This window comes from Stenotrophomonas sp. 99219_Sma (assembly GCF_056480785.1).
On record NZ_CM151117.1, the window covers coordinates 1403886 to 1460955 of the forward strand.

Annotated in this window: 47 protein-coding genes, 3 tRNA genes and 1 pseudogene (2 of these 51 only partly in view); 16 read left to right on the forward strand and 35 right to left on the reverse strand. The window is 67.1% G+C overall.

All coding sequences use genetic code 11. The features are described from left to right. Together ACZK13_RS06390 and ACZK13_RS06395 are read right to left on the reverse strand one after the other, a co-directional pair. Nucleotides 1-430 carry the start of a polyhydroxyalkanoate depolymerase gene (locus tag ACZK13_RS06390; protein ID WP_478482371.1) on the reverse strand. 878 nt of this gene lie to the left of the window's left edge, so 430 of the gene's 1308 nt are visible here — the first part of the coding sequence; the start codon lies at nucleotides 428-430; the stop codon falls past the left edge of the window. Between the two features lie 93 nt (nucleotides 431-523). Next, nucleotides 524-1114 (reverse strand): class I SAM-dependent DNA methyltransferase, encoded by a 591-nt coding sequence (locus tag ACZK13_RS06395; RefSeq protein ID WP_253143336.1) that lies wholly within the window; start codon nucleotides 1112-1114, stop codon nucleotides 524-526. 147 nt (nucleotides 1115-1261) lie between these two features. Between ACZK13_RS06395 and ACZK13_RS06400 the strand changes: the two genes are divergently transcribed. Beyond that, entirely contained in the window at nucleotides 1262-1717 is a 456-nt protein-coding gene (locus tag ACZK13_RS06400; RefSeq protein ID WP_049399558.1) for a CopD family protein, read from the forward strand. 140 nt (nucleotides 1718-1857) lie between these two features. Here ACZK13_RS06400 and ACZK13_RS06405 read toward each other — a convergent pair whose 3' ends face one another. From ACZK13_RS06405 to ACZK13_RS06520, 24 genes and pseudogenes are all read right to left on the reverse strand, one after another. Continuing rightward, entirely contained in the window at nucleotides 1858-2817 is a 960-nt protein-coding gene (locus ACZK13_RS06405) for an acetyl-CoA carboxylase carboxyltransferase subunit alpha (protein WP_032128332.1), read from the reverse strand. Between the two features lie 113 nt (nucleotides 2818-2930). Beyond that, nucleotides 2931-3800: a hypothetical protein gene (locus tag ACZK13_RS06410; protein ID WP_478482372.1), complete on the reverse strand. Its 870-nt coding sequence runs from the start codon at nucleotides 3798-3800 to the stop codon at nucleotides 2931-2933. 64 nt (nucleotides 3801-3864) lie between these two features. Continuing rightward, a complete protein-coding gene (dnaE, locus tag ACZK13_RS06415) occupies nucleotides 3865-7455 on the reverse strand; it encodes a DNA polymerase III subunit alpha (protein ID WP_121503847.1) in 3591 nt (1196 codons plus the stop codon). Between the two features lie 218 nt (nucleotides 7456-7673). Then, nucleotides 7674-8342 carry a ribonuclease HII gene (locus ACZK13_RS06420; protein ID WP_049461544.1) on the reverse strand — a complete coding sequence of 223 codons (669 nt, stop codon included), beginning with the start codon at nucleotides 8340-8342 and terminating at the stop codon, nucleotides 7674-7676. Continuing rightward, nucleotides 8339-9541 (reverse strand): lipid-A-disaccharide synthase, encoded by a 1203-nt coding sequence (gene lpxB / locus ACZK13_RS06425; protein ID WP_100437555.1) that lies wholly within the window; start codon nucleotides 9539-9541, stop codon nucleotides 8339-8341. Before lpxB ends, ACZK13_RS06420 begins: the two co-directional genes overlap by 4 nt. Before the next feature lie 53 nt (nucleotides 9542-9594). Next, nucleotides 9595-10386, reverse strand: coding sequence for an acyl-ACP--UDP-N-acetylglucosamine O-acyltransferase (gene lpxA / locus ACZK13_RS06430; protein ID WP_032128327.1), 792 nt, complete (start codon nucleotides 10384-10386; stop codon nucleotides 9595-9597). Between the two features lie 16 nt (nucleotides 10387-10402). Next, the gene (gene fabZ, locus ACZK13_RS06435; protein ID WP_032128326.1) at nucleotides 10403-10861 is read right to left on the reverse strand and encodes a 3-hydroxyacyl-ACP dehydratase FabZ; all 459 of its coding nucleotides are present in this window, start codon (nucleotides 10859-10861) and stop codon (nucleotides 10403-10405) included. Next, nucleotides 10858-11882 (reverse strand): annotated as a pseudogene (gene lpxD, locus ACZK13_RS06440) (UDP-3-O-(3-hydroxymyristoyl)glucosamine N-acyltransferase). Before lpxD ends, fabZ begins: the two are co-directional and overlap by 4 nt. 434 nt (nucleotides 11883-12316) lie before the next feature. After that, the gene (bamA, locus tag ACZK13_RS06445; protein WP_049463624.1) at nucleotides 12317-14680 is read right to left on the reverse strand and encodes an outer membrane protein assembly factor BamA; all 2364 of its coding nucleotides are present in this window, start codon (nucleotides 14678-14680) and stop codon (nucleotides 12317-12319) included. A gap of 74 nt (nucleotides 14681-14754) precedes the next feature. Further along, the gene (rseP, locus tag ACZK13_RS06450) at nucleotides 14755-16113 is read right to left on the reverse strand and encodes an RIP metalloprotease RseP (protein ID WP_032127946.1); all 1359 of its coding nucleotides are present in this window, start codon (nucleotides 16111-16113) and stop codon (nucleotides 14755-14757) included. A gap of 55 nt (nucleotides 16114-16168) precedes the next feature. Then, a complete protein-coding gene (locus ACZK13_RS06455) occupies nucleotides 16169-17359 on the reverse strand; it encodes a 1-deoxy-D-xylulose-5-phosphate reductoisomerase (RefSeq protein ID WP_049399539.1) in 1191 nt (396 codons plus the stop codon). 2 nt (nucleotides 17360-17361) lie between these two features. Next, entirely contained in the window at nucleotides 17362-18198 is an 837-nt protein-coding gene (locus ACZK13_RS06460) for a phosphatidate cytidylyltransferase (RefSeq protein WP_010486331.1), read from the reverse strand. Continuing rightward, nucleotides 18195-18962 carry a polyprenyl diphosphate synthase gene (uppS, locus tag ACZK13_RS06465; RefSeq protein WP_032127943.1) on the reverse strand — a complete coding sequence of 256 codons (768 nt, stop codon included), beginning with the start codon at nucleotides 18960-18962 and terminating at the stop codon, nucleotides 18195-18197. Before uppS ends, ACZK13_RS06460 begins: the two co-directional genes overlap by 4 nt. A gap of 5 nt (nucleotides 18963-18967) precedes the next feature. Further along, entirely contained in the window at nucleotides 18968-19522 is a 555-nt protein-coding gene (frr, locus tag ACZK13_RS06470) for a ribosome recycling factor (RefSeq protein WP_032127942.1), read from the reverse strand. 96 nt (nucleotides 19523-19618) lie between these two features. Further along, the gene (gene pyrH / locus ACZK13_RS06475; protein WP_032127941.1) at nucleotides 19619-20347 is read right to left on the reverse strand and encodes a UMP kinase; all 729 of its coding nucleotides are present in this window, start codon (nucleotides 20345-20347) and stop codon (nucleotides 19619-19621) included. A gap of 121 nt (nucleotides 20348-20468) precedes the next feature. Next, on the reverse strand, nucleotides 20469-22007 hold the full coding sequence (locus ACZK13_RS06480; RefSeq protein ID WP_049399536.1) for a GGDEF domain-containing protein: 1539 nt from the start codon (nucleotides 22005-22007) through the stop codon (nucleotides 20469-20471). 258 nt (nucleotides 22008-22265) lie between these two features. Next, on the reverse strand, nucleotides 22266-23141 hold the full coding sequence (tsf, locus tag ACZK13_RS06485) for a translation elongation factor Ts (protein ID WP_253143333.1): 876 nt from the start codon (nucleotides 23139-23141) through the stop codon (nucleotides 22266-22268). 126 nt (nucleotides 23142-23267) lie between these two features. Next, entirely contained in the window at nucleotides 23268-24074 is an 807-nt protein-coding gene (rpsB, locus tag ACZK13_RS06490) for a 30S ribosomal protein S2 (protein WP_005408748.1), read from the reverse strand. A gap of 219 nt (nucleotides 24075-24293) precedes the next feature. Next, complete coding sequence (locus ACZK13_RS06495; protein ID WP_478482373.1) at nucleotides 24294-24992, reverse strand: fimbrial biogenesis chaperone; 699 nt, start codon at nucleotides 24990-24992, stop codon at nucleotides 24294-24296. Next, nucleotides 24992-25210, reverse strand: coding sequence for a hypothetical protein (locus ACZK13_RS06500; RefSeq protein WP_478482511.1), 219 nt, complete (start codon nucleotides 25208-25210; stop codon nucleotides 24992-24994). The genes ACZK13_RS06495 and ACZK13_RS06500 overlap by 1 nt, the downstream gene beginning before the upstream one ends. 260 nt (nucleotides 25211-25470) lie before the next feature. Further along, nucleotides 25471-26508: a Csu type fimbrial protein gene (locus ACZK13_RS06505; protein WP_049421639.1), complete on the reverse strand. Its 1038-nt coding sequence runs from the start codon at nucleotides 26506-26508 to the stop codon at nucleotides 25471-25473. Beyond that, complete coding sequence (locus ACZK13_RS06510; protein WP_180838115.1) at nucleotides 26505-28883, reverse strand: fimbria/pilus outer membrane usher protein; 2379 nt, start codon at nucleotides 28881-28883, stop codon at nucleotides 26505-26507. Before ACZK13_RS06510 ends, ACZK13_RS06505 begins: the two co-directional genes overlap by 4 nt. Nucleotides 28884-28890: 7 nt before the next feature. Continuing rightward, a complete protein-coding gene (locus ACZK13_RS06515; protein ID WP_049399527.1) occupies nucleotides 28891-29640 on the reverse strand; it encodes a fimbrial biogenesis chaperone in 750 nt (249 codons plus the stop codon). Continuing rightward, entirely contained in the window at nucleotides 29640-30170 is a 531-nt protein-coding gene (locus ACZK13_RS06520; protein WP_032127934.1) for a Csu type fimbrial protein, read from the reverse strand. Before ACZK13_RS06520 ends, ACZK13_RS06515 begins: the two co-directional genes overlap by 1 nt. 173 nt (nucleotides 30171-30343) lie before the next feature. On the opposite strand from ACZK13_RS06520, the gene map reads away from it, so the two are divergent. Genes map through dapE form a run of 6 tightly spaced genes read left to right on the forward strand, consistent with a single transcriptional unit; the run spans nucleotide 30344 to nucleotide 37303 of the window. Continuing rightward, the gene (gene map / locus ACZK13_RS06525; protein WP_107433358.1) at nucleotides 30344-31186 is read left to right on the forward strand and encodes a type I methionyl aminopeptidase; all 843 of its coding nucleotides are present in this window, start codon (nucleotides 30344-30346) and stop codon (nucleotides 31184-31186) included. Between the two features lie 20 nt (nucleotides 31187-31206). Then, the gene (locus tag ACZK13_RS06530; RefSeq protein ID WP_478450829.1) at nucleotides 31207-33816 is read left to right on the forward strand and encodes a [protein-PII] uridylyltransferase; all 2610 of its coding nucleotides are present in this window, start codon (nucleotides 31207-31209) and stop codon (nucleotides 33814-33816) included. Continuing rightward, nucleotides 33816-34895 (forward strand): 2,3,4,5-tetrahydropyridine-2,6-dicarboxylate N-succinyltransferase, encoded by a 1080-nt coding sequence (gene dapD, locus ACZK13_RS06535; RefSeq protein WP_253143329.1) that lies wholly within the window; start codon nucleotides 33816-33818, stop codon nucleotides 34893-34895. Before ACZK13_RS06530 ends, dapD begins: the two co-directional genes overlap by 1 nt. A gap of 2 nt (nucleotides 34896-34897) precedes the next feature. After that, nucleotides 34898-35767: a hypothetical protein gene (locus ACZK13_RS06540; RefSeq protein WP_478482374.1), complete on the forward strand. Its 870-nt coding sequence runs from the start codon at nucleotides 34898-34900 to the stop codon at nucleotides 35765-35767. 31 nt (nucleotides 35768-35798) lie between these two features. Next, complete coding sequence (locus ACZK13_RS06545; RefSeq protein ID WP_279912334.1) at nucleotides 35799-36170, forward strand: Spx/MgsR family RNA polymerase-binding regulatory protein; 372 nt, start codon at nucleotides 35799-35801, stop codon at nucleotides 36168-36170. Further along, a complete protein-coding gene (gene dapE, locus ACZK13_RS06550) occupies nucleotides 36167-37303 on the forward strand; it encodes a succinyl-diaminopimelate desuccinylase (protein ID WP_478482375.1) in 1137 nt (378 codons plus the stop codon). Before ACZK13_RS06545 ends, dapE begins: the two co-directional genes overlap by 4 nt. 69 nt (nucleotides 37304-37372) lie before the next feature. Here dapE and ACZK13_RS06555 read toward each other — a convergent pair whose 3' ends face one another. Continuing rightward, nucleotides 37373-38248 carry a tetratricopeptide repeat protein gene (locus ACZK13_RS06555; protein ID WP_478482376.1) on the reverse strand — a complete coding sequence of 292 codons (876 nt, stop codon included), beginning with the start codon at nucleotides 38246-38248 and terminating at the stop codon, nucleotides 37373-37375. A gap of 339 nt (nucleotides 38249-38587) precedes the next feature. Between ACZK13_RS06555 and asnB the strand changes: the two genes are divergently transcribed. Next, nucleotides 38588-40279 carry an asparagine synthase B gene (gene asnB / locus ACZK13_RS06560; RefSeq protein WP_478482377.1) on the forward strand — a complete coding sequence of 564 codons (1692 nt, stop codon included), beginning with the start codon at nucleotides 38588-38590 and terminating at the stop codon, nucleotides 40277-40279. Nucleotides 40280-40380: 101 nt separating this feature from the next. Beyond that, nucleotides 40381-41769: a cation:proton antiporter domain-containing protein gene (locus ACZK13_RS06565; RefSeq protein ID WP_478482378.1), complete on the forward strand. Its 1389-nt coding sequence runs from the start codon at nucleotides 40381-40383 to the stop codon at nucleotides 41767-41769. Between the two features lie 82 nt (nucleotides 41770-41851). On the opposite strand, the gene ACZK13_RS06570 is transcribed toward ACZK13_RS06565, so the two are convergent. Then, on the reverse strand, nucleotides 41852-44179 hold the full coding sequence (locus ACZK13_RS06570) for a penicillin acylase family protein (RefSeq protein ID WP_478482379.1): 2328 nt from the start codon (nucleotides 44177-44179) through the stop codon (nucleotides 41852-41854). A gap of 123 nt (nucleotides 44180-44302) precedes the next feature. On the opposite strand from ACZK13_RS06570, the gene bfr reads away from it, so the two are divergent. Then, nucleotides 44303-44791, forward strand: a complete 489-nt coding sequence (gene bfr / locus ACZK13_RS06575) for a bacterioferritin (protein ID WP_004151115.1) — start codon at nucleotides 44303-44305, stop codon at nucleotides 44789-44791. Nucleotides 44792-45087: 296 nt separating this feature from the next. Here bfr and parC read toward each other — a convergent pair whose 3' ends face one another. Then, on the reverse strand, nucleotides 45088-47331 hold the full coding sequence (gene parC / locus ACZK13_RS06580) for a DNA topoisomerase IV subunit A (protein WP_121503835.1): 2244 nt from the start codon (nucleotides 47329-47331) through the stop codon (nucleotides 45088-45090). 60 nt (nucleotides 47332-47391) lie between these two features. Next, nucleotides 47392-48273 (reverse strand): helix-turn-helix domain-containing protein, encoded by an 882-nt coding sequence (locus ACZK13_RS06585; RefSeq protein WP_049399506.1) that lies wholly within the window; start codon nucleotides 48271-48273, stop codon nucleotides 47392-47394. 172 nt (nucleotides 48274-48445) lie between these two features. On the opposite strand from ACZK13_RS06585, the gene emrR reads away from it, so the two are divergent. From emrR to emrB, 4 genes are read left to right on the forward strand one after another with little or no spacing between them, the layout of a single operon-like run. Continuing rightward, a complete protein-coding gene (gene emrR, locus ACZK13_RS06590) occupies nucleotides 48446-48889 on the forward strand; it encodes a multidrug efflux system transcriptional regulator EmrR (RefSeq protein WP_032127923.1) in 444 nt (147 codons plus the stop codon). Beyond that, a complete protein-coding gene (emrC, locus tag ACZK13_RS06595; protein ID WP_253143322.1) occupies nucleotides 48886-50379 on the forward strand; it encodes a multidrug efflux transporter outer membrane subunit EmrC in 1494 nt (497 codons plus the stop codon). The genes emrR and emrC overlap by 4 nt, the downstream gene beginning before the upstream one ends. Before the next feature lie 11 nt (nucleotides 50380-50390). Beyond that, nucleotides 50391-51569, forward strand: coding sequence for a multidrug efflux MFS transporter periplasmic adaptor subunit EmrA (gene emrA / locus ACZK13_RS06600; protein ID WP_049399501.1), 1179 nt, complete (start codon nucleotides 50391-50393; stop codon nucleotides 51567-51569). A gap of 7 nt (nucleotides 51570-51576) precedes the next feature. Continuing rightward, a complete protein-coding gene (emrB, locus tag ACZK13_RS06605) occupies nucleotides 51577-53163 on the forward strand; it encodes a multidrug efflux MFS transporter permease subunit EmrB (protein WP_032127920.1) in 1587 nt (528 codons plus the stop codon). A gap of 110 nt (nucleotides 53164-53273) precedes the next feature. Here the strand turns inward: emrB and ACZK13_RS06610 are convergent, their stop codons facing one another. The 3 genes from ACZK13_RS06610 to ACZK13_RS06620 form a co-directional block, all read right to left on the reverse strand. Then, nucleotides 53274-53552: a hypothetical protein gene (locus ACZK13_RS06610; RefSeq protein WP_125893866.1), complete on the reverse strand. Its 279-nt coding sequence runs from the start codon at nucleotides 53550-53552 to the stop codon at nucleotides 53274-53276. 324 nt (nucleotides 53553-53876) lie between these two features. Further along, a tRNA-Leu gene (locus ACZK13_RS06615) sits at nucleotides 53877-53961 on the reverse strand. A gap of 50 nt (nucleotides 53962-54011) precedes the next feature. Continuing rightward, a complete protein-coding gene (locus tag ACZK13_RS06620) occupies nucleotides 54012-54911 on the reverse strand; it encodes a LysR family transcriptional regulator (RefSeq protein WP_478482380.1) in 900 nt (299 codons plus the stop codon). A 99-nt stretch (nucleotides 54912-55010) separates the two neighbouring features. Here ACZK13_RS06620 and ACZK13_RS06625 point away from each other — a divergent pair, with 99 nt between their 5' ends. Continuing rightward, nucleotides 55011-55757 (forward strand): sulfite exporter TauE/SafE family protein, encoded by a 747-nt coding sequence (locus tag ACZK13_RS06625; protein WP_253143320.1) that lies wholly within the window; start codon nucleotides 55011-55013, stop codon nucleotides 55755-55757. Between the two features lie 78 nt (nucleotides 55758-55835). Here ACZK13_RS06625 and ACZK13_RS06630 read toward each other — a convergent pair. Both ACZK13_RS06630 and ACZK13_RS06635 read right to left on the reverse strand, forming a co-directional pair. Then, nucleotides 55836-55920 (reverse strand) — tRNA-Leu (locus ACZK13_RS06630). Between the two features lie 163 nt (nucleotides 55921-56083). Then, nucleotides 56084-56168 (reverse strand) — tRNA-Leu (locus ACZK13_RS06635). 128 nt (nucleotides 56169-56296) lie between these two features. Here ACZK13_RS06635 and rnr point away from each other — a divergent pair. Beyond that, nucleotides 56297-57070, forward strand: the 5' portion of a protein-coding gene (rnr, locus tag ACZK13_RS06640; protein WP_032127913.1) for a ribonuclease R. Its footprint extends 1692 nt past the window's final position; the window shows 774 of its 2466 coding nt (coding positions 1-774); the start codon lies at nucleotides 56297-56299; the stop codon falls past the right edge of the window.

A 57070-nucleotide genomic window follows, 5' to 3' on the forward strand; every position in this document is an offset into this window, starting at 1 on the left:
CCCAGTCGGTCACATACACGCGGTGGTCGCGCAGCAGCGTGCGCACGGTGTCGCGCAGCAGCGTGGCGTGGTGGCCGGACAGCGGCGCCACCACCAGCACGAACGGCTGGTTGAGCATGGTGTGCAGCTGGTCGGCTTCATTGCTGTGGCGCTTGAAGCGCAGCAGCTTGCAGAACGGCTTGCTCACTTCCTCGTGCACGACGATCGGCACGCGCTCGCCATCGACGTCGATTTCGTTGATGCCCCACTCGGGCTTCTCGTAATCCTTGCCGATGCGATGGAAGAGTTCATTGACCGCCGCCAGGCGATCAGCGCCGGGCATCTGCGACCACCAGTGGCCCTGGTTGGCGAAGAACCTGGCGTTGGCCTGGGCCTGGTGCACCCAGGGGGCGAGCAGGTTGCGGGTCATTTCGTGCAGTTGATAGAGCATGACGACCGAATATGTATGGTCATATGTTGCCGCGCAGCATATCCCATCCGGGTGTCCCGCAGGTTAAGTTGGCTGAAAATAATGAATCCGGATTCACATCCGTTCCAGCGCGGCCGCATCGCCTGCCAGGGCGGGGCCGAGCCAGCAATGCGACCCTACCGGCTGCAGACCGTGCCGGGCCAGCGTCCGCCGGTACCAGCGCGCCGGGCGGGCCTGGAAACCCTCGTGGTCGCCCTCGAACGCGTCCTCGGCGGCGAAGGTCTCCAGGAAGGCCACGCCGCCGGTCAGCTCCGCCACGCCGGCCAGTCCGGCACGCAGCTCACGGTCGGGCACGTAGTGCATCACGTCCGAGCAGATCAGCAGGTCGACCGGGGCGCAGGGCCGCAGCCAGGCGAAATCACCGAAGCGGGCCAGGTGCAGGTTGCGGGTGCGGCCGTAGCGGCGCACAGCGTACTCGCTGCTGTCGAAGCCGAGGTATTCGACCTTCGGACGCAGCTTCAGCAGCGGCGCGCGCCAGGCGCCTTCGCCGCAGCCGATATCCAGCACGCTGCGGATCGGTCGCTCCAGGTAGTACTCGGCGCTGGCCACAGCCAATGCCACCTTGCGTGCCAGGCGGGCGCTGCCACCGATGTCGGCGCTGCGGTACCAGCGTTGGAAGTAGGCGGCGTCGTAGGTCTTGTCCATGGGGCGGTCGCAGTGGTGAAAACGGCGCTTATCGTACGGCGTTGCGGCGTGCCATGCGTCGATGTGTCGCGGCGCTGGGGCGTGGGGTGGCCCGGCCACGGCATGCGAGAATGGCCGCCAACCTACGCCAGCCGCCGGAGCGAGCGCATGCAGAGCTACTACTGGGTCAAGACCTTCCACATCGTGTTCGTGGTGGCGTGGATGGCGACGGTGTTCTATCTGCCGCGCATCCTGGTGAACCTGGCCGAGACCGCTGGCCAGCCGGCGGTGACCGAGCGCCTGCAGCTGATGGGCCTGCGCCTGTACCGCTTCGGCCACTCGATGTTCGGTCTGGCATTCCTGCTGGGTCTGGTGCTGTGGCTGGGCTACAAGGTCATTCCGGATTTCCCGACGATGGTTGCCTCGGGCGGCGCCGGTTGGCTGCATGCCAAGCTGGGGCTGGTGGTGCTGCTGCTGGCGTATTTCATCTGGATCGGGCGCCTGCTCAAGGGCGTGGCCAAGGGCAGGGCGCTGCCGTCGTCGCGCGCGCTGCGCTGGATCAACGAGATCCCGCTGCTGGCGTTCATTCCGATCGTGTGGCTGGTGCTGGCCAAGCCGTTCTGACGCGGGGTCATCTGCACCCGGTAGATCCACGCCATGCGTGGATGCCGCCAGGGCGCAAACGAAAGAGCCGGGCGATTGCCCGGCTCTTTCGTTTCTGCAATCACCTGCGTGTTGCCGGCCAGCGGCCGGCACTACCGGGCTTAGGCCGCTTCGTACGTGCCGTAGCTGCGCAGGCGGGCGTAGCGCTGTTCCAGCAGCTGCTCGGTGGACAGCTTGTCCAGCGCGTCCAGTTCGTTCAGCAGCACCGCCTTCAGGCGCTTGGCCATCTGCGTCGGGTTGCGGTGGGCGCCACCGGTCGGCTCGCGCACGACCTTGTCGACCAGGCCCAGGCTCTTCAGGCGCGGGGCGGTCAGGCCCAGCTGTTCGGCGGCATCCTTGGCCTTGCCGGCATCCTTCCACAGGATCGAGGCGCAGCCTTCCGGGGTGATGGTCGAGTACACCGAGTACTCCAGCATCACGGTGCGGTCGCCCACGCCCAGCGCCAGCGCGCCGCCGGAGCCACCTTCACCGATCACGGTGCAGATGATCGGCACCTTCAGTTCGGCCATCTCGATCAGGTTGCGTGCGATCGCTTCGGACTGGCCGCGCGATTCGGCATCGATGCCCGGCCAGGCGCCGGCGGTGTCGATCAGGGTCAGCACCGGCAGGCCGAAGCGCTCGGCCATCTTCATCAGGCGCAGGGCCTTGCGGTAGCCCTCCGGCTTGGGCATGCCGAAGTTGCGCTTGATCTTTTCCTTGGTGTCACGGCCCTTCTGGTGGCCGATCACCATCACCGCACGGCCGTTGATGCGTGCCAGGCCGCCCATGATCGCCTTGTCGTCGGCGAAGGCACGGTCGCCGGCCAGCTCCTGGAACTCATCGAACATGACGCGGAGGTAGTCTGCGGTGTACGGGCGCGACGGATGACGGGCCAGCTGCAGCACCTGCCACGAGGTCAGGTTGCGGAAGATCTGCGCGGTGCGCATGCGCAGCTTGTCCTGCAGCGCGTGCACTTCCGCCTCGACATTGACCGCCGGCCCGGCACTGGCGTTGCGCAGTTCCTGGATCTTGGCTTCCAGGTCGGCGATGGGTTGCTCGAAGTCGAGGTAGTTCGGATTCATCGGAAGCCGTCGTGTAAAGAAGAGGGGAATTCTAGCCGAATGCGTGCAAACCACCCGTACGCCTTCGTCTGGAAGGCGACGGTAGCGCAGCCGGGCAGGGGGCGCCAGTCAGCTCAGGGCACCACCAGGGCGCTGCGGCCCATCAGCTGGCTGCGCTGGGAAACGAAGTCGTTGTAGGCCTCGTTGGCCTCCCGGCCCAGCCCGCTGCCCAGGGTGGCGGTGGCCGAGGTGAAGGCCATCTGCGCGGCGAAGTCCTGCTTGCGCAGGGCCTTCTGTTCATCGGCGGTGGTGGCCTTCAGCCAGCGCGCATAGACCTCACGCAGCGGCGCGGCATGCGCCTCGAAGGCCGGCACCAGCGCCGGCAGGCTGGCCGGGGCCGGTTCCAGGCTGAACGCCGGGGCCACGTAGCCGGCCGGCTGCTCGCGCTTGAACGCACCGGGCTCTCCCATGCCTTCTTCCACGTAAGCGATGAAGTCCGGCGCGGTGAACACCTTGGCCACGATCTGGCCGCCGCTGGAATCGACGTGGGCGACCACCTTTTCCTTGGGGAACGGTTCGCGCACGCCGTAGGTCCAGGTCTTGTCGATGAACAGTTCGTGGCTCTTTTCGAACGGGCCTTCGAAGTCGACGCCGCCCAGCTCGATGCCGGCCTTGCCGGTGCCGAAGTTCTTCAGCTTGCTCTCATCGGTGACATAGATCTCGCGGGCGACCACGTACTCGCTCAGGGTTGGGTTGATCAGCCCGCCACGACCGTCGACGTAGACGATGAAGTGCACGTCGCCGAGCTTTTCGGTGTGCAGGCGATGTTCGCCGACGGCCAGCGAAATCGGGCGCGAGCCCTGTGCGGCCACCGGCAGGTCCTTGCCATCGATGCTCAGTGCCAGCGGCGTGTCGGTCGGGTTGTCGATCTGGAACTCGACCTTCGAGGGCGAACAGGCGGCCAGGGCCAGCGCGGCGGCGAACGGGAACAGCAGGGTCTTCATCGGCAATCGTCCTTGATACATGGAACGGGAAAGCAGGGGTTTCAGCAAAACCAGGGAGCCAGCTTCAGCTGGCCCACGGCGGGCTGTAGCGCACCTTCAGGGTGCGCACGGCGGGGTCGGCGCGCAGCGCCTCCATCAGCTTGGAATCGATGCGTACCGCGCTCTGCCCGGACACATCGAGCATGCCGGCGACGCCGCCGTGCGGCCCCTTCAGCAGCAGGTCCAGGCGCAGCGGCGTGCGGCCAGGGCGATGGCGGTCGAGCAGCGCATCAATGCGTTCCCAGACCGGGCGCTGCTGGCGCAGGTCCAGGCGCAGCGAGAGCCGGGTGGCGTAGTTGGCGCAGACTTCGTCGAAGTCCCAGCACTGGCGGATGCGCAGCGCGAAGCCACCGTTGAATTCGTCCTCGCGCAGGCCACCCTTGACCACCAGGATGCGGTCCTTGGTCATCAGGTGGCCGAACTCGGCCATCGCGTCGGAGAACGCGCTGCACTCGACGCGGCCACGGCCGTCCTCGAGCTGGATGAAGATCTGGCTCTCACCCTTGCGGCGCACGCCGACCACCTGGCCGGCCAGCACGGTCTGTACTTCCGGGCGCCAGCGCTTCTCGCCGCCGCCGCCGCCGCCACTGTTGGCGCTCCAGATCTTCTCCACCGAGCCCAGGTCGTTGCCGACCAGGTCGCGCACATCGTCGCGCCAGGGATCGAACGGGTGGCCACTGAGATAGAAACCCAGCGTGTCGCGCTCGCCATTGAGGCGCTGCAGCAGCGGCCATTCCTCGGCTTCGGGCAGGTCCAGCTGGATCGTGGTCGCGCTCGGGTCGGGGCCGCCGAACAGCGAGTTCTGCCCGGACGCACGTTCGCGCGCCATCTGGTCGGTGGCCTTGATCACTTCCGGCAGCTGCAGCATCAGCGAGGCGCGGTTATGCCCGAGCTCATCCAGTGCGCCGCAGTTGATCATCGCTTCCAGCGTGCGCCGGTTGAGCTTGGCCGATCCGACGCGGGTGCAGAAGTCGAGCAGGTCCTTGTAGTCGCCACCCTTCAGGCGCTCGTCCACCACCGCTTCGCAGGCACCCTGGCCGACGCCCTTGATCGCGCCCAGACCGTACTGGATGGTGTCCGGGGTGACGGCTTCGAACATGAAGGCCGAGTGGTTCACCTTCGGCGGCAGCACGGTCAGGCCGAGGTTGCGCACCTCGTCGAGGAAGCCGACCACCTTCTCGGTGTTGTCCAGGTCCGAGGACAGCGTGGCCGCCATGAACTCGGCCGGGTAATGGCGCTTCAGCCATGCGGTCTGGTAGCTGACCAGCGCGTAGGCAGCGGCGTGCGACTTGTTGAAGCCGTAGCCGGCGAACTTCTCCATCAGGTCGAAGATCGCGTCGGCCTTGGCCTCGTCCACGCCGTCCTTCGCCGCGCCTTCGCGGAAGATCTCACGGTGCTTGGCCATTTCGGCCGGCACCTTCTTGCCCATCGCGCGGCGCAGCAGGTCGGCGCCGCCCAGCGAGTAGCCGCCGACGATCTGCGCCATCTGCATCACCTGCTCCTGGTACACCATGATGCCGTAGGTGTCCTTCAGGATCGCTTCGGTGCGCGGATCGGGATAGATGATTTCTTCCTGGCCGTGCTTACGCGCATTGAAGGAGGGAATCAGGTCCATCGGGCCGGGGCGGTACAGCGACACCAGCGCGATCAGGTCTTCGAAACGGTCGGGGCGCGCGTCCTTCAGCAGGCGGCGCATGCCCGAGGATTCGAACTGGAACACCGCGCCGGTATTGCCGTTGGCAAAGATGTCCTTGTAGGTGGGCGTGTCGTCCAGCGGGATCGCGGCGATGTCCACCGGCGGAATGCCGGCGCGCTCATGGCGCTTGTTGATCGCCTTCACCGCCCAGTCGATGATGGTCAGCGTGCGCAGGCCGAGGAAGTCGAACTTCACCAGGCCCACTTCTTCCACGTCGTTCTTGTCGAACTGGGTGACCGGGTTCTTGCCGAGTCCGTTCTCGTCGTGTTCGGCGTACAGCGGGCAGAACTCGCTCAGCGGTTCGGGCCCGATCACTACGCCACCGGCGTGCTTGCCGGCGTTGCGGGTCAGGTCTTCCAGCTGCAGCGCCAGATCGATCAGGTCGCGGACATCGTCCTCGGTCTCGTAGCGCTGGATCAGTTCGGCCGACGCCATTTCCGAGCTCGGGCCTTCCTTGCCCTTGCCCAGCGCATCCTTCAGGTGGATGCCGAGGATGTTCGGGATCAGCTTGGAGACACCGTCGACCAGGCCGTACGGGAAACCGAGCACGCGGCCGGAGTCGCGCACCACCGCCTTGGCGGCCATGGTGCCGTAGGTGATGATCTGGCTGACGCGCTCGCGCCCGTACTTGCGCGCGACGTAGTCGATCACCTCGTCGCGGCGGTCCATGCAGAAGTCGATGTCGAAGTCGGGCATCGACACGCGTTCCGGATTGAGGAAGCGCTCGAACAGCAGGTTGTACGGCAGCGGGTCCAGATCGGTGATCTTCAGCGCCCAGGCCACCAGCGAACCGGCACCCGAACCGCGGCCGGGGCCGATCGGAATGCCCTGGTTCTTGCCCCACTGGATGAAGTCGGCCACGATCAGGAAGTAGCCCGGGAAGCCCATCTTGATGATGGTGTTGAGCTCGAACTCCAGGCGCTCGAAATACTCTTCGCGGGTCTTGCCCGGCGCCAGTGGATTCTTCTCCAGGCGCTCTTCCAGGCCATCGCGCGACATCTTCTGGATCCAGGTGTCCAGGGTCTCGTCGTCGGGCACCGGGTAGTTGGGCAGGAAGTAGGTGCCCAGCCGCATCTCGATGTTGCAGCGTTCGGCCAGCGCCAGCGTGTTGTCGATCGCATCGGGGATGTCGGCGAACAGCGCACACATCTCCTCGGCCGACTTCAGGTACTGCTGGTCGCTGTACTCGCGCGGGCGCTTGGGATCGTCCAGCACGCGGCCGGTGGAAATGCATACGCGCGCTTCGTGCGCGCTGAAATCCGTCGGCGACAGGAAGCGTACGTCGTTGCTGGCCACCACCGGCAGGCCACGCTGGCCGGCGGCCATCAGCGCGAACTGGTTGAAGGTTTCTTCGCCCTCGCGGCCGGTGCGGGTCAGCTCCAGGTGCAGGCCGTCGCCGAACACGCGTTGCCAGTCGGCCAGCTGCTGCTCGGCCAGTTCATGCTTGCCGTCCAACGCCAGGCGCCCGGCCAGGCTCTGCCGGCCAGCGAGTGCGAACAGGTTGGCGTTGCCGGCCTTCAGCCAGTCCGGGTGGATTGCCACGCCGCCTTCCGGGCGATGGCCTTCCATCCAGGCGCGGGTCAGCAGCCGCGACAGGCTCAGGTAGCCCTCACGGTCGCGGCACAGCAGGGTCATCCGCCACGGGTCCTGGCCTTCCTCGGCGATCAGTACGTCGGCGCCGGCGATCGGCTTGATGCCCACGCCTTCGGCGGCCTTGTAGAACTTGACCAGCGCGAACAGGTTGTTGAGGTCGGTCACCGCCAGCGCGGGCAGGCCGAGCTCGACCGAGCGCGACAGCAGGTTGGCCTGCTTGGCCTTCTTCGGGTCCGCCTGGTCGGGCTTGGCCGGCACGCGGATGGTCGAGTCCGCCAGCGAGAACTCGGTGTGGACGTGGAGATGTACGAAGCGGGAGTTGGACATGCCGGACCAGGTTGGAGCGCGCGGGCCCCGGGTGCTGACGGAAGATCGTCGCCGGGGTCGGGATGCGCTGGAGTGCCCGGTCAGGGTAGCGAGGGCAGGGGGAAGCGACAAGGACTTGACGGTGCGCCGATTGCGCGAATGTCGCCGGGCATGGCCCGGCGCCAGCGGAGGCGTTCACATTGCCGTGAAAGCGCCGGACGATACCCGGCAGCCGTTGTTCAAGCGATGGCTGTGATCGCGGGGGCTGGCGCTGTTTCCAGGCACTCGCGCACCGGGGCGAAGCTGCGCCGGTGCTCCACGCAGGGGCCGTGCTCGCGCAGGGCGGCCAGGTGGGCCGGGGTGCCGTAGCCCTTGTGCTGCTCGAAGCCGTACTGCGGATGGCGGGCATGCACCTCCTGCATGTAGCGGTCGCGCGAGACCTTGGCCAGGATCGAGGCGGCCATGATCGCGCGGTCGATGCCATCGCCGCCGACCAGCGCCTGCGCCGGCAGTACCAGACCCTTGGGCACCACGTTGCCATCGATGCGCGCGAAGCCGGCCACGTGGGCGACCGCTGCGACCACGTCGCGCATGCCCTGCAGGGTGGCCTGGTAGATGTTCAGACGGTCGATGGTGTCCACGTCCACCAGCACCACATGCCAGGCCAGGGCGCGCTCGATGATGCGGTCATGCAGCTGCTCGCGGCGCGCCGCGGTCAGCTGCTTGGAATCGTCCAGGCCGTTGATGCGCGGCCGTGCCGGGTCGAACACCACGGCCGCCACCGCGACCGGCCCGGCCAGCGGGCCACGACCGGCTTCGTCGACGCCGGCGACCAGGCGCTCCGGCTCGACCACCGCCGCGCCATCGAACAGGGTCAGGCTGGCCGCTGCGGCGTGGCGGCGGCTCATGCCTGGGCCTGGTCGCGCATCAGCAGCTCGCCGACGGCGTCGGCGGCACGTGCCGACGCATTGCGGCGCAGGCGCTCATGCAGGCGGGCATAGGTGTCCTGCAGGTCGGTCACCCGCTGCGGGTGGTCGAACCATTGCTGGATGGCCGCAGCCAGCTTGTCCGGCGTGCAGTCATGCTGCATCAGCTCCGGTGCCAGGTCCTGGCCGGCCAGGATGTTGGGCAGGGCAAAGCGGTCGACCTTGATCAGGCCGAATGCCTTGACCAGACGGTAGGTCAGCTCGTTGACACGGTAGCCGACCACCATCGGCCGCTTCACCAGCATCGCCTCCAGGGTCGCGGTACCGGACGCCAGCACCACCACGTCGGCCGCGATCATGGCGTTGCGCGCCTGGCCGTCGAGCACATGCGAGTACGCGACCGGCAGCGCCGAGCGCGACAGCTGCTCTTCGATCAGCCGCTTGCATGCGGGGTTGGCGGCAGGCACCACCACGTGCAGGCCGGGGATGCGCTCGGAGACCTGCCAGGCGGCTTCGAAGAAGGGTTCACCGAGGCGCGAGATTTCGCCCAGGCGGCTGCCTGGCAACACCGCCAGCACCTTGGCCGACGTCGGCAGGCCAAGCGCGGCGCGCGCTTCCTCGCGGTTGCCCTGCAGGGGGATGTCATCGGCCATCGGATGGCCAACGAAACGCGCGTCGATGCCGTGCTTGGCATAGATGGGCGGTTCCATCGGGAACAGGCACAGCACCAGGTCGGCGCTGCTGCCGATCTTCTCGGCGCGCTTCTCGCGCCAGGCCCAGACCGAGGGGCTCACGTAATGCACGGTGCGCACGCCGCGCTGCTTCAGCCAGCGTTCGATGCCCAGGTTGAAGTCGGGCGCGTCGATGCCGATGAACACGTCCGGCTGCCATTCCAGCGCACGCTGGCGGAACGCGGAACGCAGTTTGAGCAGGCGTGGCAGATGGCGCAGTACTTCGGTCAGGCCCATCACCGCCAGCTCGCTGGCATCGTGCCAGGTCAGGCAGCCGGCGCTGCGCATGGCATCGCCACCGATGCCGGCGAATTCGGCATTCGGAAAGCGTGCCTTCAGTTCGCGCACCAGTCCCGCACCCAGCAGATCACCAGAGGCCTCACCGGCCACCAGCGCGATCCGCAAGGGGCGCTCGCTGAGCACCCGCTGCGCGGGGACGCTGCCGGCCATCGAGGCCAGCGGAATCACGGCGGCGCCGGCCGGCGCCTGGCCGGTCGTGCTGCTCATCGCAGCAAGGGCCTCTCGGCGTGCTCGATGAAGTCCAGCATGGCCTTCACGTCATCGCTGTCGCGCGCCTGTTCGGTCAGCTGCACCTTGGCTTCGGCCAGTGGCAGGCCCGCCACGTACAGCGTGCGGTAGGCACGCTTGATGGCGGAAATGCGCTCGGCGTCGAAGCCGCGGCGCTTCAGCCCTTCGCTGTTGATGCCGCGCGGGCGGCCCAACGAATCGGTGCCGACCATGGTGAACGGCGGAACATCGCCATTGGTCAGCGCGCCCATGCCGAGGAAGGCATGCGCGCCGATCCGGCAGAACTGGTGGGCCCCGGCGAAGCCGCTGATGATCACGTAGTCACCCACGGTCACGTGGCCGGCCAGGGTGGTGTTGTTGGAGAACACGCAGAAGTTGCCGACATGGCAGTCATGCGCCACGTGCGTGTAGGCCAGCATCCAGTTGTCGTCGCCGATGGTGGTGATGCCGCCGCCGCCGCCGGTGCCACGGTTCAGCGTGACGAACTCGCGGAACACATTGCGGTCGCCGATCACCAGCTCGGTGCGCTCCCCTGCATACTTCTTGTCCTGCGGTTCGCCACCGACGGCTGCGTGGCCGATGAAGCGGTTGTCGCGGCCGATCTTCGTCGGGCCGTGGATGCTGCAGTGGGGGCCGATCACCGTGCCGGCACCGATTTCCACATCGGCACCGATCAGGGTGAACGCGCCCACCTGGACGTCATCGGCCAGGCGCGCGGCCGGGTCGATGACGGCGGTCGGGTGGATCCGCGGTGCGTTGTCAGTCATTCCTGCCTCCAGTGGATCAGCCCTTGGCGCCGGCGCACATGACTTCGGCCGAGGCAACGACTTCACCGTTGACCTTGGCTTCGCCGTAGTACCAGCCCATGTTGCGGATCAGGCGCTTCATCTGCACATCCAGCATCAGCACGTCGCCGGGAACGACCTGCTTGTTGAAGCGGGCGTTTTCCACCTTGACCATGTAGAACAGCTTGGACTGCGAGTCACGGCCGAGCGTGAGCTGGGTCATCACGCCACCGGCCTGCGCCAGCGCTTCGATGATCAGTACGCCGGGCATGATCGGGCGGCCCGGGAAGTGGCCCTGGAAGAACGGCTCGTTGATGCTGACGTTCTTCTGCGCAAGGATGCGCTTGGCGTCGATGTCGAGCTCAAGCACCCGGTCCACCAGCAGGAACGGGTAGCGGTGCGGGAGCAGTTCCTGGATCTGGCAGACGTCGATCGGAAGCTGCAGCGTGTCGTTCATTCTTTCTCCTTGCCAGCAGCCAGGACGCGGCGAGCCAATGCGTCCAGCTGCTTGAAGCGCGCGGCGTTCTTGCGCCACGTGCGGTTGTCGGTCAACGGGGTGCCGGACGAGTACTCGCCCGGCTCATGGATGGAATTGCGGACCACCGACTTGCCGGTGATCACGACCTTGTCGCAGATCTCGAGGTGGCCGACCACGCCAACGTGGCCGCCGAGCAGGCAGTAGCGGCCGATCCTGGCGCTGCCGGCGATGCCGGTGCAGCCGGCGATGGCCGAGTGCGCACCGATCTGCACGTTGTGCGCGATCTGCACCAGGTTGTCCAGGCGCACGTCTTCGTCCAGCACGGTGTCTTCCAGCGCACCACGGTCGACGCAGGTGTTGGCGCCGATCTCGCAGTCATCGCCGATGCGCACGCCGCCGAGCTGCGGCACCTTGATCCATTTGCCGGCGTCCATGGCCAGGCCGAAGCCATCGGCGCCGAGCACGGCACCGGGATGCACACGAACCCGCTTGCCGAGCTTGACCCGGGTGACCAGGGTGACCCGCGCGATCAGTTCGCAGCCGTTGTCCAGGCTGCAGTCTTCGCCGATCACGCTGCCGGTGCCGATGATGCAGTTTTCGCCGACCACGCTGCGTGCGCCGACGGAGACGAACGGGCCGATATGCGCGCTGGCGGCGACCTGCGCGCTGGGATCGATGACGGCGCTGGGGTGGATGCCCGGCGGGCGCGTCGGCGCGATGTCGAACAGCGCGGCGATCTTGGCGAAGGTGGTGTATGCGGGTCCTTGGCCACGAGCGCGGCGCCGGGGGCGGCCTCGGCGTCGTCGGCACGCAGGACCACCAGCGAGGCCTGGCTGTCGGCCAGCTGGGCGCGGTAGCGCGGGTTGGCGAGGAAGGTCAGCTGGCCAGGACCGGCATGGGCGAGGGTGGCCACGCCATGGATGGCGGTGGCGGGGTCGCCGTGGACCTGCAGGCCGAACTGCTCGGCGAGTTGCTGGGCGGTGTAGGTGGGAGTATTCACGGCGGGAGTTTAACGTGTGACGGCATTGCGGTCATGCGGGGCGGTCATGCAGCCAACGGCAGGGCCCCTCGCGGCCGGCAGAGCCAGTGTCATGGGCTGGGTCGGACGGGGCGGGGCTGCGGGGGGCGGCGCAAGTACGTCCATGTAGCCTTGGTCGCCGCATCCATGCGGCTCACACCCCCGCAGCCCCACCCCGTCCGACCTCCGAGGGCGTGGCGCGAGTGCCAGCCACGGAAAAACAGAAAAGATCAAAAGCAGAGCGGGCGCTTCCGGCATCCAGGCCAAACGAAAACGCCGGGCAGAGCCCGGCGCTTCGCATCCCGTCTGGTGGAGAGCCCCCCTTCTGTTAAGGGGGGCGCGCCAGCGGCGCGGGGGATAGGTGAAATGCGCGGGCAATTCACCGGAGGTGGATCAGTTCTGAGGAACGTTGTTCCTCAGAACTGGCCACCGAACGTGAATTGCAGACGTTCGATCTTGTCATCGTCTTCCTTCTTCAGCGGGAAGGCGTAGCTGATCGAGATCGGGCCGACCGGGGCGCGCCACAGCAGGGCCACACCGGTGGACACGCGCAGTTCGTTGGCCTTGAAGTTCTTGGTGCCGTTGTAGACGTTACCGAAGTCGACGAAGGCGGACACGCGTGCCGACGGGCTGTCGAACAGGCGCGGGAAGTAGGCTTCGACCGAACCGACGGTCTTCAGCGAACCACCCAGCGGCTGGCCTTCCGGGTAGCCGTTGGTGACTTCGCGCGGGCCGAGGGTGTTGTCTTCGAAGCCGCGCACCGAGTTGGTACCGCCGGCGTAGAAGTTCTCGAAGAACGGCAGGCCGCTGGCGGTCACCGTACGGGTGGTGCCGTCCGGGTTGGTCAGCGTGCGGGTGTAGTCGTTGCCATAGGCATCGCCGTAGCCCACTTCGGCACGGGTGTTGATCACCAGCGACGGCATGATCGGCCAGTACTTGCTGATCTGGTAGTTCAGCTTGTAGTACTCGATGGTCGAACCCGGCAGCGTGGTTTCCAGGCCGATGCGCTGGTAGGTACCGCGGGTCGGCATGAAGTAGTCGTTGCGCGAGTCACGCGCCCAGCCCAGCTCGGTGCGCCAGGCATGGAACGTGCGCCTACCGACGGCGTTGATGTAGTCGATGATCGACTGCGGGGTCGAGCCCTGGTAGGTGGTGATCTGGTTGCTGTCGATGCCGAACATCAGCGAGACGGTATCGGTCTCGGTGATCGGCACGCCGAACACCACCTGCGCCGAACCATTGGTGCTGTTGTACTGCGCGGTGTTGAAGTCGGAGTAGTCCAGTTCGCGCCAGGACAGGTTGTAGCCCAGCGACACGCCGTCATCGGTGAAGTACGGGTTGGTGTAGCTGAAGCCGTAGCGCTGCAGGTAGCTGCTGCGCGAGGCTTCGACCGACACGCGGTTGCCGCCGCCGAGGAAGTTGTTCTGCGACAGCTGCACCGAGGTGGTCATGCCGTAGGACTGCGAGTAGCCCAGGCCGAACACGAAGCTGCCGGACGTGGTTTCCTTGACGTTGTAGACGACGTCGACCTGGTCGTTGCTGCCGCTTACGGCCGGGGTTTCAACATCCACCGACTCGAAGTAGCCCAGGCGCTGCAGGCGGATCTTGGAGCGGTCGATCGCGGCCTGCGAGTACCAGCTGTTCTCGAACTGGCGCATTTCGCGACGCATCACTTCGTCGGACGTACGCGTGTTGCCACGGAACAGGATGCGACGCACCGACACGCGCGGGCCGGGCACGACCTGCATGTTGATCGCCACGGTCTGCTCGGGGCGGTTGGTGGTCGGGATCGGGTTAACCTTGGCGAACGCGTAGCCGATGTTGGACAGCGAGTTGGTGATGGTGTCCGAGCTGAATTCCAGCAGCGCACGCGAGAACGTGTCGCCGGACTTCTGGATCACCATGCGCTCGACGTCCTCCTGCGGAAGGATCGTGTCGCCGCTGACCTTGATCTCGGAGATCTTGTACTGCGCACCTTCGGTCACGCCGGCGGTGAGGAACATGTCGCGCTTGTCGGGGCTGATCGACACCTGGGTCGAATCAATGCTGAAGTCGACATAGCCGCGGTCGAGGTACCAGGAATTGAGCTTTTCCAGGTCGCCGGACAGCTTTTCCTTGGAGTACTGGTCGTCACGGCGGTACCACGATGCCCAGTTGTGCTCCTTGGACTCCCAGGTCTCCAGGATGTCCTTGCTCTCGAACTTCTCGGTGCCGACCAGGTTGACGTGACGGATCTTGGCCGCCTTGCCTTCCTTGATGGCGATCGCGATGTCCACGCGGTTGCGGTCCAGCGGGCTCACCGTCGGGGTGATCTCGACGTTGTACTTGCCGCGGTCGTTGTACTGGCGACGCAGTTCCTGGGTCACGCGGTCCAGGCTCAGGCGATCGAAGGTGCCGCCCTCGGTCAGGCCGATGTCGGACAGGCCCTTGAGCAGCTGCTCGGACTTGATGTCCTTGTTGCCGGTCACGGTCAGCTTGTTGATCGCCGGGCGTTCCTTGACGGTCACCACCAGGATGCTGCCCTGGCGGTCCAGCTGCACGTCTTCGAAGAAGCCGGTCTTGTACAGGGCGCGGATGGTCTCGCCGACCTTGTTGTCGGTGACCGTCTCGCCACGCTCCACCGGCAGGTAGGTGAATACCGTGCCCGAGCTGATGCGCTGCAGGCCATCCACGCGGATGTCGCTGACAGTGAAGGGCTCGGCTGCCTGGGCCAGGGCGGGAGCGCCGGTGACGGCGGCGAGGGCGAGGGCCAGCAGGCGGCGATTGGGGAGTCGCGTCATGTCACGTCCGGTAGGAAGGTCGATTTCATTGGTGCGGGATGCCGACGCTGTAGACGGCAACAACGTGGAAAAGTTCATCGCGGGACCAGGCCGAGGATGTCGTTGTAGAACGCCAACCCCATCAGCCCGGCCAGCAACGCCAGGCCGATGTACTGGCCGGCGGCGATGGCACGCTCGCTCAGCGGGCTGCCCTTGACCAACTCGATAAGGTAATACAGCAGGTGGCCGCCGTCCAAGATCGGGATCGGCAACAGGTTGATGATGCACAGGCTGAGTGACAGCAGGGCAAGGAACTGCAGGAACCAGTCCAGGCCGCGTTTGGCCGAGATGTTGGCTACCCGGGCGATGGTGACGGGCCCGGAAACGTTCTGCAGCGAGGCTTTGCCGGTGACGATGCGGCCCATCATGCCCAGCGAATCGGCCGCCAGGCGGCCGGTTTCGCGCACGGCCACGGTGACCGCGTCGAGCGGGCCATAGCGCAGCAGGGTGTCGTAGGGAGGGCTGAACGAGGTCGGGAACTGCACGCCGATCTGCCAGATCGGCTCGCCCTTTGAATCCTTGCCCTGGCGCGGGGTGACTTCCAGCGCCAGGCGCTCGCCGCCCCGCAGGACCTCGATCATGCCCGGGCCGCCGGCGCGGCCCAGCGTCTGGATCTCGCCGATGACCTGGTCGGCGCCGTCGATGCGCTGGCCGTCGATCGCTACGATCAGATCGCCCGGCTGCAGCTGCCCGGCCACCACGGAGTCCGCGGTGAGCGACTCGACCAGCGCCGGTTGCAGCCACGACTGCCAGTACAGGCCAGCCAGGATCGGCACGCGCCGTTCATCGAAGCCGGGGGGCAGCTGCGACAGCGGCAGGCTGCGCACGCGCACCTGGTCGGCCGGGTCCAGCACTTCCAGCTTCACGTCGCGGCGGTCCATCGCGGCGGCGGTCAGCGCCATGCTGGCCTCGCCGAGGGTGACCACCGGGCGCTCGTCCACGCGCAGCACGCGGTCGCCGCTGGTCAGGCCGGCGCTGGCGGCGATGCCGCTGACACGGCCGATGGTCGGCGAATAATCCTGCTTGCCGATCACGAACATCGCCCACAGCAGCAGGATGCACAGCAGCAGGTTGGCGATCGGTCCGGCGGCGACGATGGCGATGCGCTGCCAGACGGTCTTGTGGTTGAAGGCCTGACCGCGCTCGTGCGGGTGCACTTCGACCTCGCGCTCGTCCAGGAACTTCACATAGCCACCCAGCGGGATGGCGGCGATGGCGAACTCGGTGCCGTGCCTGTCCCGGCGCGACCACAGCGGCCGGCCGAAGCCGACCGAGAAGCGCAGGATCTTTACCCCGCACAGCCGCCCGACCCAGTAATGCCCGAACTCGTGGAACGTGACCAGCAGCCCGAGGCTGACAATCATCCACCAGACCGATCCGATGAAGTCAGTCATGCAGGCTCACAGTGGCGGGCAGGGGCGGCGTCGTCATGCTGGGCGAGGCGGTCGTTCAGGCGGCGTCGATGGCGTTCAGGGTCAGCTGGCGTGCCCGCTGGTCGGCGGACAACAGGACCTCCAGTGTATCGGCTGGCTGGGTCGGCAGTGTTGAAAGAGCGTTAGCAACCAGCTCCGGGATGGTCAGGAAACCGATCCGGCCCTGAAGAAACGCTGAAACCGCCTCTTCATTGGCAGCGTTCAGCACCGCCGGGGCGGTGCCGCCGGCCTGCATCGCCTGCCAGGCCAGGGCCAGGCAGGGGAAGGCGTCGGTGTCCGGGGCCTCGAAATCGAGCCGGCCCTGGGCCAGCAGATCCAGCCCGGATACGCCCGATTCAATGCGTTGTGGCCAGCCCAGGCCAACGGCCAGTGTGGTGCGCATGTCCGGCAGGCCCATCTGCGCCAGAGTCGAGCCGTCCACGAACTCGACCAGCGAGTGGACCAGGCTCTGCGGGTGCACCAGCACTTCGATGCGCTCACCGGGGATGCCGAACAGGTGGTGGGCCTCGATCACTTCCAGGCCCTTGTTCATCAACGTCGCCGAATCGACCGAGATCTTCGGCCCCATCGACCACTTCGGGTGGGCAACGGCCTGGGCCGGGGTGACCTGGGCCAGCTCGGCGCGGCTGCGGCCACGGAACGGGCCGCCGGAGGCGGTCAGCAGGATGCGGCGCACGCCGGCGCCATCGACGCTGGCATCGCGCGAGCGCAGGCACTGGAAGATCGCGCTGTGTTCGCTGTCGATCGGGATGATCTCGGCGCCGGCGCGTTCTGCGGTGCGGGTCAGCAGCTCACCGGCCAGCACCAGCGATTCCTTGTTGGCCAGCAGGATGCGCTTGCCCGCGGCGGCGGCGGCCAGGGTGGAAGACAGCCCGGCCGCACCGACGATGGCGGCGACCACGGTGTCGCAGGCATCGCTGGCGGCCAGCTGGTCCAGCGCGGCATGGCCGGCATGCGCCTCGGTGGCCAGTCCGGCATCGCGCAGGCCATCGCGCAGCTCAGCGAACAGCGATTCGTCGGCGATCACCGCGTGCGCGGGCCGGTGCTGGCGGCACAGTGCCAGCAACGCCTGCACCTGACGACCGGCGGCCAGCACGGTGGCCTGGTAGCGCTGCGGGTGGCGGGCGATCACGTCCAGCGTGGAGGCACCGATCGAGCCGGTGGCGCCGAATACGGCGACCCGGCGCAGGTCTGCGACAGCATTCATGGTCAGAACCCGAAGATTTCCTTGCCGAGTGCGAACACCGGCACTGCAGCCAGGACGCCGTCGACACGGTCGAGTACGCCACCATGGCCCGGAATCAGGTGGCCCGAGTCCTTGGCGCCCGCGTGGCGCTTGATCAGGCTTTCGAACAGATCACCCAGCACCGAGGCGAACACCGCCACCACCGAAGTGATCAGCAGGCCCGGCAGGTGTGCGGTATCGATGCCGGCCAGCCAGCCCAGGCCGACGGCCACGGCGACACCGGCCAGCAGGCCGCCGAACAGGCCTTCCCAGGTCTTGTTGGGGCTGATGCGCGGGGCCAGCTTGTGCTTGCCGAAGTGACGGCCGGCGAAATAGGCGCCCGAATCGGCCGCCCAGACCAGTGCCAGCGCAGCCAGCAGCCACAGGTGGCCCTGCTTGCCCGGCGGATCTCCGCCCGCATGGATCAGCACCAGCGCGGCCCAGGCCGGAACGATGGCCAGCGTACCGGCCAGCATCTTCACGATGCGCGAGGGTGCCGACGGCTGCGCGCCGAAATTGAAGAAGCGCAGCCAGACCAGCGCCGCCAGCCACCAGGCAACACCGGCCAATGTGGTGATCTGGAACAGCACCAGCGTGCTGCCATCGGCCCACACCAGCAGCACCATCAGCAGCAGGTTCAGTACCAGCAGCACGGTGCGCGCCAGGGTGTCTTCGATGCCGGCCAGCTTCAGCCACTCCCACAGGCCGATCAGCAGCACCGCAGCGGCCGCCGCTGCCAGCCATTGGGTCGGCAGCAGCAGGATCGCGGCAATGGCGACCGGCGCCATGATCAGCGCGGCAAGGACTCGGGTCTTGGTCATGGGCTGGAAGTCTCGGTGGCCAGTGCGGCGATCTGGGCGCTGGTCAGGCCGAAACGACGCTCACGGCTGCCGTAGGCGTCCAGCGCCTGCTGCAGCAGGGCGGGATCGAAGTCTGGCCACAGCGCCTCGGTGAACCACAGCTCGGTGTACGCCAGCTGCCACAGCAGGAAGTTGCTGATGCGGGTGTCGCCACCGGTGCGGATGAACAGGTCCGGTGGCGGCAGGTCGGCCAGGGCGACCTGGCTGCCCAGCAGCGATTCGTCGATCTGTTCGGGCAGCAGGCGGCCGGCGGCGACTTCAGCGGCCAGCGCGCGCGCGGCACGGGCGATGTCCTGGCGGCCACCGTAGCTGGCGGCGATCGACAGGGTCAGGGTGGTGTTGTCTGCGGTGCGCTGCTCGGCCAGCTGCATGCGGCTGACCAGCCCGGCACCGAAGCGTTCGCGCTCGCCGATGAAGCGCACGCGCACGCCACGCCGATGCAGCTCGTCCACTTCGCGGTCGAGCGCGCCGAGGAACAGCTTCATCAACGCATCGACTTCTTCCTGCGGCCGGCCCCAGTTCTCGCTGGAAAACGCGAACAGGGTCAGCGCCGGAATGCCCAGCTCAAGGCAGCGCTCGATGGTGCGGTTGACCGCACGCGCGCCGGCCCGGTGGCCGATCACGCGCGGACGACGGCGCTGCTGTGCCCAGCGCCCATTGCCATCCATGATGATGGCAATGTGGCGGGGCAGGGCGGCCGGCAACGGAGGCGGGACTGAAGGCATCGACTTCAGACCGACAGCAGTTCTTTTTCCTTGTCGGCAACGACCTTGTCGACGTCCTTGATGTTGGTGTCGGTCAACTTCTGGATGTCGTCCTCACCGCGCTTCTTCTCGTCTTCGCTGATCGCCTTGTCCTTGACCAGCTTGGCGATTTCCTTGTTCGCGTCCTGACGGATGTTGCGGATCGCGATCTTGGCGCCTTCGCCTTCCTTCTGCACCTGCTTGGCCAGCTCCTTGCGGCGCTCTTCGGTCGGCGGCGGCATGTTGATGCGGATCGCGGTGCCCAGGGTGTTCGGGGTGAACTCGGCGTTGTAGAGACCCTTTTCGATCTCCTTGATCATGCTCTTGTCGAACGGCGTGACCAGCAGCGAGTGGGCGTCGGCGTTGGAGATCGATGCGACCTGGTTCAGCGGGGTGCTGGCGTTGCCATAGGCGCTGACCGTGACGCGGTCCAGCAGGGCCGGGGTGGCGCGGCCGGTGCGGATCGAGGTGAGGGTGTGCTTCAGAGCGTCGATGCTCTTGGCCATGCGCGTCTGCGCGTTGTTCTTGATGTCGTTGAGCATCGCCCGGTCCTGGGTGTAACTGGAATCGGGCGATTATAGGCGAATACGGGACGCTGCCGGGCCAGAATCGGCCCGGAGCTCGCCTGGCGCTCAGGCTCAGGCCGGGTCGCGGCCCTGGACCAGGGTGCCGATGTTCGCGCCGCTGAGGATCTTCAGCAGCTCGCCCGGCTGGCCCATGTCGAACACGCGCATCGGCAGGTCGCTGTCGCGGGCCAGTGCGAAGGCCGCGGTATCCATCACTTCCAGGCCGCGGCGGATCACTTCGTCGTAGCTCAGGCTGTCGAAACGGACCGCGTCGCTGTGCTTGTTCGGGTCCTTGTCGTACACGCCATCGACCTTGGTGGCCTTCAGCAGCAGGTCGGCACCGATCTCGATCGCACGCAGCGCGGCGCCGGAGTCGGTGGTGAAGAACGGACTGCCGACGCCGGCGGCGAAAATCACCAGGCGGCCCTTTTCCAGGTGGCGGATGGCGCGGCGGCGGATGTAGTCCTCGCACACGTCGTTGATCTTGATCGCGCTCATCACGCGGGCCTTGGCGCCCAGCTTTTCCAGGGCGTCCTGCATGGCCAGGGCGTTGATGACCGTGGCCAGCATGCCCATCTGGTCGCCGGTGACCCGGTCCATGCCGCCAGCGGCCAGGCCGGCGCCGCGGAAGATGTTGCCGCCGCCGATCACCAGCGCCACTTCGGCACCGGCCTGCTGGGCTTCGATGACCTCACGGGCCAGGCGATTGATGATCTTCGGGTCGATGCCGTAGTCCTCATCTCCCATCAGCGCCTCCCCGGACAGTTTCAGAAGGATGCGGCGATAGGCGAGCTTGGACATAGGGACCTCGGGTGCGTGGAAATCGCGGGCGATTCTACGCGCATGCGGCGTTGGGCCAAAGTGTTTTGTGCGCTGCGGCGCGAAATCCTGCCGTCCGCCCCGCTCACGCGGGGCGTCCCGTTCAGCCCAGCTCGGCGCCGGCGGTGGCTGAAAGCTCGTCGTGGCCGAGGGCGCCGGGGGAGCGGGCGATCACCCGGTTGCGGCCCAGGTTCTTCGAGCGGTACAGCACATCGTCGGCTGCGCGCAGCAGGTCCTGCACGTCGGCAAAGCGTTCGTAGCCGCCCTGGGTGGCCACGCCGGCGGAGAAGGTGACGAACAGCGGGCCTCCCTCCAGCTCGGCCATCGGCGTGGCGACGATGTTGGCCAGCACACGCCGGATCACGTCCAGCGCCACCGATTCACTGGTGTTGGGCAGCAGCGCGACGAATTCCTCGCCACCGAAGCGGGCCACGGTGTCGCTGTTGCGCAGCTGGCCCTGCAGCTTGCCGGCAAAGGCGCGCAGCACCTCGTCGCCGGTCAGGTGGCCGTGGGCATCATTGATTTTCTTGAAGTCGTCCAGGTCGATGAAGGCCACCGACAGCGGCCAGCCCTGGCGCCCGGCGCGCAGGAACTCCTGTTCCAGCACCGCCTCCAGCTGGCGGCGGTTGAGCACGCCGGTCAGGGCGTCGCGGTGGGCCTGGTCGGCCAGGCGCTTGGCCCGCGCCTCGAATTCGTCGGCGCGGCGGCGTGCCTGGTCGGCATCCTGCAGCTCGCGCAGGTTGCGCAGGGTGGCCAGCTCCTGCGCGTGGTCGATCAGCTCTCGGACCCGCGAGGGCGAGTTCAGGCCGGCCTCGAACAGGCTGGCGATATCTGGAAGGGCATCGCTGATGCGGGTCAGGACCTGATCGAAACGGGCGCTGTCGAGCTCCAGCCGGTCATGCACCTGGTGCAGAGCGCGTTCGCGGGCGGCATCGGCGTCTTCGTCCAGCCAGATGTCAGCGACAGCGCCGGACAGCTGCACGCAGGCCTGGAACGGCGAATCGGCAGCGTCGTCGTCCTCGCTGTGGCTGATGCTTTCCACCAGGTAGCGCGGCAGGCCCCATTGCTCGGCCACCCAGGCGCCGACATCGGCGTGGCTGCAGCCCAGTTCCTCGCGCTCGCGTGCGACCAGATCGGTATTGTCACGGGCTTCGCGCAGCAGTGGCAGGTAGCGCTCCGATTCGGCCTGGGCCAGGCACAGCACACCCAGGTCCTGCAGCAGCCCGGCCAGCATCAGTTCCTCCAGCCGGCGCAGGCCGCGCGCCTGGCCCAGCTGGCTGGCGGCCAGGGCGCTGAGAATGCTGCGCTTCCACGCGCGCTGGCGCAGGTCGTGGTCGGCACCGCCGCCACCGGTCAAGCCCTGGGTCACGGTGAAGCCGAGGGCGAGGCTGATCGTGGCATTCAGGCCGAGCATGGTCAGCGCCTGGCCGAGGTTCTCGATGCGGCGGCGGCTGGCGTACAGTGGCGAATTGGCGATGCGCAGCATGCGAGCGCTCAGCGCCATGTCGATGGCGATGATGTCGGCGGCGGTGGCGATGTCCGCTTCCGGGTCCTGGGCCAACTCGATGATGCGCAGGGCAATACCGGGTGGCGAGGGCAGGTTGCGGCAGAGCGCCAGGGCAGCTGTCAGCTCGGGAGGCATGTCGGGTCGTTCAATTCCATTGGGACAAGAATACCTAGGAATGCATCACAGTCCGCGATTTTCGTTCCTGCTATGTGACTGTGGATTCCCTGCGCCGAGTATCGGCTTGATTCGCGCGCAACGCAAAGGTGCCGGTTGTGCGCACCAACGGTGCGCACCGGCCGATGGGGCATGAGTTCATCCCTTGGCCCATACATAAAAAAAGAGCCGCGGTTTCCCGCGGCTCCTTCTGGTCGCTTCACAGCCGGAAGGCTGGAATCAGACCTGCATCGCCTTGGCAACTTCAGCGGCGTAGTCTTCCACCACCTTCTCGATGCCTTCGCCGACGATCAGCAGCTTGAAGCCAGCCACGTCGGCGCCAGCGGCCTTGACCACCTGCTCGACGGTGGTGTCGCCCAGCACGTAGGTCTGGCCGTACAGGGTCACGTCGCTGACGATCTTGTTGATCTTGCCGCTGATGATCTTTTCCAGGATCTCGGCCGGCTTGGCCTTGTCCTTTTCGGACATCTTGGCCAGCTCGATTTCCTTTTCCTTCTCGACGAACTCGGCCGGGACGTCCGCAGCCTTGTTGTGCGGCGGCTTCAGGGCTGCCACGTGCATGGCCAGGCCACGGGCCAGCTCGACGTCGCCGCCGACCAGGTCGACCAGCACGCCAACCTTGCCGTTGGTGTGGACGTAGGCGCCGATGGTGTTGTTGCCATCAACCTTCACCATGCGACGGATCTGGATGTTTTCACCCAGAGTCTGCACGGCGGTGGCGCGGGCTTCTTCAACGGTGCGGCCATCGGCCAGCTTGGCAGCCTTCACGGCTTCGACGTCGTCGGCGCCCGATGCCAGGGCGGCAGCGGCGACGGCATTGACGAAGGACTTGAAGTTGTCATCGTTGGCGACGAAGTCGGTTTCCGAGTTGACTTCGACCAGCACGGCCTTGCCGCCATCCTGGGCCAGGCCCAGACGGCCTTCGGCGGCCACGCGGTCAGCCTTCTTGTCGGCCTTGGCAGCGCCGGACTTGCGCATGGCTTCAGCAGCAGCGTTGATGTCGCCGTTGGCTTCGGTGAGAGCCTTCTTGCATTCCATCATGCCGGCGCCGGTGCGCTCGCGCAGTTCCTTGACCAGGGAAGCAGTGATTTCCACGGGATTACCTCACGAAAGAAAGGGGTTGGGCCGGCATGGTGGCCGGCCCGTGTGACACGGTCCTGTCACGCGCCAAAGGCTGCGCGCAGGGAGGGTGGACGCCGGGCGTCCACCCCGGGGCCTGGATCAGGCCTGGGCGTCGTCGCCCTTCTTGGCAGCCTTCTTGGCCGGAGCGCGGCGGGCCGGCTTCTCTTCGCCTTCAGCAGCGGCTTCGGCGAACTCTTCCTCACGCACCGAAGCAGCGTGCGGAGCAGCAGCCTTGCCTTCCAGCACGGCGTCGGCAGCGGCGCGGGCGTACAGCTGCACAGCGCGGATGGCGTCGTCGTTGCCCGGGATGGCGTAGTCCACCAGTTCCGGGTTGTAGTTGGTGTCGACCACGGCGATGACCGGGATGCCCAGCTTCTTGGCTTCCTTGATCGCGATGTCTTCGTGGCCGATGTCGATCACGAAGATGGCGTCCGGCAGACGGTTCATGTCCTTGATGCCGCCCAGCGAGGCTTCCAGCTTGTCGCGCTCGCGACGCAGGCCCAGCACTTCGTGCTTGACCAGCTTCTCGAAGGTGCCGTCGGTTTCACCGGCTTCCAGTTCCTTCAGGCGGGCAACCGACTGCTTGACGGTACGGAAGTTGGTCAGGGTGCCGCCCAGCCAACGCTGGTTCATGAACGGCATGCCACAACGCTCGGCTTCTTCCTTGATGGTTTCGCGGGCGCTGCGCTTGGTGCCCAGGAACAGGACGGTGCCGCGCTTCTGGGCAACCGACGAGATGAAGTTCATCGCATCGTTGAACAGCGGGACGGTCTTTTCCAGGTTGATGATGTGGATCTTGCCGCGGGCGCCGAAGATGTACGGAGCCATCTTCGGGTTCCAGTAGCGGGTCTGGTGGCCGAAGTGGACGCCGGCTTCCAGCATCTGACGCATGGTGACCTGGGGCATTGCAATACTCCTGATATGGAACCGGCGATTCCGCCCGCGGGATAGGTATGCGGGACGCGTGGAAGCGCGGATGGTTCCGGGGTTGGGCTTCCCTGTTGCCTCCGTGGCCGAACTCCTTGCGGAGCACCCCGGCACGGATGGGGGCAGCAGGTGTGGATTCACCGGTGACGTCCGGTGTGGACGGTCTCCCGCGCACGCAGGCGGCAGGAATCCGGTCGATTATAGCCCGCTGGGAGCGCTCGCTGCAATTGCCGGGTCCGGCGCGGTCAGATCGACCACGCGGCCGTCCTGCAGCCGGGCCTGGAAATGGCCACCGGCATAGCCGTCGGCATGGACGGGGAGGGCCCAGCGGCGTTCCCGGCCCGCCAGCAGGTAGCCGGCCAGTCCCGGCAGCAGCAGGGTGCGGCGTCCATCGCCGGCGACGAACGCAAGATCGTGCAGGCGGGCGTGAACGGAACCTGCGTTGCGCAGTCGCAGAAGAGGCTGCGACGTGCCGGGCTCGATCCCGGCATGCAGGTCCGGCCGCGCCAGGGGCGTCGCATGCCCCCGGAACAAGGGCAGCGAGTAGCGTGGCAGGCCCGGTCCGCTGGGGCTCAGGATCACCCGGTAGGCCTGCTCGACGGCAACGGGCGACGTCTCCCGAGGCAGCAGCCAGATGCGTTGACAGGTGCCGGGCGGGAGGTCGAGCCGGGCGGGGCTGGCCAGGATCTGGTCGCTGGGCCGCAGCTTTTCCGCATCGACCTGCTGTTCCCAGGCCAGGATCCGAACCTCGCCCTGCCAGCGGCCGGGCCCGGGGTTGTACAGCCACAGCTCGCCGTGCCCCCCTTCGGCGGGCAGCTGCAGGGTGGTGGGCACCAGGTCCAGCGCCGCAGCGGGCAGTGCCAGCAGCAGTGCCAGCAGGCTCAGCAGGATGCGCATCAGTAGATGAGGGTCACGGCAGGCGCCGCGTCGTTGCTGTCGGCCGGCGGCGCGAGGTCGCGGATCTGTTGCGGAAGCTCGGGCGCGTCGCTGCTCCGGTGCGGTGCCGCGCATCGGGTGTTGCCGGCATCACTGCTGCAGCCCTCGACCACAGTCAGCCGGATCTGCAGGGAGGTGCTGCCGGGATCGGCCCACGCGGGCATACTTGCGACCAGCATCGCCCCGATCAGAAGTGCGCGAACCACCTGCCATCCACCGTACTGTAGGACCCGTTGCGCGGTATCGGCCGGATCGGCCGAATCTGTAGGCTCGACTGCCAGTCGACTGGTCCTGCCGCAGGAGTGATGCGCGCATCCACGCACGGCGTGGATCTACCGGAACCCACCCCGGTGGGTGCCGACGATTCCAAACCCACCCCGGTGGGTGCCGACCATTCCAATCCATCCCGGTGGATGCCGACCGTTGGTCGGCACACAGGTCAGTAAGTGATCGTCACCTGCACCAGATCGTTGTAGGTACCGGCCGGGGGCTGGCCGGTGACCGGCGGCACCCGGCCATGGATGGTCAGCTGCTGCGCGCTGCCACTTCCGGTGCCGCCAACGGTATCGACGTTGAGGGTATTGCCCCAGCGCAGGCTGCGCGCGGCGTCGCGGTACAGCTCATAGGGGAGGTAGTAGGTGCCGCTGCCAATGGTGGTGGCCATGCGCCGGGTGGTGGAGGCGGCGGGGTTGTTCTGGCCGTTGTTGAGGCTGATCTGGTAGGCGGTGTTCTTCAGGCAGGTCAGCGTGAGCGTGGCGGTCCGGTCGATGTTGGCGGAAATGCTGCCGGTGACGTTGCCGAAGTCCATGTTGGTGGTGACGTAGCTGCCGCATTGCGGCAGCACGTTGGCAGTGGCAGTGAAGCTGAAGGCCGCACTGGCGCTGTTGGTGCCGGTTGCGCCGCCGTTGCAGGCGGCCGGCACGGTGGCGTTGCCGAGCAGGACTTCGTTCCAGGCCCAGGTGAGCACCACGTTGGCGCCACTGAAGGTGCTGCTGTAAGCACCCGAAGCGAGGATCTGGTTGGCGGGGATCTGCGCGAACAGCTGCACGGACTGCGCACCGCTGCCGCCGGTCAGCAGCGGCACGTTGTAGCTCATGGTCAGTTCCTGCGCCGGCGGCGTGCCGCGTGGCACCAGGCCGGTGACCTGGCCGTAGCTGGCGTTGTTGTAGAGCTGGAAATTCATGGTGTCGCTGGTGGAAGTGGACATCGTGCGGAAGGTGGAGCTGCTGCCGCCGCCACTGCCTGCGCCGACACCCACGCAGACGCGGACGCCGGTGGTGGCCAGCAGGCTCAGCGCGGCGGTGGTGCAGGTCACCGTGATGTTCAGCGTCGCCGCCGTAGGGCCGGGAGCGTTGCTGTTGATGTTGCCGAACGGCAGGGTCGGGTTCGCGGTTGCCGTGCAGACCGCTGTCGCTTGGGCCGGTAGTGCCGCGAGCAGGCCGGCGAACAGCAGCATGCCGAGCAGCAGCACTCTCATGGCGCCACCTCCGGGATGCACGGCAGCGGTGCCGGCTTCGGCCGGGCGCCGGACGCCACTACCTTGGGCTGCTCGGGTACCTTCACCCGGCACTGGCCGCGGCTGGTGGTGATGTACAGCACGCTGCCGGCAGCGACGTCTTCCAGATACAGCAGGCCGTCATAGCCCACCGTGGCCTGGCGTCCGCCGGGCAACTGCACTTCGCTGCCCACTTCCAGCGGCTGCCCGTCCATGCTCTGCAGCGTCAGGCTCAGAGAGGGCCGCGAGCGCAACTGGAATGTCACGTGGGTCCCAGCGCGCTGGCGCGGCGTCACCCAGTCCTCGATGCGGTCGGCACGCATGTCCTCGGGCAGGTCCAGGGTGTCGATCGAGACCCGGTTGCGCTGCCAGGACAGCAGCGGGCTGACCAGCAACAGGCCACGATCATCGGTGACGCCGATCAGGCGGTTCTCCAGCCGCACCGGCACGCCACCAACACCATTGGTGCTGATCACCGCGAATGCATCGGAGACCTCGCGGGTGGCGAACGCGTGCCCGCCCATCCAGACCAGGCTGCCACTGGCGCTGCCGTAGGCATAGTTGAGCCCGCCCTGGCGCGAGGCCCCGAAGGAGTAGCGGCCGACGTCATTGAGGATGCCGACTTCGGCCAGGCCGCCACTGCCGTCCTCGCCGTGGCGCACCTGCGCGCGCCAACCGATGCCGCCTGCACTGCCATCGCCGGGCACCGGCTGGGTGACGTCGGCCACCCAGGTCTGGCTGTCGCCATTGCGCTGGCTGGACAGGCTGGCCTGGCGGTTGTTGCCCAGGCTGGCGGTTACCGACAGATAGATGCTGCGGTCATCACTCTGGTCCAGGTTCTGGTTCACCGAGAGGTAGGCTGACCAGCGCTGGCTCCAGGTCCGCGACCAGAACAGGCTGGCGTAGCGGTTGTCTTCGCCATCGGGGTAGCGCAGGCGCAGGTAGCTGGCGCTGAGCGTGCCCAGCCGCAGCAGGTCGGCGCCGACCGTGGCCTGTTCGCTGATGCTGGGTGGCAGGTTGCCCTGCAGTGCGCCCAGGTCGCGGTAATCACCATGGCTGCGCACGGTGCGCAGATTGACGTTGAGTCGGCGGTTGTTCCAGCTGTAACCCAGCGCCCACTGGCCACCCTGCAGGCCCTGGTAGTTGCTGTGCGCATAGGCGGCGTTGAACACGCCCGCGCCGCCGAGCAGCCACCCGCCGCCGATGCCGGCCTGGGCCAGGCCACCGCCGCCTTCGGCATGCGCTTCACCGGTGAAGGTATCGCTGATGCCGCCGCGCCAGCTGGCACTGGCCACGGTGCGGTCGTCGTAGGCGAAGGAGCGCTGGCCGAAGTCCTCGCGCAGTTGGCCAACACCGACCGACCAGTCCGACAGGCCCTTGGCCAGCAGTTGCTGGGTGCCATAGAAGCTGAAATCCAGTGTCTGCATGCGGCCGAATGCGTCGGTGACCACCACCTGTGCGCTGCCGGTGCCGCTGATGCCCGGCTGTGCGGCCAGCTGGAACGGGCCGACCGGGACCTGGCCGCTGTACTGGCGCAGGCCATCGACGTACAGCTCGACCGTGGACGGCACCACCGCCTGGCCGAGGAAACTGGGCGTGGGGGTCAGCACGCGATAGGGCTGCAGGCCGTAGTTGCGACCGATCTGCAGGCCACCCAGGCGCACCGGACGGGTCCAGTCGACGAAGCCGCTGTAGAAATCGCCGACCTCCAGCGTCATCGCCTGGTCGGGGAAATCCAGGCTCCAGCGCGTATCCAGGCGCACGCTCTCCCCTCGCCAGCGACGGTCGCCAGGCTGCTGGTAGCGCCTGCTGACCGCGGTGTTTTCGAAGGTGCCGTTGCCGACGCCGAACAGGCGCAGTTCGGAGCTCAGGCTGAGGTTGCCCAGCGTATCCACCCGGCTGCCATACACGTCGTAGTTGAGCAGCAGTCCGGGTGAGGCACTGCCTGCGGGCGCGCGTGTCTGCGGGCGGCTGAGCACGGTGGTTGGCAGGGTCAGCTGGTCCAGTGGCACGTCCAGCGCCAGGGTCTGCAGGCGTGCGTCATAGCGCACCACCGCGCCGCTGATCTGGTCCAGGTACACCGGTGCATCGCCGTGGGCGTTGAAGCCGAGCTGGCGCAGTACGTCGGGGCTGGCCTGCAGGCGGCCACGGTTCTCGATGAAAGGCAGCAGTCCGCGTGGGGTGCTGTTGAGCGAAACGTCCAGGTACAGCGTCTGGTTGGCGGTCAACGGTGTGGGCGGTGGCAGCATCGCATCGGCGGAGATGCCTGATACATCGGCGGTGGCGGTAGCCGCTGCACCGGACACATCGGCGGCTTGGGTCGCCGCAGGAGCCAGGGCAGCAAGCAGCGCGCCCATCAACGCCTCAGCGAGCCGATGGGGGCGACAGCGGCGTCTGTTCCGACTCGCCATTGAGCTTGGCCGTGATCTGGTCGTTGTCGCGGTCGATCGCCGTGCGCTCGATCGGCCAGCGCATCACCTGCCCGGGCAGCACGTAACCCAGCAGTCCGGGATGCACGATGCGTGGGCGCGTGGGGCTGCCCAGCGCAAGATCGGCGATCTGCGCATAGCTGTTGCCTGCGTTGGCCACCTCGACGCCGTTGCGGCCATCGGGCAACTGCACCAGGCGGGCCTGCAGCTGCGGCGCAAGCTTGCCGGCGGCGGGCTGCACGAACACCGGTATCGAATAGCGCAGCACGAACTGCATGCCGTCGGCGCGGGTGGCCAGGTCGGGCACCTCGTCGACAATCAGCCTGTAGTACTGCTGTGCCGGCGGTGGCGTCCTGTCCGGACGCATCACCCGGACCAGCTGCTGCTGCCCGGCAGCCAGTTCCTGCATCGGCGGGGTGACCACCAGTTCATCGGTGGGCAACAGTTGCTCCTGGCCGTCCTGCTGCACCCAGCGGAACACCCGAACCTGCAGCTTCACCGGCGAGGTGCCACTGTTGGTCAGCCAAAGCTCGCCGGCACGCTGGCGCGCTTCCAGCTGCAGGCTGGTCGGGGCGACCTGCAGGCTGGTGGCTTCGACCGGGGCGGCGAATACCAGGCTCAGGACGAGCAGCGCCACGCCGGTGGCGCGCCACGGGCGGGGTCCGGCCATGCGGGCGTGCTCCATCAATAGGTGATCGTGGCGGTAACCGTATCCAGGTAGTTGCCGGTCGCCGGGTTGTTGGTGCTCAGGTTCAGGATCTGGCCGTAGACGATGTAGGGCACGGCCAGGCCGGTGCCGATGCCAGCCTGGGTGTTGGTGCCGGAGGTGGCACCCCAGACCAGGGTGTGCGCGGCGTCCTGGTAGAGCTGGTAGCCGACGTAGTTGTTGGCGGTCACCGCGGCGTTGGTGTTCTTCATCCGGCGAGTGGTGACGTCATTCGCGGTGCTGGCATTGGCACCCGCATTCAGTGAAATCGTGTACGGGGTCAGTGCCGAGCACTGGGCGGTCACCGTGCCCTGGCCCAGGGTGGGGGTCGCGGTGGTCGAGGCCGCCGTGCCGAAGTCAACGTTGGTGGCGGCAGCAGCCGTGATCGTGCAGGCCTTGGTCACCACCAGGGTGACATTGAAGGTGGTGGTGTCTGCGGCCAGGGCCGGGCCGGACAGCAGCACCCCGGCCAGGGCCCAGGCAAGCGGGGAACGAAGCGCGGATCGCATGGACAACCTCCCTGACCCGAAGGTCCGTTGAACAAGGCGAAGGCGGCACGTTCGGCACCGCTTCGGCGACGGTGACCCCAGCTTAGGTGGCGTAAGTGTCTGTATTCCGTGATAAACAGAGAGGCGAAAGGGTGGCGGCGATCACGCTTTCACTTTCCTTGCCGGAACCGTGCATGGCCCGGATCGCCAGTTGGGTGGCGTTCGTTCAGATTGTGGCCGGATCGGCGATAATGGGGGCCATGAGCGTGAATCTGAAAACCCCGCAGGAAATCGAGATGATGCGAATCGCCGGCCGCCTGGCCAGCGAAGTGCTCGACATCGTCACCCCCCACGTCAAGCCCGGTGTCACCACCGAGGAACTGGACCGCATCTGCCACGACCACATCGTGAACGTGCAGGGCGCCGTTCCGGCCAACGTCGGCTACCGCGGCTTCCCGAAGACCGTGTGCACCTCGGTCAACAACGTCATCTGCCATGGCATCCCCAGCGAAGGGAAGGTGCTCAAGGATGGCGACATCATCAACATCGACGTCACCGTCATCAAGGATGGCTGGCACGGCGACACCAGCCGCATGTACTTCGTCGGCACCCCGTCGGTGATGGCCCGCCGCCTGGTGGAAACCACCTACGAAGCCATGTGGCGCGGCATCCGCGCGGTGCGTCCGGGCGCGACCCTGGGCGACATCGGCCATGCCATCCAGAGCTATGCCGAAGGCGAGCGTTTCAGCGTGGTGCGCGAGTACTGCGGCCACGGCATCGGCAAGGTCTACCACGATGAGCCGCAGGTGGTGCATTACGGCCGCCCGGGCCAGGGCCTGGTGCTGCAGCCTGGCATGACCTTCACCATCGAGCCGATGATCAACGAGGGCACCCGCTACAACAAGGTGCTGCCGGATGGCTGGACCGTGGTGACCAAGGACCGCAAGCTGTCGGCACAGTGGGAGCACATGATCGCGGTCACCGAGACCGGCGTGGACGTGCTGACCCTGTCGCCGGGCGAGTCGCAGGTCTCCTGAGGATGCTGCCGGCGAGTTCGCTGCTGGACACGCCGGCCGCGTCGCTCAACGACCCGGACTGGGCTGCTGCCGCGCGCCAGGCGCTGCAGCAGGCCGACGCGCGCCTGTACCGCCGCTTCGACCAGGGCGACAACATCGAGCGCCTGCTGGCGCTGCGGGCGCGCGCTGCCGACCATCTGATCCGCCTGGCCTGGCAGCGCTGCCTGCCGGCCGACAGCGGGCTGTCGCTGTTCGCGGTCGGCGGCTATGGCCGCGGTGAACTGTTTCCGCGTTCGGACATCGACCTGCTGGTGTTCGGCGATCCGCCGGCACAGCTGGCCCATGAGGCGGCGCTGGCGCGCCTGTTCGCGCTGCTATGGGATTGCGGGCTGGCCGTCAGCCATGCGGTGCGTTCTGCATCGCAGTGCCGCGAGGCGGCAGTGGACCAGACCGTGCTGACCGCGCTGATCGAGGCGCGCCCGATCCTGGCCGATGATGTGGCGCGCCGCGCGCTGCGCGAGGCCGTCGACGATCGTGAACTGTGGCCGGCGCGCACCTTCTTCCTGGCCAAGCTGGAAGAGCTGCGCAACCGACACCAGCGCTTCGGCGATACCGCCGACAACCTGGAGCCGGACCTGAAGGATGGCCCCGGCGGCCTGCGCGATCTCAATACGCTTGGCTGGATGGCGTTGCGTGCCTTCGGCGTGCGTGACCTGGAGGCGCTGGTCGGGCTCGGCCATCTGGGCGCAGACGAAGCGGCAGCACTGAAGCGCGAACGTGCGGTGCTGGCGCGGCTGCGCTTTGGCCTGCATCTGGTCGCGCGTCGCCCGGAAGAGCGCCTGCGTTTTGATTACCAGAAGACCCTGGCGGCACGCCTGGGCTTTGAAGACGATGCCGAGAACCTCGGTGTCGAGAAGATGATGCAGGGCTTCTACCGCGCCGCGCTGGTCGTGCGCCGGATCAGCGACCGCCTGCTGCAGCGCTTCGAGGAACAGTTCGATGGCGAGGCGCAGCCGGAGCCGCTGACCGTGGGTTTTTCCCTGCGCCGTGGTTACCTGGCGGCCAACGAAGCCGACTGGCCGCGCGGCGACATCGGCCAGGTGTTCGCGCTGTTCGCCAGCTGGGCCAACAATCCGCAGGTGCGCGGCCTGCATTCGCTGACCGCGCGTGCGCTGGCCGAAGCGCTGCCACTGCTGCCGGCTTACGACCAGGCTGATGCCGATGCACGCGAGCAGTTCCTGGCGCTGCTGCGCGGCCAGCGCCCGGTCGATACGCTCTCGCGCATGGCGCGGCTGGGCGTGCTTGGCCAGTGGATTCCCGCGTTCGCCCAGGTCAGCGGGCGCATGCAGTTCGACCTGTTCCATGTCTACACCGTCGATCAGCACACGCTGATGGTCCTGCGCAACATCGGCCTGTTCGCCAGCAGTCGCGCCGACGAGCGCTTCTCGATCGCGCACGAAGTGTGGCCGCGCCTGCGCAAGCCCGAGCTGCTGCTGCTGGCCGGCCTGTTCCATGACATCGCCAAGGGCCGTGGCGGCGACCATTCGGAGCTGGGCGCGGTGGACGCGCGCGCGTTCTGCCAGGCGCATGCGCTGAGCACGTCCGACACCGAACTGGTGGCGTGGTTGGTCGAACAGCACCTGCGCATGTCGGTGACCGCGCAGAAGCAGGACATCGCCGATCCGGAGGTGATCCATCGCTTCGCCACCCTGGTCGGCAGCCGCGACCGCCTGGACTACCTGTACCTGCTGACCTGCGCCGACATCGCCGGCACCAGCCCCAAGCTGTGGAATGCATGGAAGGACCGCCTGCTGGCCGACCTGTACTTCGCCACCCGGCGCGCGCTGCGCGAGGGGCTGGAACACCCGGTGCCGGCGGCCGAGCGCGTGGCCGAAGCGCGTGACAGCGTGCGCGCGCTGGTGCGCGAGCGGGGTTACGACGATGCCACCATCGATCGCCAGTTCGCGGTGATGCCCGACGAAGGCTTCATCCGCCTGCGCCCGGAGCAGCTGGCCTGGCAGGCTGCCGCGCTGGTGCCGGTGAAGCAGGGCCAGGCGCTGGTGAAGGTACGCCGGATCAGTGTCGACGATCCTGCGCTGGAAGTCTTCGTGCATTCGCCGGACCGCGACGGCCTGTTCGCCGCGATCGTGATGACGCTGGACCGCAAGGGCTACGGCATCCACCGCGCACGCGTGCTGGACGGTCCGGCCGATACCATCTTCGATACCTTCGAAGTGAACCCGGCCGATACCTTCGCCGATGGCAGCAGTGCCAACCTGGAAGCGGCGCTGCGCGAGGCACTCAGTGGTGACCTGTCGCGCCTGCGGCCGTCACGCCGGGTGGTGCCACGGCAGCTGCGGCACTTCCGCTTCGCCCCGCGCATCGAATTCCGCGATGAGCCGGGCGCAACCCGTTTCGCCCTGGTCGCCCCCGACCGCCCCGGCCTGCTGGCCGATGTGGCGTTCGTGCTGCGCAATCAGGGCCTGCGCGTGCATGATGCGCGCATTGCCACGTTCGGCGAACGCGCCGAAGACACCTTCGTGATCAGTGACGAACACGACCTCCCCCTGACTGAACCTGCCCGGCAGCAGCTGCATGACGCGATGCTGGCCTGCCTGGACCCTGATCGAAACGCCGGAGACCCCGCCTGATGGCCACCAAGCCCGCCAAGAAGACCGCCGCGACCCCCAAGAGCGCAGCGGCCCGGAAACCTGCTGCTGCCGCACCGGCCGCGAAGAAGACCCCAGCGCCGAAGAAGGCCGCTGCGGTGAAGGCCCCGGCGAAGAAAGCGGCTGCGGTGAAGCGTGCTGTGAAGAAGCCGGCGCCGTCCAAGAGTGCCGAAGCGGTCCGCGCCGAAACCATCGCCCGCAAGTCGCTGCGCAAGCCTTCAGCCCCGGGCGTGGAAGAGCTGAAGTTCGGCATCGAGAGTGCCTTCGAGCGCCGCGCTACCTTGACCCTGCACGAGCTGGAAGGCTCGACCAAGCCGCTGGTCAACCGCGTGATTGACGGCCTGGAGAGCGGTGAGTTCCGTGTTGCCGAGCCGGACGGCCAGGGTGGCTGGAAGGTCAACGAGTGGCTGAAGAAGGCCGTGCTGTTGTACTTCCGTGTTAATGACATGGCCGTGGTCGACGCCCGTCCGGCGCCGTTCTGGGACAAGGTCGAATCGCGCTTCGCCGGCTATGACGAGGCGAAGTTCCGCCGTGGCGGCGTGCGCGTGGTGCCGGGCGCGATCGCCCGCCGCGGCACCTACTTCGGCAAGGACGTGGTGCTGATGCCGAGCTTCACCAACATCGGCGCCTATGTCGGCGAAGGCACCATGGTCGACACCTGGGCCACCGTCGGTTCCTGCGCGCAGATCGGCCAGCACTGCCACCTGTCCGGCGGCGCCGGCATCGGCGGCGTGCTGGAGCCGCTGCAGGCCAGCCCGACCATCATCGAGGACCACTGCTTTATCGGTGCGCGCTCGGAAGTGGTGGAAGGCGTGGTGGTCGGCCACCACAGCGTGATCGGCATGGGCGTGTTCCTCAGCCAGAGCACCCGCATCTACAACCGTGCCACCGGCGAAATCACCTACGGTTACATCCCGCCGTACAGCGTGGTGGTGTCCGGCTCGCTGCCGAGCAAGGACGGTACCCATTCGCTGTACTGCGCGGTGATCGTCAAGCAGGTTGATGCCAAGACCCGCAGCAAGACCAGCGTCAACGACCTGCTGCGCGGCCTGGCCGACTGAGGATGACGGCGCCGGAGGATCTGGCGCAGTCCGCGATCTACCAGCATCCGTCCGACACCCTGTTCGGGCGGATGCTGCCGCGCCTGCTGCACGCCCCGCGCTGGACCCGGCTGCGCCGCGCGCTGTCGCGGCGCTGGCCGATGCCGGCGCTGGTCAGCGATGTACGCGACGTGGTCTACGTGAGCTGGTGGATCGACGTACGCCACGCGCCGATGCCACCACCAGGCCATCACTACGTGGTCCACGCCGGGCGCACGCCCTACACCATCCTCAGCTACCGGCACGGGCACTTCGGGCCCGCGCTGGCTGGGCCGCTGCGTTCCCTGATGCCGTCGCCACGGCAGAGCAACTGGCGCTGGTACCTGCGTCGCGACGACGATCCGGACGGGACGCCGGTGGTGCTGTTCGACCGCAACGTGATGGACCAGCTGGCCTTCGTCGCCGGCGCGCGCGTTTTCAGCGATGCCATGCAGCCGCATCTGTCCACACGCTTCGAGCATGTGGTGCGCACCGATGGCGATGGGCACACCCTGATCGAAGGCGGGCAGGGCAGTGCGCCGAGGTTGCACCTGCAGTGGCAGGCCGCTGCAGGCTGGGAGGATGCGGCGGCGTGGTCGGCGGCCTTGGACGGCCACCAGGCCCTGCTGCGTTTCCTCACCTGCCAGGACGAGGCCATCGCCCGTACCTGCGACGGCCGCTGGGCCAGCACCCGCATCGCGCTGCCGGTGGAGATCGACAGCCTGCAGCCCCTGCGCCTGATCGGTGAGCAGCAGTGTCCGCGGCTGCAGGCGATGGACTTGGCGCTGCAGGAAGGGCTGGCCTTCCGGCTGCCACGGGTGCCGTTCCGGGTCGTGTCCGAGCGCCTGTTGTGAGATTCTGGCCCTCTGTTTTCCAGCATCACAGATGGCCATGAGCACCACTGTCTACGGTTTGAAGAACTGCGATACCTGCAAGAAGGCGACCAAGTGGCTGGACCGCTTCGGCGTGCCTTACACCTTCGTCGATTACCGCGAGAACAAGCCGAGCCCGGAAACACTGCTGGTGTGGGCTGGGCAGCTGGGGGGCCTGGCCGCGATGGTGAACAAGTCGTCCACCACCTGGCGGCAGTTGCCGGACAACCGCAAGGCCGCCGACTCCGAGGCCGAATGGAAGCTGCTGCTGCGTGAATACCCGCAGCTGATCAAGCGCCCGCTGGTGGTCACGGCCGATGGCACGGTCAGCCAGGGCTTCAGCGACAACGGTTTCAAGGCCCGCTTCGGCGTGGGTGACGCATGAGTGCGGTCCTCGACCTGACCTGCGAGCTGATCGCACGACCCTCGGTGACGCCGGAGGATGCTGGCTGCCAGACACTGCTGGCGGCACGCCTGAAGCAGGCCGGGTTCCAGTGCGATCACCTGCGCTTGGGCGAGGTCGACAACCTGTGGGCGACCCATGGCCAGGGCGCGCCGGTGCTGGTGCTGCTGGGCCATACCGACGTGGTGCCGACGGGCCCGCGCGAGGCCTGGGCCAGCGACCCGTTCACGCCGCAGATCCGTGACGGCGTGCTGTACGGCCGTGGCGCCGCCGACATGAAGGGCAGCGTGGCGGCGTTCGTGGTCGCCGCCGAGCAGTTCGTCGCCGCACATCCCGATCACCCTGGCACGCTGGCGGTACTGCTGACCAGCGACGAGGAAGGCGATGCCATCGATGGTGTGCGTCACGTTGCACGGCTGTTCGCCGAGCGCGGCCAACGCATCGACTGGTGCATCACCGGTGAACCGTCGTCGACCGCGATCCTGGGTGACCTGCTGCGCGTGGGGCGTCGTGGCAGCCTGTCGGCCAAGCTGCGCGTGCAGGGCGTACAGGGCCACGTGGCGTACCCGGATAAGGCGCGCAACCCGATTCACCAGGCTGCTCCGGCCCTGGCCGAACTGAGCGCGCGGCGCTGGGATGACGGCTACGAGAGTTTCCCGCCGACCAGCCTGCAGGTCTCCAACATCCATGCCGGCACCGGTGCCAACAACGTGATTCCCGGCGAGCTGGAGGTGGATTTCAACATCCGCTACAACCCGCACTGGGATGCACCGAAGCTGGAGGCGGAGATCACCGCATTGCTGGACCGCCATGGCCTGCAGTACACGCTGAAGTGGCACCGCAGCGGCGAGCCGTTCTACACCCCGGAAGGCACGCTGCGCGCCACCGCGCGTGCGGTGCTGGCCGAGCACATCGGCCGTGCGCCGGAAGAAAGCACCGGCGGCGGCACGTCAGATGCACGCTTCATCGCGCCACTGGGTGCGCAGTGCATCGAAGTGGGGCCGGTCAACGCCAGTATCCACCAGGTGGACGAGAACGTACGCGTGGACGATCTGGAAGCGTTGCCGGGGCTGTACCAGCGCCTGGTGGAACGGCTGCTGGTGGGAACCCCATGACGGAATGAATCCCGCGATGGTGGGTGCCGACCGTTGGTCGGCACGCCTCCCGCCGGGGCCGCTTCTCTACTATGAAAAAATGAAGAACGGCGGCTCGATCGCTTTCTTCCAGTAACTTGGCGCGGCCATGTAGAAGTGTTGCGCCTCGGCTCTGGCGAACCAGCGCGCCGCCGCGTCGGTGTCTTTCTCCACACCCGGCGCACTGCGGCCCAGCAGCAGACCGGCGAAGTACTGGCCGAACACATTGCCCTTCTCACCGGCGCGCTGGTACAGCTGCAGCGCACGCGCCGGATCGCGCGGCAGTCCCATGCCTTTCTCCAGCAGCGCGCCCAGGTCGACCTGCGCTTCGGCGTCGCCGTGCTCGGCACGACGCTGGATCTGCGCCACCAGCGGATGCACGGTGTCACCCTGTGCGGCCACCGCATCCGGCAGTCGCGACGACGAACTCGGGTAGCGCTCGTAGATCATTCCGCGCAGGTCCCAGCGCAGCGCCTGCTGCGCGTCGCCTCGCTGGCGGTAGGCCTTGGCGAGCCCGTAGAATGCATAGGGATTGCCGTGGTTGGCAGCCGCCAGATAGGCGCGTTCGCCACGTCGCCAGGACGCGCGCAGGACAGGTGCAGGGTTGATGTGGGGGCTGTCGGCATGCTGCAGCCTGCCGGAGATCCAGATCCGGCCCAGTGCTTCTTCCGCCTTGGTGTTGTGGAAGGTCCAGGGCGTGACCGCGGCAGCACGCTCGTAGTAGGCGACGGCGCGCGGATCGTTGAAACGTTCGAAGGTCTGCGCAGTGTCCCAGGCTCCGTCGAAGCTGCCGTCGGTGCCGCGTTGCTCCAGTGCCTGCTGCTGCGCCAGCGGCAGCGTGGAGGGCGGAGGCAGGGTCTGGCAGGCGGCCAGGCCCAGGCAGAGCAGGGCGGCCAGCGCCGCGTTGCGTCCAGTGCGGTGTTGCATTTCCATTACACGTTTCACGGCGGGCCATTATGCGCGCCGGGGAGTGGTTGCCAACGCAACGGTTGCGCCGTGCCGGAAACCGGGGTAGGGTCGATGCCATGTCGATCCGCCTGGCCACCGCCGTCAATAACAACAACCGCAATAATCTGCGCGCGAATAATCGTGCGCGGCCGATGCGGGACTGCGCCCTGGGTAGATAGACAGCAACACACGCCCGGACACCAGAAAACCCGCATCAGCCGATGCGGGTTTTTTTGTGCCCGGGCGCAGCCCCACCCGGGCCTGGATGGCCGGTCGAACACCCTCCCACCCGTGAAATCCCCCAACAGGAGCTCTCCCATGTGTTCGATCTTCGGAATCTTCGGCCTGCAGGCCGGTGACGATCTTCCCGCCCTGCGCCGCCATGCGCTGGAACTGTCGCAGCGCCAGCGCCACCGTGGCCCGGACTGGAGCGGCGTATACCTCGACGAAGGTGCGCTGCTGGTCCATGAGCGGCTGGCCATCGTCGACCCGGCCGGTGGTTCGCAGCCGCTGCTGTCGGCCGATGGCCAGCTGGCGCTGGCGGTGAACGGCGAGATCTACAACCACCAGGCATTGAAGGCGGCGCTGACCACCGCCTACGACTTCCAGACCGGCTCGGACTGCGAGGTGATCAACGCGCTGTATCGCCAGGGCAGTTCGCCGGCGCAGTGGCTGGAACAGCTCAACGGCATCTTCGCCTTCGCGCTGTGGGACCGCGACAGCGGGCGCGTGCTGGTGGCGCGTGACCCGGTGGGCGTGGTGCCGCTGTACTGGGGCCACGATGCCCAGGGGCGCCTGCGGGTGGCCTCGGAAATGAAGGCGCTGGTCGATACCTGTGCCGACGTCGCACAGTTCCCGCCGGGTCACTACTTCGACAGTGCCAGCGGTGAGCTGGTGCGCTATTACCAGCAGCCGTGGCGCGACTACGCTGACGTGCAGGGCCGCCAGGCCGACCTGGCCGAACTGCGCCAGGCCTTCGAGCATGCGGTGGAGCGCCAGCTGATGAGCGACGTGCCGTATGGGGTGCTGCTGTCCGGTGGCCTGGACTCGTCGCTGGTGGCGGCCGTTGCCGCGCGCTATGCGCGTCGCCGCATCGAGGATGGCGGGCAGACCGAAGCCTGGTGGCCGCGCCTGCATTCGTTCGCGATCGGCTTGAAGGGTTCGCCGGATCTTGCTGCTGCGGCGATCGCTGCCGAGGCTCTTGGCACCGTGCATCACGGCTTCGAATACACCTTCGAGGAAGGCCTCGACGCGCTGCCGGAAGTGATCCGCCACATCGAAACCTACGACGTCACCACCATCCGCGCCTCGACGCCGATGTTCCTGCTGGCACGGCGGATCAAGGCGATGGGCGTGAAAATGGTGCTGTCTGGCGAGGGCAGCGATGAGATCTTTGGTGGCTACCTGTACTTCCACAAGGCGCCGGATGCACGTGAATTCCACGACGAGCTGGTGCGCAAGCTGGACGCGCTGCACAACTACGACTGCCTGCGCGCCAACAAGTCGATGATGGCCTGGGGCGTGGAGCCGCGCGTGCCGTTCCTCGATCGTGAGTTCCTTGATGTGGCGATGCGCTTCGATGCCGCGCACAAGATGGTCGGCGCCGGCTTTGGCGGGCGTCGCATCGAAAAGGCGGTGCTGCGCGAGGCGTTCGACGGCTACCTGCCGGACAGCATCCTGTGGCGGCAGAAGGAACAGTTCAGCGATGGCGTTGGCTACGGCTGGATCGACGGGCTGAAGGCGCATGCCGAAGCACAGGTGAGCGACCGTGTACTGACGGCGGCCGACAAGCGCTTCCCGCACAACCCGCCACAGACCAAGGAGGCGTACTACTACCGCCACCTGTTCGAGCAGTTCTTCCCCAGCCGTGCGGCGGCCGAGACCGTGCCGGGCGGCAAGTCGATCGCCTGTTCGTCGCCGGCCGCCATTGCCTGGGACGCCAGCTTCGCCGCGGCCGCAGATCCGTCGGGCCGCGCGATCGCAGGCGTGCACGAACAGGCACTGGCCTAAGCCCTCAAAAAAGGGGACGGAGGGGATTAAGTCGTTTGTGCCACTAACGACTTAATCCCCTCCGTCCCCTTTTTGTATGATCGCCCCCTGCGCATTGGGGAATGTTCATGGACGTACAGGCAGGCGGCGACGTGCCGCCAACGAAATGGGGATGGCGTTATCTGGCCTGGGCCGGGGTGCCGTTGCTGGCTGGCGTACTGCTGGCGCGGTATGCCTGGCCGGCGGCGCCCGAGGCGGTTGCCCGCGCCACCGCCGCCGATGAAGGCGGCTGGGCTCAGCATCTGGCGTCCCCACTGGGCCTGTTCCTGCTGCAGCAGCTGCTGCTGCTGCTGGTGGCCAAGGGCGCGGGCGCGCTGCTCAAGCGCTTTGGACAACCGGCGGTGATCGGCGAGATGGCCGCTGGCCTGATGATGGGGCCGCTGGTGCTCGGCAGCCTGCTGCCGCAGCTGCATGGTGCGTTGTTCCCGGCCAGCTCGCTGGGTCCGCTGGGCATGCTCAGCCAGCTGGGCGTGCTGATGTTCCTGCTGGTAGCCGGTGCCGAGCTGGACCTGGCGGCGCTGCGTGGCCGCCGGCGCTTCGCCTTCACGGTCAGCCATGCCGGTATTGCAGTGCCGTTCGTGCTCGGCGTGGCGCTGGCGATCTGGCTGTATCCGCAGCACGGTCCGCAGGGTGTGGGCTTTACTGCTTTCGCATTGTTCGTCGGCATCTCCATGAGCATCACCGCGTTCCCCGTGTTGCTGCGCATCCTTGCCGATCGTGGGATCACACAGACGCCATTGGGCCAGACCGCGATCGCCTGCGCGGCATTGGGCGATGCCACCGCCTGGTGCCTGCTGGCCTTGATCGTCGCCGCCGCCCAGGCCAGCGGCTGGTTGCCGGCCAGCCTCAACCTGCTGTGCGTGGTCGTGTTCGTGGCGCTGATGCTGGGGCTGGTGAAGCCGTGGTTTGCCCGCCAGCAGATTGCGCCGGGCCGTGAGGGACGTTGGTTGCTGGGTATCCTGCTGCTGTCACTGGCGAGTGCGCTGGTCACCGAGATGCTGGGCATCCACGCGTTGTTCGGTGCATTCGCTGCGGGCGTCGCGGTATCGTCCAACGCGCAGCTGCGCGACCTGTTGATGGCCCGCGTCGAACCGTTCGCGGTGACCCTGCTGCTGCCACTGTTCTTCGCCATGACCGGCCTGCGCATGCGCGCCGATGCGCTGCAGGCCAGCGATATCGTGTTGTGCGTGGTGGTGATCGCGGTGGCCACGGCCGGCAAGCTGCTGGGCACCTTCAGTGCCGCGCGCAGTGCGGGCATGCCCACGCGCGAAGCGTGGCGGTTGGGGGCGCTGATGAACACCCGTGGCCTGATGGAGCTGATCGTGCTCAACCTGGGCTACGAGCTGGGCTTGCTCGGCGATCGGCTGTTCGCGGTGCTGGTGATCATGGCGTTGGTGACCACGGCGATGACCGGGCCGCTACTGAACCTGATCGAGCGGCGCCGGGGCTGAGCGCTGGACGGTCGTGCCGGCCGCTGGCCGGCATCCAGGCTGGTGTGTCCAGCATCATGAGGTTGCCGGCCAGCGGCCGGCACTACCGCGCCGGTACCAGCGTCATCGTGTGCTGCGCTTTGCCGGGCAGGAACGGTGTCGGCCGCCCATGCACCCAGTCTTCGTGGCCGGCGCCCCAGTACGGCGACAGCGGGTGCCCGCTCTGGCCGCCGGGCATGTGCACGATGCCGTCGGCCTCGTGGCCGGGCGAAACCACCATGCGTTCGGAGGCGCCGAAGTTCGGCGTCTGCACGCGCGGCATGTCACGGTCACCGGGCAGGGGATCGGCGGGCATGCACAGCCAGCGCTTGGCGATGTCCGGCAATGCACGCGCGATGGGATGGCAGAGCGTCGCGGTGTTGCGCTCTCCCCAGGTGCGCTGGGCCAGTGGGCCCTGCTTGGCCAGCTCGCTCTCGGTGCGGCGTGCGGCATCAAGCAGCAGCGCGTCCCAGCTGTCGTAGGCCGGTGGCAACAGGTTGGCGGGGCGTTGCTGCAGCATCGGCCAGGCCACGCCTTCCAGTTGTGCCAGGCGCGGGTCCAGATAGTCATCGCCCAGCTGCGCGTTGGCCGGTGCCAGCAGTGCTTCGGACAGGGTATCCATCACCTGCGTGCGGAACGCGCGCACCACCCGGTAGCTGACCGAGCCGGCCGAGGCCCGGCCGCCCCATTGATGGCTGACCGCCTTCAAGCGCTTCAGTGCAGGGTCGTCACTGCGTTCGATGACGTCATGCAGCAACGCCCACCAGCGCTGCAGGAACACGGCGCGGTCGTCGAGCTGGATCGCCAGCAGGTCGTGTTCGTCGAAGCGGTCCTGGATGGCGAGCAGGTCGCGGATCTGCTGCGCACGCGCGCCGAGGTCATAGCCACCGTTGCCGACGCTGGCCAGCGCCTCGCCGTCGAGGACGCGTCCGTTGGCGGTCCACAGGCGATGGTTGGGGGGATCGATCAATGCAGGCGAGGCATCGCTGCGGATCGGCCACGGTGCGCAGTCCTGGTTGCTGGCGGCCGTGAAGCCGGCCGGCGCACAGCCGGGGCCTCGGTCGGGGCGGGCGCCGATCAGGCGCCAGGCGATGCGTCCGCTGCGGTCGCCGACCACCAGGTTCTGTGCGGGAATGCCGGCACGGTCGGCGAAGTGCAGTGCACCGTCCAGGTCACCGGCGCGGGCCAGATCAGCGAAGTCCAGGCGCACCGCGCCGGGCAGGTGTGCGACCCAGCGCAGGGCATCGCCACTGCCATCGGCATGGGTGTGCAGGATCGGCCCCCAGGCGGTTTCGCGTACCGGGAACAGCACGTCGGCCTGGCCGGCCACCGCAATGCGTTCTTCGTGCACGGTCACCGTGGCGTTGGCCGGTTCCGTGCGGTAGTCCGCCGTGTCGATGTAGCTGTTGGTGAAGCCCCAGGCGACGTGGCCGTTGCTGCCGACGATCACCGCCGGCAGGCCAGGCAGCGAGAAGCCAGTGACGTCGACCTGGCCGCCGGCGGCCTGCGGGTCCGGATAGCGCAGGCGCACCCGGAACCACAGCCCCGGCGCACGCAGGCCCAGGTGCATGTCGTCGGCAACGATCGCGCGGCCGTCGGCGGTGAGTGCGCCGGCCACCGCGAAGTTGTTGCTGCCGATGACGTCCGCCTCCTCCTGCTCGGTGCCCGGCTTTCCCTTCAATGTGCGCAGATCGAGCTGGCTGGCATCGGGCAGAATCGCATTGCCGGTGGCTTCGCCAAACAGCGGTGCATCCCATTCGGTGCCGTCGTGGGCAATCAGCGCGTACAGCGCCGGCGGCACCACCGCACGGATGCGGCTGAGGGCAAGCTCGGTCTGGTTGTTCGGGTCCTGCAGGTCGGCGTACATGGCCAGCCCGGCCAGCACGCTGTCGCTGGCCTGCCACGGTTGCGGTGACTGCCGCAGCAGCAGGTAGGCCCATGGCCGCACGGAGAGATCGGTAAGGCCTTCGTTGACGCCATCCACATAGGCGCGCACGACCGCGCCGTTGTCGCCCAGCGCGGTATCCAGATGCGCCTCGGTGCGGGCGCGCAGGCGGTGCACGCGCATGCGCTTGTCGGCGTCGATGGCCTTCGGTCCGAACAGCGCCGACAGCTCGCCGGCGGCACTGCGGCGCATCAGGTCCATCTCGAAATAGCGTTCCTGCGCATGCACATGGCCGAGTGCGCGCATCGCGTCGGCCTGGCTGCCGGCAGTGATGGTGACCACCCCCAGCGCATCGCGCTCGATGGTGACCGGCTTGGCCAGGCCCGGCAGCGCATGCTCGCCGTCCAGGTCGGCCAGGCTGCCGCGCAGCAGCAGCCACAGGGCCAGTGCGGTGACCAGCACGATGGCGACCAACACACCCAGCACCCAACGCCATGTACGTCGCATCGCACGTCCTTTCCGAACTCGTGGGCCGATTGTAGCCGCAGGCGCAACTGCGACTGATTCCGATTAGATCACCGTATTTTGAAATGCGGCACCCTATGCCACATCGATTCACAGGAGCCCCCCATGAAAGGCAACCCGGACGTCATCGCCTGCCTGAAGGAACTGCTGCGCGGCGAGCTTGCTGCCCGCGACCAGTACTTCATCCATTCCCGCCGCTACGAGGACCAGGGCCTGTTCGCGCTGTACGAACGCTTGAACCACGAGATGGAAGAGGAAACCCAGCACGCCGACGCGCTGCTGCGCCGCATCCTGTTCCTCGGCGGCGACCCGGACATGCGCCCGCATGCCACCGAGCCGGGCAAGACCGTGGAAGAGATGCTGCAGAAGGATCTCGACACTGAATACGCGGTTCGGAACAATCTCGCCGCCGGCATGAAGCTGTGCGAAGAGAAGGGTGACTACGTGAGCCGCGACATGCTGCTGGCGCAGCTGAAGGACACCGAGGAAGACCACGCCTGGTGGCTGGAGCAGCAGCTGGGCCTGATCAAGCGCATCGGCCTGGAGCTGTACCAGCTGAGCAAGATCGACGGCAACGGCGCCCCGGCGCACTGAGCCGGCGCCGCTCTCTGTAGAGCCGAGCCATGCTCGGCTGCCTTCCGGTAGAGCCGACCGCTGGTCGGCTGCTCTTCAAAAGACAGCCGACCAGCGGTCGGCTCTACCAGAAGAAGCACAGCGTTCTGTCGCCCGCCAGCACCGGAGCATCGCCAGCCAGCTTTCGCCAGCCAGCCGCTCCACCGCCCGCCAGCCGACAACGAAAAAGCCGGGGAATGCCCCGGCTTTTTCGTGTCTGGTCTCCGGCAAGGCGTGTCAACCAAGGTTGACATCCACCAGGAGCAAGGCCCCAGCCTTTATTCCACCGACAGCCCTTCCACCTTCTGCCAGCCGCGCGGCAGCAGGTGGCCGCGGGTGGCGCGGGCGCCGAGGTAGGCGTCGAGCTCGTTGAACTTCAGCCCCATCGTGCGCTGCCCGCTGCGCACCTGCAGGGTCTGGCCCGGGCTGATCGCCACGATGGCGACCACACGTTCGGTGGCGAGCTTGGCCTTGGGGATCTCGATGATCTTGTTGCCCTTGCCCTTGTCCAGTTCCGGCAGGTCGTTGGCGGCGATCGCCAGCAGGTTGCCCGAACTGGTCACCGCCACGATGCGGTCGGTGGCGACGTTGGCCACCACCGACGGGGTCAGCACGGTCGAACCGGCTGACAGGTTCAGCATCGCCTTGCCGGCCTTGTTGCGGCCGATCAGGTTCTCGAAGCGGGTGACGAAGCCGTAGCCGTGGGTGGAGGCCAGCACGAAGCGGGTGTCCGGCTCGGCGCTGGCCAGGGTCACGAAGCTGGTGCCCGCGGCCGGCGAGAAGCGGCCGGTCAGCGGTTCACCGTTGCCACGCGCGGAGGGCAGGGTGTGCACCGGCGTCGAGTAGGCGCGGCCCTCGCTGTCGAGGAACGCGACCTGCTGCGTACTGCGCGCACGCACCGCGCCCTGCAGGGCGTCACCATCACGGTAGGACAGGGCGGACGCATCGACGTCGTGGCCCTTGGCGGCGCGGATCCAGCCCTTCTCCGACAGCACGACGGTCATCGGCTCGCTCGGCACCAGCTCGGTCTCGTCGATGGCCTGCGCGGCCTGGCGCTGCACCAGCGGCGAACGGCGCGCGTCGCCGAATTTCTTGGCATCGGCGGTCAGTTCGTCGCGGATCAGCTTCTTCAGCTTGGCCTTGCTGTCGAGGATGCCGAGGATCTTCTCGCGCTCCTTGGCCAGCTCGTCCTGCTCGCCACGGATCTTCATCTCCTCCAGGCGGGCCAGCTGCTTCAGCTTGGTTTCCAGGATGTACTCGGCCTGGTCGTCGGACAGGCCGAAGCGCGCGATCAGCGCGGCCTTCGGTTCGTCCTCGGTACGGATGATGTGGATCACCTCGTCCAGGTTGAGGAACGCGACCAGCAGGCCTTCCAACAGGTGCAGGCGGCGCTCGACCTTCTGCAGGCGGTGCTGCAGGCGGCGGGTGACGGTGTTGCTGCGGAAGGTCAGCCATTCGCTGAGCAGCATCTTCAGGTTCTTCACCTGCGGACGGCCGTCCAGCCCGATCACGTTGAGGTTGACGCGGTAGCTGCGTTCCATGTCCGTGGTCGCGAACAGGTGGCCCATCAGCTGCTCGGCGTCGACGCGGTTGGAACGCGGCACCAGCACCACGCGCACCGGGTTGGCGTGGTCGGACTCATCGCGGATGTCTTCCAGCCACGGCAGCTTCTTGGCGCGCATCTGCGCGGCGATCTGCTCGATCACCTTCGACGGCGACACCTGGAACGGCAGCGCGGTGACCACGATGTTGTGTGCTTCCTTGGTGAAGGTCGCACGTGCGCGCACGCTGCCGTTGCCGGTTTCGTAGATGTTCCGCAGATCGTTGGCCGCGGTGATGATCTCGGCGCTGGACGGATAGTCCGGGCCCTGCACGTGCTCGCACAGGTCGCGCACGCTGGCATCGGGGTTGTCCAGCAGGTGCAGCAGTGCGCTGACGATCTCGTTGAGATTGTGCGGCGGCACGTCGGTGGCCATGCCCACGGCGATGCCGGTGGTGCCGTTCAGCAGGAGGTGCGGCAGCCGTGCCGGCATCCAGGTCGGTTCCTGCAGGGTGCCGTCGAAGTTCGGTGCCCAGTCGGTGGTGCCCTGGCCCAGTTCGCCCAGCAGCACTTCGGCAATCGGGGTCAGCTTGGATTCGGTGTAACGCATCGCCGCGAACGACTTCGGGTCGTCGCTGGAGCCGAAGTTGCCCTGGCCCTCGATCAGCGGGTAGCGGTACGAGAACGGCTGCGCCATCAGCACCAGCGCCTCGTAGCACGCGCTGTCGCCATGCGGGTGGTACTTACCGATGACGTCACCGACGGTGCGCGCGGACTTCTTCGGCTTGGACGCGGCATTCAGGCCCAGCTCGCTCATCGAATAGATGATGCGGCGCTGCACCGGCTTCAGGCCGTCGCCGATGAACGGCAGGGCGCGGTCCAGGACCACGTACATCGAGTAGTCGAGGTAGGCGCGTTCGGCGTACTCGCGCAGCGGCAGTTGTTCGAATCCGTGGAACACGGGGCGGGCAAGTTCGGTCATGCGGCGTTGTTACCTGTTGTCGGGAGGCGGCGACGGCGGTCGCCGCTCGCAATCCTGTGATTATCCGGATGCGGCGGGGGATGCCAAGCCGCGCGCAGGGTCCAACCCGGTTTCCAGGCCGTGTCCGGCCCGTGCCAGGTAGCGCCCCGGTGGCAGCCCGAAGTGGCGGCGGAACACGGTGACGAAGGCGCTGGCGCTGCTGAAGCCCAGCGCGTGGGCGATATCGGCCACGCTGCGGCCGTCGGTCAGCTGGCGCAGGGCTTCGGACAGCCGGGCCTGCTGCCGCCACTGGGCGAAGCTGAGCGTGGTCTCGTCGCGGAAGTGGCGGGTCAGGCTGCGCGGCGACAGTCCGGCCCAGTGCGCCCATTCGGCCAGGCTGCGCTCGTCGGACGGGTCGGCCAGCAGCTGCGAGGCGATCTTCAGCAGGCGCCGGTCATGCGGCATCGGCAGGTGCATGCGCTGGCGCGGCGCGGTACGGATCTCGTCCAGCAGCACCTCGATGATGTGCTGGCGCTCGGGCGTGGTGTCGTAGCCCAGCGGCCATTCGCAGATGCGGTCGGCCAGCGCCTGCGCCAGCTTGGACAGGCCCAGTACGCAGGGATCGGCGGGCAGGGTGGCGCAGGCCGGTGCGGCCAGCGCCATGCCCCAGCCACGCAGCGGGCCGTCGAGGGTGACCGTATGCGGCTCCAGCGGCGGCATCCAGCCGGCCGAGCCCGGCGCCAGTGACCACGTTCCGTGCGAGGTGCGGGTGGTCAACAGGCCGCGTTCGACGCAGATCAGCTGCGCGCGCTGATGGTGGTGCCAGTCCACTTCACGGACCAGGCCCAGGGGGCTGTCGAAGCGGAAGGCGACAACCGGTGGCCCGTCATTGCGCTCGAACCAATCCAGGGCGTCGTCGCGCAGCAACCGCTTGGGAGGGGGGATTTCTGCCTTGTTCATCATATCCGCTGGCTGAAATGTGTCATCCATTGGCTGAATTGTACTACCGGGCCACCTGACCAGATCATTAAGGTAGGCGCCTTCGTTGGTCCAGCCCGCTGCTGCAACACAGCATTCGATGCCAGATCGAATATTTCCATTGAGAAATATTTTTTTTGGAAGAGAATGCTCCCCCATGATCTGTCCTGCAACCACTCCCCCCAGCTTCGGCCTGCTGCTGCGCCAGGTGCGCGATGGCCTGGTCCGTCAACTCGACGCGTCCATGGCTGAAGAAGACCTGGGTATCGGCTTCACCCATTACATCGGGTTGAAGGTGCTTTCCAACATGGCTCCGTGCACGGCCAACGAGCTGGCCCAGGCCATCGACCAGGTGCCCAGTGCGGTGACCCGCCTGCTGGACAAGCTGGAGTCGCTGGGCTGCGTCCGCCGCGAACCGCATGCCCAGGACCGGCGTGCGCTGCAGATCGTGCTGACCGATGAAGGCCGCGCACTGTGGGCGCGGCTGAAGCTGCGTGGCGACGCGGTGATGGATTACGCCCTGCGTGATCTTTCCGCCGACGAGCGCACGCAGCTGCTGTCCCTCCTCACCCGAATCCGCGATTCCCTGACGACCCCATGAACCCGATCCCGCAATCCACTCTCCGCCGGTCCGGGCGCGCGCTGCTGGTATCAGCGCTGGCCCTGGCCCTGGCCGCCTGCGCCAGCAGTCGTGGCCTCAACCCGCAGGGCCACGTGCTCGACGTGGACAGCCTGCACAGCGAACGCACCCTGGCCGACACCGACCTGAGCGCCACCGGCTTCCCGGCGCAGGACTGGTGGAAGGCACTGGGCGATGCGCAGCTGGACGCGCTGGTCGCCGAGGGCCTGGCTGGCCACCCGAGCCTGGACGCTGCCGATGCGCGCCTGCGCCAGGCGCAGTCGCAGGTCGGTACCGCGCGTGCCGATCGCCTGCCCAGCCTGTCGGTGTCCGGTGGTTACACCGGTCTGCGCCTGCCCGAGTCGATGGCCGGCAGCGAGATGGGTGGCCATTACGCTGGCAGCAGCCAGGTCGCGTTTGATTTCAGCTATGGCGTGGACCTGTGGGGCGGCAAGCGCGCTGCCTGGGAAGCGGCCGTGGACGGCGCCCATGCCGCCACTGTCGAAGCCCAGGCTGCACGCCTGAACCTGTCCACCGGCATCACCCAGGCCTATGCCGACCTGGCGTATGCATGGCAGCTCAATGACGTGGCCGAAGAAGAGCTGGGCCGCTCGCAGAAGTCGCTGGAATTGACCCGCCAGCGCCGCAGCGCCGGCATCGACAGTGATCTGCAGGTGCGCCAGGCCGAGGCCCGCGTGCCCGCCGCGCAGCAGCAGGTGCAGTCCGCGCAGCAGCGCATCGATGCGGCCCGCACCGCGCTGGCCGCGCTGGTCGGCAAGGGTCCGGACCGTGGCCTGTCGATCCAGCGCCCGCAGGCGTTGAATCCGATGGCGTTGCAGCTGCCGGGCGTGCTGCCCAGCGAACTGTTGGGTCGTCGCCCGGACATCGTTGCCGCGCGCTGGCGCGTGGAAGCGGCCGACAAGCAGATCAAGGTCGCCAGGACCAAGTTCTACCCGAGCTTCAACCTGACCGCACTGGCTGGCGTCGTCGCACCGAACGTGGGTGATCTGCTGAAAAGCAGTTCGACCTTCGCCTACATCGGACCGGCGCTGAGCCTGCCGATCTTCGAAGGCGGCAAGCTGCGCGCCAACCTGGCTAACACCGATGCGCAGTACGACCTGGCGGTGGCCAACTACAACCAGACCGTGCTCGATGCACTGCGCGACGTGGCCGACCAGGTCAACGCGGTGCGTTCGCTGGCACAGCAGGCGCATTCGCAGCAGCAGGCGGTGGATACCGCACGTTCGGCCTTCGACCTGGCCCAGCAGCGCTACCGCGCCGGCATCGGCAGCTACCTGGACGTGCTGACCGCGCAGTCCACCCTGCTGCAGTCGCAGCAGCAGCTGGCCGGCCTGCAGTCGCAGCAGGTGCAGACCTCGGTGCGCCTGAGCAAGGCGCTGGGCGGTGGTTTCCAGCCCTCTGACGCCGACCGCGCACCGATCGCCTCCCATTCCGATTCCTCGCATTCCTGAAGACTTCCGCCATGAGCCAGACCCAAGACACTGCGGCCCCGGCCGCCCCCAACCGCCGCGGCAACCTGCTGCGCGGCCTGTTCGTGATCGTCGTGCTGCTGCTTGCCGCACTGGCGCTGTGGTACTTCATGTTCGGCCGTTGGTTCGAAGAGACCGACGACGCCTACGTGCAGGGCAACCAGGTGCAGATCACCCCGCTGGTGGCCGGTACCGTGGTCGCCATCAACGCCGATGACGGCATGCGCGTGGAGCGCGGCCAGCTGCTGGTGCAGCTGGACCCGTCCGACACGTCGGTGGCGCTGCAGCAGGCCGAAGCCAACCTGGCCAAGACCGTGCGCCAGACCCGTGGCCTGTACCGCAGCGTGGAAGGCGCACAGGCAGATTTGAACGCCCGCCAGGTGACCCTGAAGCGCGTGCGCGACGATTTCGCCCGCCGCAAGGATCTGGCCGCCACCGGCGCCATTTCCAATGAAGAACTGGCCCATGCCCGTGACGAGCTGGCCGCTGCCGAAGCCGCCGTGGCCGGTTCGCGCGAGACCGTCGAGCGCAACCGCGCGCTGGTCGACGACACCGTGATCGCCACCCAGCCGGACGTGCAGGCGGCCGCCGCGCAGCTGCGCCAGGCCTTCCTCAACAATGCCCGCGCCGGCATCGTCGCGCCGGTCACCGGTTACGTCGCCCGTCGTTCGGTGCAGGTTGGCCAGCGCGTGCAGCCGGGCAATGCCCTGATGGCGGTGGTGCCGACCGAGCAGATGTGGGTCGAGGCCAACTTCAAGGAAACCCAGCTGCGCCACATGCGCCTGGGCCAGGAAGTTGAGCTGAAGTCGGACCTGTACGCCGGTGACGTGAAGTACAAGGGCCGCGTCCAGAGCCTGGGCCTGGGCACCGGCTCGGCGTTCTCGCTGCTGCCGGCGCAGAATGCCAGCGGCAACTGGATCAAGATCGTTCAGCGCGTGCCGGTACGCATCGCCATCGATGCCAAGCAGCTGGCCGAACACCCGCTGCGCATCGGCCTGTCGATGAAGGCCGAAGTGAGCCTGCGCGACCAGAAGGGCGAAGTGCTGCCGAGCACCCCGGCCAAGGGCACGGTGTTCGACACCGACGTGTATGCCAAGCAGCTGCATGATGCCGACGAGGTGATCCACACGATCATCCAGGGCAACCTGCCGCAGCAGGCGAAGGTGGGCTGAGGTCGCCATGTCCGCACAAGCTCCAGCCGCGCCCGGTGCTCCGGGCGCCCCGGCGGCGCCGGGTGCGGCCTCCGGGTTCCTGCCGCCCAGCGTCGCCCTGTGCACCGTCGGCCTGGCGATGGCGTCGTTCATGCAGGTGCTCGACACCACCATCGCCAACGTCTCGCTGCCGACCATCGCCGGCAACCTCGGCGCCAGTTCGCAGCAGGCGACCTGGGTCATCACCTCGTTCGCGGTCAGCACGGCCATCGCGCTGCCGCTGACCGGCTGGCTCAGCCGCCGCTTCGGCGAACGCAAGCTGTTCGTCTGGGCCACGCTGGCCTTCGTCATCACCTCGCTGCTGTGCGGCCTGGCGCAGAGCATGGGCATGCTGGTGCTGTCGCGTGCGCTGCAGGGTTTCGTGGCCGGCCCGATGTACCCGATCACGCAGTCGCTGCTGGTCTCGATCTATCCACGGGAGAAACGCGGGCAGGCACTGGCGCTGCTGGCGATGATCACGGTGGTGGCGCCGATCTGCGGGCCCATCCTCGGCGGTTGGATCACCGACAACTACAGCTGGGAATGGATCTTCCTGATCAATGTGCCGCTGGGCATCTTCGCTGCGCTCGTTGTGGGCAACCAGCTGAAGGGGCGCCCGGAGCACATCGAGAAGCCGAAGATGGACTACGTCGGCCTGGTCACCTTGGTGATCGGTGTCGGTGCGCTGCAGCTGGTGCTCGACCTGGGCAACGACGAGGACTGGTTCTCGTCGATGAAGATCGTGGTGCTGGCGTGTGTGGCCGTGGTCACGCTGACGGTGTTCCTGATCTGGGAACTGACCGACAAGGATCCGATCGTCGACCTGAAGCTGTTCCGGCATCGGAACTTCCGCGCCGGTACGCTGGCGATGGTGGTGGCCTACGCGGCGTTCTTCAGCGTGGCGTTGCTGATTCCACAGTGGTTGCAGCGTGACATGGGCTACACCGCGATCTGGGCGGGCCTGGCGACAGCGCCGATCGGCATCCTGCCGGTGATCATGACCCCGTTCGTGGGCAAGTATGCATCGCGCTTCGACATGCGCATGCTGGCTACGATTGCGTTCATTGTGTTGTCGATGACCAGCTTCCTGCGTTCGAACTTCAACCTGCAGGTGGACTACAACCATGTGGCGGGCGTGCAGCTGATCATGGGCATCGGCGTCGCGCTGTTCTTCATGCCGGTGCTGCAGATCCTGCTGTCGGACCTGGATGGGCGCGAGATCGCGGCGGGCTCAGGCCTGGCCACCTTCCTGCGTACGCTGGGCGGCAGCTTCGCGGCGTCGCTGACGACGTGGCTGTGGGCGCGGCGCACCCAGGTGCACCACGCCGACCTGACCGAGCACATCTCGGTCTATCAGCCGGGAATGCAGGACCAGGTGACAGCGATGGGGCAGGGCGACCTGCAACATGGCGCAGCGGTACTGAACAACATGATCAACCACCAGGCATCGCAGATGGGCTTCAACGACATCTTCTTCCTGCTGGGCTGGATCTTCCTGGCGATCATCGCGTTCCTGTGGCTGGCCAAACCGCCGTTTGGCGCAGGCGCAGGTGCGGCCGCCGGTGGCGGACACTGAAACTCCCTGGAAACACGTGCTGTATTTTGACCCCGCCGCAAGGCGGGGTTTTTGTTTGTGCACCGCGGGTCGCACAGGCCCTGCCCTTGGGGTCCTGCCGTGGCGCAGGTTCAGCGCGTGCGATAGACGCGCTTGAACTCCACCCGATCGCAGAACAATCGGGAGATGGCCCACATTCCCGCCACAAGTACGGCGCCGCATGTGAGCCAGCCAGCCGTGGCCTGTAATCGGCTGCCGACCAGTGCGCCGCAGATGATGGCGGCAACAAAGACCAGCATTACGGCCTCCTTCGATGCGCCGTAGTGGACCTCGGCCTGGCATCCCACGCATACGCGTACGCCGTGGTTCGAGCCGGTATGGCAGTGAGGGCAGATGATGCTGCGCTGCATGGGTGCGTCCTTTGGGGAAGGGGGAGGGCGCTGGTCAGGTCGTGGCGATACACCTGCAACCGGCTTCTGTAAATCTGCCTTCCACCGAAAAGGAATCGGGTAAATCTCGACTAGGAAAAGTACGAATTGAACGGCTGACGTGAAATGCGCCCCAAAAGGAGGCCGTTCAAGGTCTGGTAACGACGCGCCGGGAGGAGGTATGCAGCAGCAGGCGACTGCCGGGTGGTGCTAGATACGACAGTTCCAGCGGTAGATGCGATGCCAGGCTCGCCAAACCCCGGAAACGAAAAAACCCGCTTTCGCGGGTTTGATCATCTTGAGTCATGGTGCCCAGGAGAGGACTCGAACCTCCACGGTTTTACCCGCTAGTACCTGAAACTAGTGCGTCTACCAATTCCGCCACCTGGGCGACTCAGGAGATGAATTATGGGGAGCGACAGAAGATGTGTCAACAACATTTCACACCTTTTTCTGCGGCTGTACGCCCAGGTGAAGCAGCAGGCTGCGCATCGCCGATGACAACTGCGCCCACTCGGCAAAACAGGCGCACAGGCGGCGCTGTGCCCATGCATCGGCGAGCGGTACGGCGACGGTATGCGTGCTGCGCCGATGCTGGCGGGCGATGGTCCGCGGCACGATGCCGACACCAATGCCGTGGCCGACCATGATGCATATCCCTTCGAAGGTCTTCATGCGGATGCGTACGTCCAGGCGCCGCCCGATGTCGCGCGCCTGGTCCTCGATGTAGGTCTGCAGTGCATTGCCATCGGCCAGTGCGACGAAGGTCTCGCCGGCAACATCGGTGAAGGCCAGGCTGCGCCGCGATGCGAAGCGGTGGTCTTCGGGCAGCAGCATCACCAGCGGATCTTCGGCGACCACATGCTGCTGCAGGCCGGCAGCGTCGACGGCATCGCTGATGATGCCGGCCTCGGCCTGGCCAGCACTGATCGCACGCACGACTTCAGGGCTGGTGCGCTCCAGCAGTTCCACGTGCAGGCGCGGGCGTTCGGCCAGCCATGGTGCGAGCCGCGAAGGCAGGTAGTTGGTCAGCGCTGCGGTGTTGGCATACAGATGCAGGGTGCCGCGCGCACCGTGCGCGAACGCCTGCAGTTCACCGCGCAGCTGTGCCTGCTGCTGCAGGATCAAGCGTGCATGGTGGGCGAGCGCGGCACCGGCTTCGGTCAGGCTGACGCCGCGTGGGTGCCGGTTCAACAGCGGGGTACCGGCATCGGCTTCGATCGTGCGCAGGCGCTCACTGGCTGAGCCCAGTGCCAGGTTTGCCTGCGCGGCACCGGCCGTGATGCTGCCCGCCTCGGCAATGGCCAGGAACAGGCGCAGGTCGGCGATATCCATCCGCATGTGATGCCCTCATCGCAACGCCTGCGCCTTCGGATCAGCCGAAGGCGAGGCCGGGAAGACCGCATTGTGCGCCGAGCGGCCGGCCGATCCAATGAAGGCATGAATGAATCGATGTACTTCTACGTGCTGCTGGTGGTGGTGTTCGTGCTGGCCGGTGTGGTCAAGGGCGTGACCGGCATGGGCTTGCCGACAGTGGCGATGGGTCTGCTCGGTGGCGCGCTGTCGCCGGTGGCGGCGGCATCGATGCTGTTCATCCCCACCTTCGTCACCAATGCGTGGCAGCTGTTGTCCGGCCCCTCACTGGGCCACATCGTGCGGCGCCTGTGGCCGATGATGCTGGCCGTGGTGGTGGTGACGCTGGGTTCGGCAGCGCTGCTGGTGCGGGTCGATCGCACCTGGTCGCGTGTTGCGCTGGGCGTTGCGCTGGTGGTTTATGCGGCCTATGCCCTGCTTGCGCCGGTGTTCCGCGTGCCGCAGCGGCGCGAGCGATGGCTGGGGCCGCTGGTGGGGGCGTTGTCGGGTGTGGTGACCGGCGCCACCGGCGTGTTCGTGATGCCGGCGGTGCCGTACCTGCAGTCGCTGGGGTTGCAGCGCGAGGAGCTGGTGCAGGCGCTGGGACTGGCGTTCACTGTGTCGACGATTTCGCTGACCACTGGCCTGGTGCTGCACGGCGCATTCGGCATCCAGCAGCTGGGGCTGAGTACGCTGGCGGTGCTGCCGGCGTTGCTGGGCATGTGGCTGGGCCAGGCGATCCGCCAGCGCATCAGTGCGCGGGTGTTCCGTGCCTGCTTCCTGGGCTTCCTGCTGTTGCTGGGGCTGGAACTGGTGATGCGGCCGCTGTTGTGATGCCGGCCGCCGGTCGCGGCGATGCCGAATCACGGGCATGAAAAAACCCGCTTTCGCGGGTTTTTCTCATTCTCGACGTGGTGCCCAGGAGAGGACTCGAACCTCCACGGTTTTACCCGCTAGTACCTGAAACTAGTGCGTCTACCAATTCCGCCACCTGGGCGTCGAGGAGCGAGATTATGGGGTGTTGTTACGGGGGTGTCAACACCCTTGTGAAGATCATTGCCGATACCGGGTCGGAGTTCCTTCCTGGAGGAGAAGGAGTCGAGCCTCAGGGCCGGATTACAGGCAAAAAAAATCCCCGCCGAAGCGAGGAGTTTTTTCGTTGGTGCCCAGGAGAGGACTCGAACCTCCACGGTTTTACCCGCTAGTACCTGAAACTAGTGCGTCTACCAATTCCGCCACCTGGGCGTTCCAGAGGCGCAATTGTGAAGATGAATCCGCAGGCTGTCAACGACTTCCTGAATATTTTTCATGCAAGGCCTTCAAGACAGCCGCTGACCCGTTCTGCACGCCGTCAGCGGCTACCATGTAGGGCGATGACTACCAAAAAACCAAGCAAGGGCGGGAGCACCTCCCGCAGCCAGGCCCCGAAGAAGGGCGCCAAGGCGGGCACGGCCCGCACCACCAAGCCGGGCAAGCCGTTGCCGGGCTGGTTCCCCGAATTGAATGAAGGCGGCGCACCACCGCGTGGTCGCAAGGTCCGCAGCGCCGATGCCGCCGCTCCGGGCCCGGCCCCGGGCCGCAAGCTGCCGCCGACCGGCAAGGTGATCGACGATCCCTATGCCGCCCGCGAAGCCGAGAAGTACGAACAGCCCATCGCCAGCCGCGAGGCCATCCTGGCCCTGCTGGAGCGCTGCGAAGGGCCGCAGACCGCCGAAGAACTGGGCGCGCGCCTGGGCCTGACCGCGCCGGACCGGGCCGAGGCGCTGTCGCGCCGGCTCGGTGCCATGGTCCGCGACGGCCAGTTGGTGCAGAACCGTCGCGGCGGTTTCGCCCCGATCCAGACCCTGAATCTGGTCACTGGCGTGGTGATCGCCAACCCGGAAGGGTTCGGTTTCCTGCGCCCGGTCGAGGGCGGTGACGACCTGTTCCTGCCGCCGTATGAGATGCGCAAGGTCATGCACGGCGACAAGGTGCTGGCCCGTGTGACCGGCATCGACCATCGTGGCCGTCGCGAAGGCAGCATCGCCCGCGTGCTCGAGCGCGGCATGACCCGCCTGATCGGCCGCTTCAGCATCGAGATGGGCATCAACTACGTGGTGCCCGACGACAAGCGCGTGCAGCGCAACGTGCAGGTGCCGCCGGACCAG

Bases quoted from the DNA above. Each gene is read 5' to 3' on its own strand.
- ACZK13_RS06395 (WP_253143336.1), bottom strand. From the start codon at position 1,114: ATGGACAAGACCTACGACGCCGCCTACTTCCAACGCTGGTACCGCAGC.
- ACZK13_RS06400 (WP_049399558.1), top strand. From the start codon at position 1,262: ATGCAGAGCTACTACTGGGTCAAGACCTTCCACATCGTGTTCGTGGTG.
- ACZK13_RS06405 (WP_032128332.1), bottom strand. From the start codon at position 2,817: ATGAATCCGAACTACCTCGACTTCGAGCAACCCATCGCCGACCTGGAA.
- ACZK13_RS06410 (WP_478482372.1), bottom strand. From the start codon at position 3,800: ATGAAGACCCTGCTGTTCCCGTTCGCCGCCGCGCTGGCCCTGGCCGCC.
- dnaE (WP_121503847.1), bottom strand. From the start codon at position 7,455: ATGTCCAACTCCCGCTTCGTACATCTCCACGTCCACACCGAGTTCTCG.
- ACZK13_RS06420 (WP_049461544.1), bottom strand. From the start codon at position 8,342: ATGAGCCGCCGCCACGCCGCAGCGGCCAGCCTGACCCTGTTCGATGGC.
- lpxB (WP_100437555.1), bottom strand. From the start codon at position 9,541: ATGGCCGGCAGCGTCCCCGCGCAGCGGGTGCTCAGCGAGCGCCCCTTG.
- lpxA (WP_032128327.1), bottom strand. From the start codon at position 10,386: ATGACTGACAACGCACCGCGGATCCACCCGACCGCCGTCATCGACCCG.
- fabZ (WP_032128326.1), bottom strand. From the start codon at position 10,861: ATGAACGACACGCTGCAGCTTCCGATCGACGTCTGCCAGATCCAGGAA.
- bamA (WP_049463624.1), bottom strand. From the start codon at position 14,680: ATGACGCGACTCCCCAATCGCCGCCTGCTGGCCCTCGCCCTCGCCGCC.
- rseP (WP_032127946.1), bottom strand. From the start codon at position 16,113: ATGACTGACTTCATCGGATCGGTCTGGTGGATGATTGTCAGCCTCGGG.
- ACZK13_RS06455 (WP_049399539.1), bottom strand. From the start codon at position 17,359: ATGAATGCTGTCGCAGACCTGCGCCGGGTCGCCGTATTCGGCGCCACC.
- ACZK13_RS06460 (WP_010486331.1), bottom strand. From the start codon at position 18,198: ATGACCAAGACCCGAGTCCTTGCCGCGCTGATCATGGCGCCGGTCGCC.
- uppS (WP_032127943.1), bottom strand. From the start codon at position 18,962: ATGCCTTCAGTCCCGCCTCCGTTGCCGGCCGCCCTGCCCCGCCACATT.
- frr (WP_032127942.1), bottom strand. From the start codon at position 19,522: ATGCTCAACGACATCAAGAACAACGCGCAGACGCGCATGGCCAAGAGC.
- pyrH (WP_032127941.1), bottom strand. From the start codon at position 20,347: ATGTCCAAGCTCGCCTATCGCCGCATCCTTCTGAAACTGTCCGGGGAG.
- ACZK13_RS06480 (WP_049399536.1), bottom strand. From the start codon at position 22,007: ATGCCTCCCGAGCTGACAGCTGCCCTGGCGCTCTGCCGCAACCTGCCC.
- rpsB (WP_005408748.1), bottom strand. From the start codon at position 24,074: ATGCCCCAGGTCACCATGCGTCAGATGCTGGAAGCCGGCGTCCACTTC.
- ACZK13_RS06495 (WP_478482373.1), bottom strand. From the start codon at position 24,992: ATGCGCATCCTGCTGAGCCTGCTGGCACTGCTGCTGGCACTGCCCGCT.
- ACZK13_RS06500 (WP_478482511.1), bottom strand. From the start codon at position 25,210: ATGCTGGTCGCAAGTATGCCCGCGTGGGCCGATCCCGGCAGCACCTCC.
- ACZK13_RS06505 (WP_049421639.1), bottom strand. From the start codon at position 26,508: ATGAGAGTGCTGCTGCTCGGCATGCTGCTGTTCGCCGGCCTGCTCGCG.
- ACZK13_RS06510 (WP_180838115.1), bottom strand. From the start codon at position 28,883: ATGGGCGCGCTGCTTGCTGCCCTGGCTCCTGCGGCGACCCAAGCCGCC.
- ACZK13_RS06515 (WP_049399527.1), bottom strand. From the start codon at position 29,640: ATGGAGCACGCCCGCATGGCCGGACCCCGCCCGTGGCGCGCCACCGGC.
- ACZK13_RS06520 (WP_032127934.1), bottom strand. From the start codon at position 30,170: ATGCGATCCGCGCTTCGTTCCCCGCTTGCCTGGGCCCTGGCCGGGGTG.
- map (WP_107433358.1), top strand. From the start codon at position 30,344: ATGGCCCGGATCGCCAGTTGGGTGGCGTTCGTTCAGATTGTGGCCGGA.
- dapD (WP_253143329.1), top strand. From the start codon at position 33,816: ATGGCCACCAAGCCCGCCAAGAAGACCGCCGCGACCCCCAAGAGCGCA.
- ACZK13_RS06540 (WP_478482374.1), top strand. From the start codon at position 34,898: ATGACGGCGCCGGAGGATCTGGCGCAGTCCGCGATCTACCAGCATCCG.
- ACZK13_RS06545 (WP_279912334.1), top strand. From the start codon at position 35,799: ATGGCCATGAGCACCACTGTCTACGGTTTGAAGAACTGCGATACCTGC.
- dapE (WP_478482375.1), top strand. From the start codon at position 36,167: ATGAGTGCGGTCCTCGACCTGACCTGCGAGCTGATCGCACGACCCTCG.
- ACZK13_RS06555 (WP_478482376.1), bottom strand. From the start codon at position 38,248: ATGCAACACCGCACTGGACGCAACGCGGCGCTGGCCGCCCTGCTCTGC.
- asnB (WP_478482377.1), top strand. From the start codon at position 38,588: ATGTGTTCGATCTTCGGAATCTTCGGCCTGCAGGCCGGTGACGATCTT.
- ACZK13_RS06565 (WP_478482378.1), top strand. From the start codon at position 40,381: ATGTTCATGGACGTACAGGCAGGCGGCGACGTGCCGCCAACGAAATGG.
- ACZK13_RS06570 (WP_478482379.1), bottom strand. From the start codon at position 44,179: ATGCGACGTACATGGCGTTGGGTGCTGGGTGTGTTGGTCGCCATCGTG.
- bfr (WP_004151115.1), top strand. From the start codon at position 44,303: ATGAAAGGCAACCCGGACGTCATCGCCTGCCTGAAGGAACTGCTGCGC.
- parC (WP_121503835.1), bottom strand. From the start codon at position 47,331: ATGACCGAACTTGCCCGCCCCGTGTTCCACGGATTCGAACAACTGCCG.
- ACZK13_RS06585 (WP_049399506.1), bottom strand. From the start codon at position 48,273: ATGATGAACAAGGCAGAAATCCCCCCTCCCAAGCGGTTGCTGCGCGAC.
- emrR (WP_032127923.1), top strand. From the start codon at position 48,446: ATGATCTGTCCTGCAACCACTCCCCCCAGCTTCGGCCTGCTGCTGCGC.
- emrC (WP_253143322.1), top strand. From the start codon at position 48,886: ATGAACCCGATCCCGCAATCCACTCTCCGCCGGTCCGGGCGCGCGCTG.
- emrA (WP_049399501.1), top strand. From the start codon at position 50,391: ATGAGCCAGACCCAAGACACTGCGGCCCCGGCCGCCCCCAACCGCCGC.
- emrB (WP_032127920.1), top strand. From the start codon at position 51,577: ATGTCCGCACAAGCTCCAGCCGCGCCCGGTGCTCCGGGCGCCCCGGCG.
- ACZK13_RS06610 (WP_125893866.1), bottom strand. From the start codon at position 53,552: ATGCAGCGCAGCATCATCTGCCCTCACTGCCATACCGGCTCGAACCAC.
- ACZK13_RS06620 (WP_478482380.1), bottom strand. From the start codon at position 54,911: ATGCGGATGGATATCGCCGACCTGCGCCTGTTCCTGGCCATTGCCGAG.
- ACZK13_RS06625 (WP_253143320.1), top strand. From the start codon at position 55,011: ATGAATGAATCGATGTACTTCTACGTGCTGCTGGTGGTGGTGTTCGTG.